At 61.3% G+C, this 55,028-nt stretch carries 54 protein-coding genes (1 of these 54 running past the window's edge); 26 read left to right on the top strand and 28 right to left on the bottom strand.

Annotation, left to right across the window (positions count from 1 at the left end):
* Positions 1–2,310 carry the 3' portion of a leucine--tRNA ligase gene (gene leuS / locus HMPREF2996_RS00945; RefSeq protein WP_070729690.1) on the top strand. Its footprint begins 540 nt before the window's first position, so the window shows 2,310 of its 2,850 coding nt (coding positions 541–2,850); the start codon falls outside the window, past its left edge; the stop codon is at positions 2,308–2,310.
* Between the two features lie 168 nt (positions 2,311–2,478).
* Here the strand turns inward: leuS and HMPREF2996_RS00940 are convergent, their stop codons facing one another.
* The 4 genes from HMPREF2996_RS00940 to paaZ form a co-directional block, all read right to left on the bottom strand.
* Positions 2,479–2,772 carry a type I restriction-modification enzyme R subunit C-terminal domain-containing protein gene (locus tag HMPREF2996_RS00940; RefSeq protein WP_246822961.1) on the bottom strand — a complete coding sequence of 98 codons (294 nt, stop codon included), beginning with the start codon at positions 2,770–2,772 and terminating at the stop codon, positions 2,479–2,481.
* 469 nt (positions 2,773–3,241) lie between these two features.
* On the bottom strand, positions 3,242–4,525 hold the full coding sequence (locus HMPREF2996_RS00935; RefSeq protein WP_070716879.1) for a hypothetical protein: 1,284 nt from the start codon (positions 4,523–4,525) through the stop codon (positions 3,242–3,244).
* A gap of 27 nt (positions 4,526–4,552) precedes the next feature.
* Positions 4,553–6,253 carry an FAD-binding dehydrogenase gene (locus HMPREF2996_RS00930; protein ID WP_070729689.1) on the bottom strand — a complete coding sequence of 567 codons (1,701 nt, stop codon included), beginning with the start codon at positions 6,251–6,253 and terminating at the stop codon, positions 4,553–4,555.
* Positions 6,254–6,313: 60 nt separating this feature from the next.
* Positions 6,314–8,392 carry a phenylacetic acid degradation bifunctional protein PaaZ gene (gene paaZ / locus HMPREF2996_RS00925; RefSeq protein ID WP_070716886.1) on the bottom strand — a complete coding sequence of 693 codons (2,079 nt, stop codon included), beginning with the start codon at positions 8,390–8,392 and terminating at the stop codon, positions 6,314–6,316.
* Positions 8,393–8,494: 102 nt separating this feature from the next.
* On the opposite strand from paaZ, the gene HMPREF2996_RS00920 reads away from it, so the two are divergent.
* Positions 8,495–8,902, top strand: a complete 408-nt coding sequence (locus HMPREF2996_RS00920; protein WP_070444647.1) for a PaaI family thioesterase — start codon at positions 8,495–8,497, stop codon at positions 8,900–8,902.
* A 33-nt stretch (positions 8,903–8,935) separates the two neighbouring features.
* On the opposite strand, the gene HMPREF2996_RS00915 is transcribed toward HMPREF2996_RS00920, so the two are convergent.
* The 10 genes from HMPREF2996_RS00915 to HMPREF2996_RS00870 form a co-directional block, all read right to left on the bottom strand.
* Positions 8,936–9,787, bottom strand: coding sequence for a 3-hydroxyacyl-CoA dehydrogenase family protein (locus HMPREF2996_RS00915; RefSeq protein ID WP_070716893.1), 852 nt, complete (start codon positions 9,785–9,787; stop codon positions 8,936–8,938).
* A 28-nt stretch (positions 9,788–9,815) separates the two neighbouring features.
* The gene (locus tag HMPREF2996_RS00910) at positions 9,816–10,583 is read right to left on the bottom strand and encodes an enoyl-CoA hydratase/isomerase family protein (protein WP_070716896.1); all 768 of its coding nucleotides are present in this window, start codon (positions 10,581–10,583) and stop codon (positions 9,816–9,818) included.
* Positions 10,584–11,780, bottom strand: a complete 1,197-nt coding sequence (locus tag HMPREF2996_RS00905) for a thiolase family protein (protein ID WP_070444653.1) — start codon at positions 11,778–11,780, stop codon at positions 10,584–10,586.
* 56 nt (positions 11,781–11,836) lie between these two features.
* A complete protein-coding gene (locus HMPREF2996_RS00900; RefSeq protein WP_070729687.1) occupies positions 11,837–12,613 on the bottom strand; it encodes an enoyl-CoA hydratase/isomerase family protein in 777 nt (258 codons plus the stop codon).
* Positions 12,614–12,624: 11 nt separating this feature from the next.
* Positions 12,625–13,785: a 1,2-phenylacetyl-CoA epoxidase subunit PaaE gene (paaE, locus tag HMPREF2996_RS00895; protein ID WP_070711349.1), complete on the bottom strand. Its 1,161-nt coding sequence runs from the start codon at positions 13,783–13,785 to the stop codon at positions 12,625–12,627.
* Entirely contained in the window at positions 13,785–14,324 is a 540-nt protein-coding gene (gene paaD / locus HMPREF2996_RS00890) for a 1,2-phenylacetyl-CoA epoxidase subunit PaaD (protein ID WP_070711348.1), read from the bottom strand. Before paaD ends, paaE begins: the two co-directional genes overlap by 1 nt.
* A 27-nt stretch (positions 14,325–14,351) precedes the next feature.
* Positions 14,352–15,188 (bottom strand): 1,2-phenylacetyl-CoA epoxidase subunit PaaC, encoded by an 837-nt coding sequence (gene paaC, locus HMPREF2996_RS00885; protein WP_070729685.1) that lies wholly within the window; start codon positions 15,186–15,188, stop codon positions 14,352–14,354.
* The gene (gene paaB, locus HMPREF2996_RS00880; protein WP_039672784.1) at positions 15,185–15,472 is read right to left on the bottom strand and encodes a 1,2-phenylacetyl-CoA epoxidase subunit PaaB; all 288 of its coding nucleotides are present in this window, start codon (positions 15,470–15,472) and stop codon (positions 15,185–15,187) included. Before paaB ends, paaC begins: the two co-directional genes overlap by 4 nt.
* 48 nt (positions 15,473–15,520) lie before the next feature.
* A complete protein-coding gene (gene paaA, locus HMPREF2996_RS00875; protein ID WP_070444663.1) occupies positions 15,521–16,507 on the bottom strand; it encodes a 1,2-phenylacetyl-CoA epoxidase subunit PaaA in 987 nt (328 codons plus the stop codon).
* 111 nt (positions 16,508–16,618) lie between these two features.
* Entirely contained in the window at positions 16,619–17,077 is a 459-nt protein-coding gene (locus tag HMPREF2996_RS00870; RefSeq protein WP_070716897.1) for a hotdog domain-containing protein, read from the bottom strand.
* A 110-nt stretch (positions 17,078–17,187) separates the two neighbouring features.
* Between HMPREF2996_RS00870 and HMPREF2996_RS00865 the strand changes: the two genes are divergently transcribed.
* The 5 genes from HMPREF2996_RS00865 (at position 17,188) to metS (ending at position 22,967) form a co-directional block, all read left to right on the top strand.
* On the top strand, positions 17,188–17,808 hold the full coding sequence (locus HMPREF2996_RS00865) for a TetR/AcrR family transcriptional regulator (protein WP_246822960.1): 621 nt from the start codon (positions 17,188–17,190) through the stop codon (positions 17,806–17,808).
* 367 nt (positions 17,809–18,175) lie between these two features.
* Complete coding sequence (locus HMPREF2996_RS00860; protein WP_253287237.1) at positions 18,176–19,441, top strand: AMP-binding protein; 1,266 nt, start codon at positions 18,176–18,178, stop codon at positions 19,439–19,441.
* Between the two features lie 108 nt (positions 19,442–19,549).
* Complete coding sequence (locus HMPREF2996_RS00855; RefSeq protein WP_070716901.1) at positions 19,550–20,875, top strand: MFS transporter; 1,326 nt, start codon at positions 19,550–19,552, stop codon at positions 20,873–20,875.
* Between the two features lie 279 nt (positions 20,876–21,154).
* Complete coding sequence (locus HMPREF2996_RS00850; RefSeq protein ID WP_070716903.1) at positions 21,155–22,774, top strand: sodium-dependent transporter; 1,620 nt, start codon at positions 21,155–21,157, stop codon at positions 22,772–22,774.
* Positions 22,775–22,799: 25 nt separating this feature from the next.
* A complete protein-coding gene (gene metS, locus HMPREF2996_RS00845) occupies positions 22,800–22,967 on the top strand; it encodes a methionine/alanine import NSS transporter subunit MetS (RefSeq protein ID WP_070444675.1) in 168 nt (55 codons plus the stop codon).
* A gap of 46 nt (positions 22,968–23,013) precedes the next feature.
* Here metS and HMPREF2996_RS00840 read toward each other — a convergent pair whose 3' ends face one another.
* On the bottom strand, positions 23,014–23,979 hold the full coding sequence (locus tag HMPREF2996_RS00840) for an MDR family oxidoreductase (RefSeq protein ID WP_070716905.1): 966 nt from the start codon (positions 23,977–23,979) through the stop codon (positions 23,014–23,016).
* Between the two features lie 86 nt (positions 23,980–24,065).
* Between HMPREF2996_RS00840 and HMPREF2996_RS00835 the strand changes: the two genes are divergently transcribed.
* Positions 24,066–24,638 (top strand): VanZ family protein, encoded by a 573-nt coding sequence (locus tag HMPREF2996_RS00835; protein ID WP_070444679.1) that lies wholly within the window; start codon positions 24,066–24,068, stop codon positions 24,636–24,638.
* Positions 24,639–24,641: 3 nt separating this feature from the next.
* Here HMPREF2996_RS00835 and HMPREF2996_RS00830 read toward each other — a convergent pair whose 3' ends face one another.
* From HMPREF2996_RS00830 to HMPREF2996_RS00820, 3 genes are read right to left on the bottom strand one after another with little or no spacing between them, the layout of a single operon-like run.
* Positions 24,642–25,658, bottom strand: coding sequence for an NAD(P)-binding domain-containing protein (locus HMPREF2996_RS00830; RefSeq protein ID WP_070716906.1), 1,017 nt, complete (start codon positions 25,656–25,658; stop codon positions 24,642–24,644).
* On the bottom strand, positions 25,659–26,279 hold the full coding sequence (locus HMPREF2996_RS00825) for a response regulator (RefSeq protein ID WP_070644721.1): 621 nt from the start codon (positions 26,277–26,279) through the stop codon (positions 25,659–25,661).
* Positions 26,254–27,420: a histidine kinase gene (locus HMPREF2996_RS00820; protein ID WP_070444684.1), complete on the bottom strand. Its 1,167-nt coding sequence runs from the start codon at positions 27,418–27,420 to the stop codon at positions 26,254–26,256. The genes HMPREF2996_RS00825 and HMPREF2996_RS00820 overlap by 26 nt, the downstream gene beginning before the upstream one ends.
* Positions 27,421–27,535: 115 nt before the next feature.
* Between HMPREF2996_RS00820 and HMPREF2996_RS00815 the strand changes: the two genes are divergently transcribed.
* From HMPREF2996_RS00815 to HMPREF2996_RS00805, 3 genes are read left to right on the top strand one after another with little or no spacing between them, the layout of a single operon-like run.
* On the top strand, positions 27,536–28,531 hold the full coding sequence (locus tag HMPREF2996_RS00815) for an ABC transporter permease (RefSeq protein WP_070644723.1): 996 nt from the start codon (positions 27,536–27,538) through the stop codon (positions 28,529–28,531).
* Positions 28,531–29,181, top strand: coding sequence for an ABC transporter ATP-binding protein (locus HMPREF2996_RS00810; RefSeq protein WP_070729682.1), 651 nt, complete (start codon positions 28,531–28,533; stop codon positions 29,179–29,181). The genes HMPREF2996_RS00815 and HMPREF2996_RS00810 overlap by 1 nt, the downstream gene beginning before the upstream one ends.
* A gap of 53 nt (positions 29,182–29,234) precedes the next feature.
* Positions 29,235–30,059, top strand: coding sequence for a YwaF family protein (locus tag HMPREF2996_RS00805; protein ID WP_070716911.1), 825 nt, complete (start codon positions 29,235–29,237; stop codon positions 30,057–30,059).
* 167 nt (positions 30,060–30,226) lie between these two features.
* Here HMPREF2996_RS00805 and HMPREF2996_RS00800 read toward each other — a convergent pair whose 3' ends face one another.
* Together HMPREF2996_RS00800 and HMPREF2996_RS00795 are read right to left on the bottom strand one after the other, a co-directional pair.
* Positions 30,227–31,828, bottom strand: coding sequence for an NAD(P)H-hydrate epimerase (locus tag HMPREF2996_RS00800; RefSeq protein ID WP_070729680.1), 1,602 nt, complete (start codon positions 31,826–31,828; stop codon positions 30,227–30,229).
* 10 nt (positions 31,829–31,838) lie between these two features.
* Positions 31,839–32,654, bottom strand: a complete 816-nt coding sequence (locus tag HMPREF2996_RS00795) for an Fpg/Nei family DNA glycosylase (protein WP_070729677.1) — start codon at positions 32,652–32,654, stop codon at positions 31,839–31,841.
* Positions 32,655–32,731: 77 nt separating this feature from the next.
* Between HMPREF2996_RS00795 and HMPREF2996_RS00790 the strand changes: the two genes are divergently transcribed.
* Together HMPREF2996_RS00790 and HMPREF2996_RS00785 are read left to right on the top strand one after the other, a co-directional pair.
* Positions 32,732–34,228, top strand: coding sequence for a DUF1846 domain-containing protein (locus HMPREF2996_RS00790; RefSeq protein ID WP_070524200.1), 1,497 nt, complete (start codon positions 32,732–32,734; stop codon positions 34,226–34,228).
* A gap of 53 nt (positions 34,229–34,281) precedes the next feature.
* Entirely contained in the window at positions 34,282–35,211 is a 930-nt protein-coding gene (locus HMPREF2996_RS00785) for an oxygen-dependent tRNA uridine(34) hydroxylase TrhO (RefSeq protein ID WP_070524202.1), read from the top strand.
* Here HMPREF2996_RS00785 and HMPREF2996_RS00780 read toward each other — a convergent pair.
* The 3 genes from HMPREF2996_RS00780 to HMPREF2996_RS00770 all read right to left on the bottom strand — a co-directional run bounded on the left by HMPREF2996_RS00780 (position 35,208) and on the right by HMPREF2996_RS00770 (position 37,248).
* A complete protein-coding gene (locus tag HMPREF2996_RS00780) occupies positions 35,208–35,690 on the bottom strand; it encodes a hypothetical protein (RefSeq protein ID WP_070729675.1) in 483 nt (160 codons plus the stop codon). The two genes, HMPREF2996_RS00785 and HMPREF2996_RS00780, sit on opposite strands and share 4 nt — an antisense overlap.
* An 11-nt stretch (positions 35,691–35,701) precedes the next feature.
* Positions 35,702–36,685, bottom strand: a complete 984-nt coding sequence (locus HMPREF2996_RS00775) for a universal stress protein (protein WP_070444700.1) — start codon at positions 36,683–36,685, stop codon at positions 35,702–35,704.
* An 83-nt stretch (positions 36,686–36,768) separates the two neighbouring features.
* Entirely contained in the window at positions 36,769–37,248 is a 480-nt protein-coding gene (locus HMPREF2996_RS00770; RefSeq protein ID WP_070524207.1) for a MarR family winged helix-turn-helix transcriptional regulator, read from the bottom strand.
* A gap of 170 nt (positions 37,249–37,418) precedes the next feature.
* Between HMPREF2996_RS00770 and HMPREF2996_RS00765 the strand changes: the two genes are divergently transcribed.
* From HMPREF2996_RS00765 to dnaB, 8 genes are all read left to right on the top strand, one after another.
* Positions 37,419–37,778 (top strand): DUF5318 family protein, encoded by a 360-nt coding sequence (locus HMPREF2996_RS00765; RefSeq protein WP_070644730.1) that lies wholly within the window; start codon positions 37,419–37,421, stop codon positions 37,776–37,778.
* A gap of 76 nt (positions 37,779–37,854) precedes the next feature.
* Entirely contained in the window at positions 37,855–40,083 is a 2,229-nt protein-coding gene (locus HMPREF2996_RS00760) for a transglycosylase domain-containing protein (RefSeq protein WP_070444706.1), read from the top strand.
* 63 nt (positions 40,084–40,146) lie between these two features.
* Positions 40,147–41,502 (top strand): glycosyltransferase family 87 protein, encoded by a 1,356-nt coding sequence (locus HMPREF2996_RS00755; protein WP_141757465.1) that lies wholly within the window; start codon positions 40,147–40,149, stop codon positions 41,500–41,502.
* Positions 41,499–41,681 (top strand): hypothetical protein, encoded by a 183-nt coding sequence (locus HMPREF2996_RS00750; protein WP_010187901.1) that lies wholly within the window; start codon positions 41,499–41,501, stop codon positions 41,679–41,681. Before HMPREF2996_RS00755 ends, HMPREF2996_RS00750 begins: the two co-directional genes overlap by 4 nt.
* A 147-nt stretch (positions 41,682–41,828) precedes the next feature.
* Positions 41,829–42,119 (top strand): 30S ribosomal protein S6, encoded by a 291-nt coding sequence (gene rpsF / locus HMPREF2996_RS00745; RefSeq protein ID WP_210384564.1) that lies wholly within the window; start codon positions 41,829–41,831, stop codon positions 42,117–42,119.
* 51 nt (positions 42,120–42,170) lie between these two features.
* On the top strand, positions 42,171–42,758 hold the full coding sequence (locus HMPREF2996_RS00740) for a single-stranded DNA-binding protein (RefSeq protein WP_070644734.1): 588 nt from the start codon (positions 42,171–42,173) through the stop codon (positions 42,756–42,758).
* Between the two features lie 46 nt (positions 42,759–42,804).
* Entirely contained in the window at positions 42,805–43,257 is a 453-nt protein-coding gene (gene rplI, locus HMPREF2996_RS00735) for a 50S ribosomal protein L9 (RefSeq protein WP_010187895.1), read from the top strand.
* Between the two features lie 643 nt (positions 43,258–43,900).
* Complete coding sequence (gene dnaB / locus HMPREF2996_RS00730) at positions 43,901–45,325, top strand: replicative DNA helicase (RefSeq protein WP_010187892.1); 1,425 nt, start codon at positions 43,901–43,903, stop codon at positions 45,323–45,325.
* Position 45,326: 1 nt separating this feature from the next.
* Here dnaB and HMPREF2996_RS00725 read toward each other — a convergent pair whose 3' ends face one another.
* Genes HMPREF2996_RS00725 through HMPREF2996_RS00710 form a run of 4 tightly spaced genes read right to left on the bottom strand, consistent with a single transcriptional unit; the run spans position 45,327 to position 49,543 of the window.
* Positions 45,327–45,791 carry a VanZ family protein gene (locus tag HMPREF2996_RS00725; protein ID WP_070716925.1) on the bottom strand — a complete coding sequence of 155 codons (465 nt, stop codon included), beginning with the start codon at positions 45,789–45,791 and terminating at the stop codon, positions 45,327–45,329.
* A gap of 28 nt (positions 45,792–45,819) precedes the next feature.
* Positions 45,820–47,154, bottom strand: a complete 1,335-nt coding sequence (locus tag HMPREF2996_RS00720) for an MFS transporter (protein WP_010187889.1) — start codon at positions 47,152–47,154, stop codon at positions 45,820–45,822.
* Between the two features lie 11 nt (positions 47,155–47,165).
* Positions 47,166–49,337: a heavy metal translocating P-type ATPase gene (locus HMPREF2996_RS00715; RefSeq protein ID WP_010187888.1), complete on the bottom strand. Its 2,172-nt coding sequence runs from the start codon at positions 49,335–49,337 to the stop codon at positions 47,166–47,168.
* A 5-nt stretch (positions 49,338–49,342) separates the two neighbouring features.
* Positions 49,343–49,543 (bottom strand): heavy-metal-associated domain-containing protein, encoded by a 201-nt coding sequence (locus tag HMPREF2996_RS00710; protein ID WP_010187886.1) that lies wholly within the window; start codon positions 49,541–49,543, stop codon positions 49,343–49,345.
* 147 nt (positions 49,544–49,690) lie between these two features.
* Here HMPREF2996_RS00710 and trxA point away from each other — a divergent pair, with 147 nt between their 5' ends.
* Both trxA and HMPREF2996_RS00700 read left to right on the top strand, forming a co-directional pair.
* Positions 49,691–50,056, top strand: a complete 366-nt coding sequence (gene trxA / locus HMPREF2996_RS00705) for a thioredoxin (RefSeq protein ID WP_070644737.1) — start codon at positions 49,691–49,693, stop codon at positions 50,054–50,056.
* 157 nt (positions 50,057–50,213) lie between these two features.
* Positions 50,214–51,029, top strand: a complete 816-nt coding sequence (locus HMPREF2996_RS00700; protein ID WP_070444720.1) for a PspA/IM30 family protein — start codon at positions 50,214–50,216, stop codon at positions 51,027–51,029.
* A 107-nt stretch (positions 51,030–51,136) separates the two neighbouring features.
* On the opposite strand, the gene HMPREF2996_RS00695 is transcribed toward HMPREF2996_RS00700, so the two are convergent.
* Positions 51,137–52,354 carry an NYN domain-containing protein gene (locus HMPREF2996_RS00695; RefSeq protein ID WP_070729670.1) on the bottom strand — a complete coding sequence of 406 codons (1,218 nt, stop codon included), beginning with the start codon at positions 52,352–52,354 and terminating at the stop codon, positions 51,137–51,139.
* A gap of 225 nt (positions 52,355–52,579) precedes the next feature.
* Here HMPREF2996_RS00695 and HMPREF2996_RS00690 point away from each other — a divergent pair, with 225 nt between their 5' ends.
* From HMPREF2996_RS00690 to HMPREF2996_RS00680, 3 genes are read left to right on the top strand one after another with little or no spacing between them, the layout of a single operon-like run.
* Positions 52,580–52,954, top strand: a complete 375-nt coding sequence (locus HMPREF2996_RS00690) for a GntR family transcriptional regulator (RefSeq protein WP_070444724.1) — start codon at positions 52,580–52,582, stop codon at positions 52,952–52,954.
* Positions 52,951–53,751 carry an ATP-binding cassette domain-containing protein gene (locus HMPREF2996_RS00685; RefSeq protein ID WP_070729669.1) on the top strand — a complete coding sequence of 267 codons (801 nt, stop codon included), beginning with the start codon at positions 52,951–52,953 and terminating at the stop codon, positions 53,749–53,751. The genes HMPREF2996_RS00690 and HMPREF2996_RS00685 overlap by 4 nt, the downstream gene beginning before the upstream one ends.
* Positions 53,748–54,737 carry a hypothetical protein gene (locus tag HMPREF2996_RS00680; RefSeq protein ID WP_246822959.1) on the top strand — a complete coding sequence of 330 codons (990 nt, stop codon included), beginning with the start codon at positions 53,748–53,750 and terminating at the stop codon, positions 54,735–54,737. The genes HMPREF2996_RS00685 and HMPREF2996_RS00680 overlap by 4 nt, the downstream gene beginning before the upstream one ends.
* Positions 54,738–55,028 lie beyond the last annotated feature (291 nt).

Here is a 55,028-nt window from a genome sequence, read left to right as displayed (position 1 = left end):
GAGCTCATCAAGGAGCTTGAGGTGGGCAAGCGCACTACCAAGGACGGCCGCTACTACGCAGATCTGAGTAAGGAAGAGCAGCGCAAGGCACTCGATGAGTTCCGCCTGGTCTACCTGTCCAACTCCACCGTGAACTGGTGCCCGGGCCTGGGCACGGTGCTGGCCAATGAGGAGGTCACCGCAGAGGGCAAGTCTGAGCGCGGTAACTTCCCGGTTTTCCGCAAGAACTTGTCGCAGTGGATGATGCGCATTACTGCCTACTCCGACCGTCTTCTCGATGACCTGGAGCTTCTGGACTGGCCGGAGAAGGTCAAGTCCATGCAGCGCAACTGGATTGGCCGCTCCCGTGGTGCGGAGGTCAGCTTCCACGCCGAGGGCTACAACATCGACGTCTTCACCACCCGCCCGGATACTCTCTTCGGCGCGGAGTACGTGGTGCTGGCTCCGGAGCACGAGCTTGTCGACGCCCTCCTCTCCCCCATCCCCTACGAGGATGATGTGGATGAGCGCTGGACCTTCGGCCACGATGATCCGAAGGAGGCCGTAGAGGCCTACCGCGCCTCCATTGCCGCGAAGTCCGACCTGGAGCGCCAGGAGAACAAGGAAAAGACGGGTGTCTTCCTGGGTACCTATGCCACCAACCCGGTCAACGGCAAGCAGGTCCCGATCTTCATCGCGGACTACGTTCTGACCGGCTATGGCACCGGTGCCATCATGGCGGTCCCAGCGCACGATACCCGTGACTACGAGTTTGCTACCGTCTTTGGCCTGCCGATTACTGAGGTAGTCGCTGGCGGCGACATCACCAAGGAGGCCTACACGGAGTCCGGCAAGGCCGTAAACTCCGCCAACGATTCCCTGGACATCAACGGCATGCCCAGGGATGAGGCCATCGCCGCCATCATCCCGTGGCTAGAGGAACAAGGAGTGGGCCACGAGAAGATCCAGTACAAGCTGCGTGATTGGCTGTTTGCCCGCCAGCGCTACTGGGGCGAGCCCTTCCCCATCGTCTATGACGAGGCCGGCCAGGCCTACCCGCTGCCGGAGTCGATGCTGCCTATCGAGCTGCCGGAGGTAGAAGACTACAAGCCGGTCTCCTTCGACCCGGATGATGCTGATTCCTCCCCGCAGCCGCCGCTGGCCAAGGCTCGCGAGTGGGTCGAGGTGGAGCTGGACCTGGGTCTTGGGGATGGCCCGCAGACCTACTACCGCGATACCAACGTCATGCCGCAGTGGGCAGGTTCTTCCTGGTATCAGCTGCGCTACATCGATCCGACGAATGACGAGATCTTCTGCGACTTGGAAAACGAGCGCTACTGGACGGGCCCGCGCCCAGAAGAGCACGGCGCTAACGACCCGGGTGGCGTTGACCTCTACGTCGGTGGCGTTGAACACGCCGTGCTGCACCTGCTCTACGCCCGCTTCTGGCACAAGGTCCTCTTCGATCTGGGCTACGTGAGCTCCAAGGAGCCCTACCGCCGCCTGTACAACCAGGGCTACATCCAGGCCTATGCGTATACCGATTCCCGCGGCGTCTACGTCCCGGCCGCGGAGGTAGTAGAACGCGATGGCGCGTTCTACTACGGGGATGAAAAGGTCAACCAGGAGTACGGCAAGATGGGCAAGTCCCTGAAGAACTCCGTGGCCCCGGATGATATTTGCCGCGACTATGGTGCCGATACCCTGCGTGTCTACGAGATGTCGATGGGCCCGCTGGATACCTCCCGCCCGTGGGCCACCAAGGACGTCGTCGGTGCGCAGCGTTTCCTGCAGCGCCTGTGGCGCCTAGCCGTCGACGAGAACTCTGGCGAGCTGTGCACGACGGACGCAGAGCTTTCCGAGGATGACTTGAAGCACCTCAACCGCACCATCGCCGGTGTGCGCGATGACTATGAGAACCTGCGCCTGAACACCGTGGTGGCCAAGCTCATTGAGTACGTGAACTACCTGACCAAGGCCTATCCGAAGGGCGCGCCGCGCGCGGCGGTGGAGCCTTTGGTCCAGCTGGTCTCCCCCGTTGCCCCGCACATCGCGGAGGAGCTGTGGAAGCGCTTCGGCCATGAGGAGACCATCACCTATGAGGCCTTCCCGGAGTTCGAAGAAAAGTACCTCGTCGACGACGAGATTGAGGTTCCGGTGCAGATCAACGGCAAGGTCAAGGCCCGCGTCATGGTGCCTGCCGACGCCGACCAAGCCACCGTCGTGGGCGTGGCAAAGAGCGATGAGCGCATCGCCGAGCTGACCGCGGGTAAGAACGTGGTCAAGGAGATTTACGTTCCGGGCCGCATGGTCAACCTCGTTGTGAAGTAACTCGCCCCAAGAAAGCGCCGTTCCTGCGGTTACTCCGGCACCGCCTCTGAGGTGCCTCAGGAACGGCCTTAGGGGCACCTCATTCACGCTGTGTTCAATGCGCGCTCTAGGCGCTCCTTGATGCCATGGATGGTGGCCACGTTGCCGTCAAAGGCGTCGAAGGGGGAACTATAGTTGTCGTAAGGTGCTCTCAAAGAGCTCCGCGACAGTGACGATTCCGTTGTGGACTAACCCGCCGATGATCTGGTTCATGAAGACCAGCTGCACCGAGTTCAGGCGTGCGCCGTCCATCATGTCCGCAAACGCGGAACGCGCCGCGGATTCGTCCAACCCGATGATGGTGCGGACTAAGCGGGGAAGGCCCACGCCGAGCTGTTCCTCCAGGGCGGGGGAGGCCGCGACTAAATTCCCCAGCTCATCGGCTAAATCCATGACCGCGGCCTTGCGCGTGTCACGGTCCATGCCATTAGTAAAAGCTATCTTCTATTAAGTAGCCATATGTAATTTTCGGGGCGGCGCGACTTTTAGGGTTTAAGGCGCAAATGACGGTACGTCCAATTCTGCAGGTGGAATTCATACTCATTCCTTCTTTCAAAATTGCTGGTTGTATGCGGTTGGCGCTCCTTCTTTGAGTCCCAAACATGGACGTGCGCATTCCCTCGAGCGTGAATTTTCAAAAAATCCCTTGCCTGGTTCACCTCTCTTCGATATCCATTTCCCAGGAAGTTGTTTTTCTGAGGCTTGAGTGTCGTGAAAAACAACTCTGAAACAACTTTGCCAACAACTGTGTCTAGTTTAGAGCTCCCCTTTGTTGTGAAAAAGCAGGTCAGACAGGTTGTTGCTGGTTGTTTGCAGTTGTTTCGAGGTTGTTGTGAGTTGTTCGCGGTAGTTGTAGGCAGCGGCATGCGGCCTGGAGGGGGCTGAACCAGGGCTAATCCAGCTCTTGGTTCAGCTCCTGGCGCACCTTGGCGATGATCTCGCCGAGGAAGCCCTCGCACCCATCGGTGATGTCAGGGAACGTGGAGTCATCCTCGATGACGCCGAGCGTGAATAACAGATCGCGGGTGATGGCGTGTGTGTAGTCGTATTCCGGGTTGAACTCCCACTCCCCCCGGAATAAATGGACTAGTTCAAAGGAGAGCTGAGGAATCCCCTCCGGCTCGGCGTAGGCATAAGGGATGTTGTGCATGATGACCTGCGTGGCCCAGAGCGGATCGCTCATCGCCTTGCGGCCATATTTGGTGAGCTTGATCTGCGTCGTTGTGGTCTTGAGCCAATCCAGGTCCGTGAGGAATCCCCGCAAGTTCAGCAGCGGTTGGTGGTAGTCCTCGCGCTTGACATCATCAAAATCATTGGGGCTGTTGAGGCCCTCCTTGAGGCGGGCGACGGCCGCCTGCTTCAGGTAGCCGGCCCCGGTGAGGCGCGGAAATTCTTCGATGACCTCGAGGTATTCGCGCACCCGCTGGCCCACGTGGGCGGCGATGGCGTCATCAAGCGCCGGCAGCTCGTAGTCGGGGCGCAGCTCCGGGTAGGCCTCGTGGATTTCCGCGCGCCATTCCTCCAGCATCTCCGAGGACGGCACCGGGATGTCTTCGAAAGGAGTGGAGCGGAAAGGATCGAGGGGGAGATCCCCAGGCAGCGCGGGCTTGGTGCCGCCTTCCAGATTGGCGGCCTCCGTGCCCATGGTGGCCAGGCGCTGCGCCACGGCCGGCGGGAAGAACGTGGTGAGGCGCTGATGGATTTGGTCCAGTGTGTAGTTGGGGAAGAGCGCGAAGATGCGCTCCATGCTGTCCGTGGGTACGGCCATGTAGGCCATGGTCGCCTGGACATCGAGGCCCACCTTGAACATCGCCTCGGCGCTGCCCAGCTCACTCATGAGATCGGGGCCTTCACCGGCGATGAGGGCTGGCAGCCCCATGACCACGCGTGAGGTGTCCGCCACGCTGATGCTGATATTCCATGCGCCGTCTGAGGGGTGGTAGTGCGCTACTTCCCGGAATGTTTCGAAAAAGTCCTGGTCAATGATGGTGAGGACGTCGATCGGTGTGCCTTCTTCACCCACGAGGATGCCCGGATGGGAGGGCTCGAGGCCGAGCGCGGCGTGGACGATGATCATCATTTCGCCCACGGTGAGTTCGGCGGGGGCGGCGACGAAGCGGGACGTGGTGAAGAAGGGATTCTCCACGTCGATGCGGACGTTCCTGGCGAGGTTCATAGTGCCCGACAGTATTAGAAAACCGTGCTATTCGCGCGCCAAAGCTTCGCCCACGCGCTTGCCAGAATGGATGCAACCGCCCAGGAAGGTGCCTTCCAGCGCATTTTTGCCGTGCATGCCGCCACCGCCGAATCCGGAGGCCTCGCCGCAGGCGTAAAGACCGGGGAGGACTGAGCCATCGGGGTTGAGGCACTGGCCATCCAGGTTGGTCTCCAGCCCGCCCAGGGTCTTGCGGGTGAGGAACTTCAGGCGCACCGCGATGAGTGGGCCCTTGGTTTCATCCAGGATGCGGTGTGGGGGAGCAACGCGGATAAGCTTGTCGCCCAGGAAGCCGCGGGCAACGCGGAGGTAGTTGACCTGGGCGTCTTTGCTGAAGGGATTATCCAGCTGGGAATCACGATCTTCCAGGACTTTTCTAAGTTGGGTTACATCAATGGTGGGGGAACCCTCTGGTGCAATGCGGTTCATTCCGGCGACAAGATCCTCCAGGTTGTCTTCCACGACCCAGTCGATTCCGTTGTCCATGAAGGCTTTGACTGCCACGTGTGTGCCAGGACCTAGTTTGCCGGCGAGCTTCTTGAACTCCTTGTCCGTCAGGTCTGGGTTCTGCTCCGAGCCGGAGAAGATGAACTCCTTGTCCACGATGGCCTGGTTGAGCACGAACCAGGAGTAACCGTGCCCGGTCTGGCCAATGTGGGCCAAGGCCGCAAGGTTATCGGTGCCGGGGAAAAGGTTGGTGGGCAGGCGGTTGCCTTCGGCGTCGAGCCATAGTGCTGACGGTCCGGGGATAATACGGATGCCGTGGCCGGGCCAGATGGAATTCCAGTTGGTCATGCCCTCGGTGTAGGCCCACATGCGGTCCGTGTTGACCACCGAGGCGCCCGCCTGCTGGGCGATGTCTATGCCACGGCCGTCGACATGCGCGGGAACGCCCGTGACCAGTTCCTCCGGGCATTCGCCCCAGCGCTGCGTCGGCCACATGCGGCGGACCTTGTCCAGGTTGCCGCCGATGCCGCCGGTGGCGATGACGACAGCAGAGCCGCGCAGCTCGAAGTGCTTGACCACTTCTCTCGAGCTCGCCTCACCGCGTGGCTGGCTGGTGGGGGAGAGGACGCTGCCGCGCACGCCGACGACGCGCGGGCTGCCAGCGTCGTCGTTTTCGACGACGAGCTCGTCCACGCGGTGGCGGAAATGGAATTCGACCTGGCCTTGTTCTTCTGCTTTAAGGAGCGGCTCGCGGAAGACGCGCACGACCTCCGGGCCCGTGCCCCAGGTGAGGTGGAAACGCGGGACGGAGTTGCCGTGGCCGGAGGCATCGCCCGAACCGCGCTCGGCCCAGCCGATGGTGGGTAGGACGTTGAGGCCTAGCCCTTTGAGGTACGTGCGTTTCTCATTAGCGGCAAAGCGTACGTATTCGCGGCCCCATTTCGCGCCCCAAAAATCGTGCCGGTCATCCTCGGTCACTGGGTCATAGTCGGCAGAGTTGGCCCAGTCGCGCCAGGCCAATTCTTCGGAGTCCTTGACCCGCATCATCTTCTGCTCGGGGGAGTCGACATAAAACAGCCCGCCGAGGGACCAGAAGGCCTGGCCGCCTAGGTTATTGCGGTTTTCTTGTTCGAGGAAGATGACGTGCTTTCCGCCCTTGAGGGCCTCATAGCCGGCGACCATGCCGGCGAGGCCGCTGCCGACGATGATGACGGAGCCAGTGACCAAGTTAGTTTCTTTCATGACAGTAATGATAAAAGAAACCGGACTCGATTGTGTGACTTGGCTCGCACATTATCATCTTTACGCCGAGGCTGTGCCCTCGGCGTAGGTCGTGTTCACCTTCTCCACGAGGGTCAACACATCGTAGGTCGCCACAATCTCATCCTCCTGGTTGTAGAGCACGGCATCCCAGCAGACCTCGCCGTAGTCATCGGTCACGCGCGGGGTGATGCGTTTGGCGGTCAGTTCCACGCGGATGGAATCGTCATAGGTGACCGGCGTAATGAAGCGCAGGTTCTCCAGGCCATAGTTGGCCAGGACCGGGCCCGGCGCAGGCTCCACGAAGAGGCCCGCAGCCCAGGAGACCAGCAGGTAACCGTGTGCGACGCGGCGCGGGAAGAAGGGATTGGCCGTTGCGGCCTCCTCGTCAGTGTGGGCGTAGAAGGTATCGCCGGTCTTCTCCGCGAACTCGAGGATTTCCTCGAGGGAGACGTGGCGCAGGTCGGAGGCGAACTGGTCACCGATCTGTAGCGTAGCCAGGTCCTTGCGGAAGGGGTGGGTGCCCTGGCCATTCTCCACGTCGGCGCGGGTCACGCGCTGCACGGCCGCGCCGCGGTGCCACTGGCCCGTGATGGCGGTGAGGTGATCCGGGGTGCCCTGAATAGCGGTGCGCTGCATGTAGTGCAGGATGCCACGCACACCACCCAGTTCTTCGCCGCCGCCGGCGCGACCCGGTCCGCCGTGGACGAGGTGCGGGAGGGGAGAGCCGTGGCCGGTCGAGGTCTTCGCATCATCACGGTCAAGGAAATGCAGGCGGCCGTGGTGGGCAGCAATGCCGAGTGCGTACTCGCGTGCCAGCTGCGGGTCATGCGTAATAACGGAGGCAACCAGCGAACCAGAGCCCAGGGCGGCGAGCTCGATGGCCTCGGCGGGGGAGTCGTAACCCAGGAAGGAGACGACGGGGCCGAAGGCTTCGGTGTCGTGGACCGCTGGGGTGCGATTATCGGCAAAGCGCAGGATAGTGGGGTTGAAGAACGCGCCCTCGGCCTCCTCGCCGCCGTAGACTACCTCGCCGCCGCCGGCCTTGAGCTTCTCGACGGCCTCCGCGACGTCCTGCTTCTGATCCGCGGAGACCAACGGACCCATGGTGGCGGAGGCATCGCGCGGATCGCCCACGACGACCTTGTCGCGCAGGCGTGCGCTGAGGGCTTCAATGGTGGCGTCGACAAGCGCATGCGGGACGATGGCGCGGCGGATGGCGGTACACTTCTGACCCGCCTTCGAGGTCATCTCGCCGAAGACTGCCTTGACGAAGGCCTCGAACTCCGGGGAGTCCGCGGTGACATCGGTACCCAGAATGGCAGCGTTGAGGGAGTCAGCCTCCGCGCTGAACTGGATGCCGCCCTCGATGACGTTGTGGTGTGCGCGCAGGGTATTCGCGGTATCGGCAGAGCCGGTAAAGGCCACGTGATCGCGGTAGTCCAGGTGATCCAACATGTCGCGGGCGGAGCCGGAGATGAGCTGCAGGCTGCCTTCCGGCAGGATCCCGGAATCGATCATGAGGCGAACACAAGCCGCGGTGATGTAGCCGGTCGGCGTAGCGGGCTTAACAATCGAGGGCACGCCCGCGATGAAGGCCGGGGCAAATTTCTCCAGCATGCCCCAGACGGGGAAGTTGAAGGCGTTGATCTGTACGGCTACGCCAGGGATGGAGGTGTAGATGTGGCGGCCGATGAAGGAGCCGTCCTTGGAAAAGACCTCTGCCTCGCCGTCCGGCATGACGGTGGAATTAGGCATCTCGCGGCGGCCCTTCGAGGAGAAGGTGAACATGGTGGAAATGCCGCCGTCGATATCGACGAAATTATCGCGCTTGTTGGCGCCGGCCTTGTTGGCCAGTTCGTAGAGCTCTTCGCGGTGATCCTGGAGGTAGATCGCCAGCTCCTTGAGTTTGAGGGCGCGCTCGTGGAAGGTGAGCTTCTGGAGGCCTTCGCGCCCGGTGCTGCGGGCGTAGTCGATGGCGCCGGCGATGTCGAGGCCTTCGGCGCTGACTCGAGCGATGACTTCTCCAGTGGAAGCATCGTGCACGTCAGCGACGCGTGAGGGGTTGTCCGGGGTGAGCCACTGGCCGGAGAGGTAGCTGGGGACGAGGGCTTCAGTCATAGCGAAAAGTTTGGCCTTTCCATTAGTTTCCGAACGGTTGGTCAGTAAATACAGGCTAGTATAGGCTGCGTCACATTTCTAGGATTAAGTAAGGAGTACGGCATGACCGCAGAGGTATGGAAGATTCAGTTGGGTGAGCTGGACAAGAAGATGGGTGTTGAAATCCTGGAAGAGTCGGCCCAGCGAGTGGTGGCCACCATGCCGGTCGAGGGCAATACCCAGTCCTTCGGGCTGCTCCACGGTGGGGCCATGGCGTGCCTAGCGGAGGCCGTTGGTAGCTGGGCGGCGGTGATTCACGCTTCGACGCTGGGCAAGGTCGCCGTCGGCGTGGACATCAACGCAACGCACCACGCTTCCGGGCGCGCGGGTCTGGTCACGGCGACGGCCACCGCCATCAAGCTGGGCAAGACGCTGTGCTCCCACGAGATCATCATTACAGATGACGAGGGGAGGAGGCTGTGTACGGCGCGCATCACTAACGCGCTCGTGGCGTCGAAGGACAAGAAGTAGGAGCGCTAGGAAATAGTGGAGGGGGAGTGCGGCTTATTCGGAGTAGTCGTAGAAGCCCTTGCCGGACTTGCGGCCCAGCTCCCCGCGGGCGACCATGTCGCGCATGAGCTGCGGCGGGCTAAAACGCTCACCTAGCTGGGATTCGAGGTATTCGGCGATGCCGAGGCGCACATCAAGGCCTACGATATCGGTCAGCTCCAGCGGGCCGATGGGGAACTTGTAGCCCAGCACCATGGCGTTGTCGATATCGCGCGGTGAGGCCACGCCTTCCTCCACCATGCGGATGGCCTCCAGCGCGATGGCCACGCCGAGGCGGGAGGAAGCGAAGCCGGGGGCATCCTTGACCACCACCGCGGTCTTGCCCAAGCCCTCGACCCAGTCCTTGGCGGTGTCCACGAGCGCCTCCGGCGTGGACTCGGCAACAACCACTTCCACCAGTTTGGAAGCTGGGACCGGGTTGAAGAAGTGCAGACCAATGACGTCGTTGGGGATGCTTTCTGCCAGCTGCGATACCGACAGTGAGGAGGTATTGGTGGCGACGACAGCCTCTGGGGCCGCTTCGGCGATATCCCGGAAGGCGGCCACCTTGAGATCCATCGATTCTGGAACTGCCTCAACCACGAGGTCGAAGCCGGCGAAGGCGGAGGCGGTGGTGGAAAAGCTGAGACGCTCATCCCAGGATTCGAAGGTGCCGTCCGCCCCGCGGTCGAGGGAGCCGCGGATGGCCTTGTGCACGCGCTCGCGAGCGGCGGCCACGGCGTCGTCGTTGATATCCACTACGGTCACGGACGCGCCGGCGGCGAGAAGGGCGTGCGCGATGCCCGCGCCCATACGGCCGCCGCCGAGAACGCCGACCTTGGCAGGAACCTGCAGTTCTGAGGACATGAGTTGATTCTCCTTGTGGGTGGAAGGTTTATTTCTTGCGGTCCAGGAAGGCCTGCATCCGCTCAAACTTGGCGGGGGACTCAAAAAGCACGGCCTGGGCGATGTTGTCCACCGCCGGGTGCGCTGCATCAGGCATAGAGATGAGCTGCTTAGTCAAACGCACGGCCAGTGGTTCTTGCTGGGCGATGCGCTCGGCTAGTGCCAGGGCGCCGTCGACCAGCGCATCCGGCTCGTGCAGCTCGCTGACCAGGTGATTGGCCAGCGCCTCCTCGCCGTTGAGGATGCGCCCGGCCAGCAGAATCTCCTTCGCCAGCGGGGTGCCCACGCACTCCTTGAGGCGCCAGGTGGCACCCGCGGCGGCAGCGATACCCAGGCCGGCTTCAGGCTGGCCAAACTTGGCAAAAGGAGTGGACACGCGGAAGTCGGCGGCTAAGGCCAGCTCCAATCCGCCGCCGAGGGCGTAGCCATCCACCGCTGCGATGACGGGGGCGGGCAGCGAGGCGATGCGGTGGAAGATGCCGGAATTGATGCCGCGGAGGGCGTCCTCGCGGCGGCGCTCACGAAGCTGCGCGATGTCCGCCCCGGAGGCGAAGATCCCGCGGGGGCCCTTCGGGGTATCCACGGTGCAGCCGGTGATGATGAGGATGCGGGGATCGGACTCGAGCTGCGCGCAGAGTTCGTGGAACTCCGCCACCATCTGCTCATCGATGGCATTGCGGACGGCGGGGCGGTTGAGCTTGGCGAGGACAATCTCGTCATTCTCACCGCGCGTCGAAATCTCAATGGCAGTAGTCATTTAGACCCTCTCAATCGCAATTGCGGTGCCCTGGCCCACACCCACGCACATGGTGGCGATGCCGCGGCTCAACCCGTCCGTTTCCAGGCGGTTGAGCAGGGTCAAGGTGATACGGGAACCGGAAGAACCCAGCGGGTGGCCCAGCGCGATGGCGCCGCCCCAGGTATTAACCTTGTTCTCATCCAAGCCCAGCTCGCGGATGCAAGCGATGGACTGGGAGGCAAAAGCTTCGTTGAGTTCGACGGCATCCACGCTGTCCAGCTCCCAGCCGGCGCGCTCCAGCACGTCGCGGGTAGCCGGGATGGGGCCGGTGCCCATGATCTCTGGGCGCACACCGCGTGCGGAGTTGGCCACCACGCGGGCGCGGGCGGTCAGGTTGTGCTTCTTGAGGGCCTCGTCGGAGGCGACAATGACGCAGGAGGCGCCGTCGTTCAGCGAAGAGGCGTTACCTGCTGTGGTGACGTCACCCAGGGAGGTCACCGGGCGCAGCTTGGCCAAGACCTCCATCGTGGTGCCCGGGCGGGGGCCTTCGTCGGTGTCGACGACGGTGACGTTGCCCTTGCGGTCGGTGACCTCGATGGGCACGATTTCCCTGGCAAACTTGCCGGCCTCGATGGCAGCGAGCGCGCGCTCCTGGGAACGCACTGCGAAGGAATCGGCGTCCTCGCGGCTAATACCAAAGACGTTGGCCACCTCCTCGGCGGTCTCCGGCATGGAGTAGGTCATCTTCTCCTGCTCCGCGAACTTCGGGTTGGCAAAGCGCCAGCCAATGGAGGTATCAAAAACCTGGCCTGGCTTAGCAAAAGGCTTGTTTGGCTTCTCCATGACCCAGGGGGCGCGGGACATGGATTCGACGCCACCGGCGATGACAATATCCGCCTGGCCGGACTCCACGAGGGCGGTGGCCAGGGCAATCGAGGACATGCCCGAAGCGCACAGGCGGTTGACCGTGATGCCCGGTACGGTGTCCGGGAACCCGGCGAGCAGCCAGGACATGCGAGCAACGTTGCGGTTCTCTTCGCCGGCGCCGTTAGCGTTGCCGATGATGACTTCATCCACCGCGGAGGGGTCGAGTCCGGCCTCCTCCACCGTCTTCTTGATTGCGGTGGCCATGAGGTCATCTGGGCGAACCGAGGATAGTGTGCCGCCGTAGCGGCCCACGGGGGTGCGGAAGCCGGATACCAGGTATGCAGTCATGTGATTCCTTAGCTGTGGTGGGTTAGCTGTCGTGTGTTCTAGAAGGTCTGGAGGTTTTAGCGGCCGTGGAAGACCGGCGGGCGCTTCTCGTTGAAAGCGGCGAAGCCTTCGTAGTAGTCCTCGGTATCGCAGAGCTTTCCCTGAGCGATGTTCTCGGCATCGACGCTGGCCCACAAACCGGTGCCGTTATCGCGGATGTCCTGGACCAGGGTGCGGCTGGTGAGGAAAGCTTGGGTGGCGCCGTGGGCTACGCGCTGGGCGACGCCCTGGGTAAACTCCAGCAGCTCCTCCGCAGGTACTGCGCGGGAGAAGAGCCCCGCGCGCACTGCCTCCGCGCCGGAGATGAGGTCACCAGTGATGATGAGGTCCATCGCGCGGTGCGTTCCTAGGCGCTCGACGAAGAGGGAGTGCCCACCTGAATCGAGAGTGGCGCCCAGGTTGGCAAACGGGGAGCCGAACTTGGCGTCTTCGGCGACGTAGACGACGTCACAGGCCAAAGCGAGACCGAGGCCGACACCCAGGCATGGACCGTGCACGGCGGCGAAGGTGGGGGCAGGAAAGTTGTCGATCTTCTTGAGCACGGGAGTGACAACGTCCGCGAGGTAGGCAGTGGCATCGTCCTCACGCGGGTTGAGCCCCTTGATGTTACGGCCGGCGCAAAAGCCTTTGCCCTCACCGCGCAGGATGAGCGCGCGGGGGCTAAGCTCTGCGGCTTCATCGAGGGTGCGGGAGAGCTCGGCAAGGTCCTCCTCCGCGAGGGAGTTCAGGGCCTTCGGGTTGTTGAGTACGAGTTCGACGACTCCGGCTTCGGCGTCGTGGTGCAGGTCGATCATGTGTGTTTCTCCTAGGCGTCGAAGTCGAGGACGATGTTCGGGGTGGTGGGGCGCGACTGGCAGGTCAGGATGTAGCCGGCCTCGACCTCGTCGGCCTCTAAGGCGTAGTTCTCCGCCATGTCGACCTCACCCTCCACCAGCTTGGCGCGGCAGGTGCCGCACACGCCGCCGGCGCAGGCGAAGGGGACGTCGGAGCGCACGCGCAGGGCGGCGTTGAGCAGGGATTCGTTGGCAGAGACCGGGGACTCAACGGAGCCGGAGAGGCCATCGAGCTGGAAATTAATGCTGACGTTATCGCCTTCCGGATCCACCTCGACGTGGCGCCCAGCCTGGTTCTGGTCTCCGGAGGGCTTGCCGGTGGTGAACAGCTCGTAGCGCACATCCTTCTCACCGACATCACGGCTGGCCAGCTCATCGCGTACCAGCTGCACCAAGTCGAAGGGTCCGCAGAGGAACCACTCGTCGACGTTGTCGGTGCGCACCACGTTATCCAGCAGGGTCTGAAGTTTTTCAGCGTCGATGCGCCCGGAGAATAGCGGATTGACGCGCTGCTCGCGGGAGAGGACGTGGTGCACGGCAAAACGCGTGGGGAACTTGTCCTTGAGGTCACCGATCTCTTCGGCGAACATGACGTCACCGCCGCCTTTGTTGGCGAAGATGAGCTCAAAAGTGGTGTCGGGGGAGCTGTGGAGCACCGTCTGCGCAATCGCCATGATCGGCGTGATGCCGGATCCCGCAGCGATGGCCACGAGGTGCGGATTCTCGAGCTTCTCCAGCTCCTCGCGGACAGCCTCAGGATTGTTCAGACCGGTCAGGTGGGTCTTCGAGGTGAATGCGCCCTGCGGATTCATGACATCCATGGTGTCGCCGGGCTGCAGAGTGTCGTTGGCCCACGTGGAGAACACGCCACCGCGGTCGCGCTTGATGGCGACGCGCAGCACGCCGTCGCGAGGCACATCGCAGATGGAATAGGAGCGGCGGACTTCTTGGCCGTCGATAGTTGCCCGCAGCGCAACGTACTGGCCGGGGATGTAGTCATAGTCGTCCTGGAGCTCCGGAGGAATAGCGAAGGAAACCTCCACGGAGTCTGAAGTCAGGGCGCGCACCTCGGACACGGTCAGGGTGTTGAACGTGGCCTTCTTCTTTGCGGGGGCAGACGGGGTCGTGGTCATTAGTGCACCTTGAAGTAGTCGAAGGGTTCCAAGCAGTCCTGGCAGTTATAGAGAGCTTTGCAGGAGGTGGAACCGAATTGGGCAAGCTTACGTGTGCGGCGGGAGCCACAGTGGGGGCATTCGATGGCCGGCGGCGGTTCGAGCGTGAGCGGGATAGGACCTTCCGGCGTGGCCCGGGTTGTACCGCTGGGCGGGGCAATGCCGTAGTCCTTGAGGTTTTGCCGGCCGGTCTCCGTCATCCAATCGGTGGTCCACGCCGGGTGGAGAACGAGGTCGACACGCACCTTGGCGTAGCCGGCGTCGGTCAGCGCTGTGGTGATGTCCGTCGTGATGTGCTCCATGGCGGGGCAGCCGGAATAGGTTGGGGTAATCGTGACCACCGCAGTATCGCCTTCCAGGCGTGCATCTCGGAGAATACCAAGGTCAGCGATGGAAATAACGGGGATTTCCGGATCGGGCACCTCGGCGGCGACGTCCCACACGTGGGCGTCGTCAGGCTGCGTGGGGCGCAGCGGGTGGGACTTATCTGTGATGGACACGATGAAACCTTGGTCCTTTCCTTTTCTCTACCAGGTCGCGCCGGGGTGTTGGCGCGCCAAGGACTGCATCTCCGCGAGGATGAAACCGCGGTGCTCGGAAAAGCGCCCGGTGCGCTGCCCGGAGCGGGCTTGCTTGACCTCCGGGATAGCCAGACCTGCCTTGTCGAGGACGTAGGCGATGCGCTCATCGAACTGCGCGCGCAGGCTCGAGGGCAGATCAGCGATGCCTTCTGCCGCCAGCTTCTCGTGGAGCGGGAGATCCTCGAAGAGCTCGTCAAGGTAGGGCCACATGTACATCAGGCCCTCCGTGATACGGCGGTGAGACTCCTCGGTGCCGAGGCCTAGGCGCAGAACCCATTGGTTGGCGTGGTCGACGTGGTACTCGACTTCCTTGATGGCCTTGGCTGCGATAGCCGCAATGGTTTCATCTTTCGACTCCAGCAAAGCCGTGTAGAGCCCGTATTGGTAATAGGAAAAGAGCAGCTGGCGGGCGATGGTGTAGCCGAAGTCGCCATTCTCCTGCTCGACAAGGCGGGCGGAGCGGAACTCCTCCTCATTGCGGAAGTAGGCCAAGTCATCCTCGGTCTTGCCCCATGCGGTGCCGGCATAGGTGAGGAGGAAGCGGGCATGTCCAATGAGATCGAGAGCGATATTGCCTAGGGCGATATCCTCCTCCATCTCTGGTGCCCGCGAAATCCACCAGCCCAGGCGCTGGGCCAGGATGAGGGCGTCATCGCCCAACGTGAGCGCATAGCGCGCCGTGTCCTCGGGTGCGACTGCGCCGGAGGCGGCGATGTCTTCTGCGGTGATGCCGTTGCCCTGCGATTGCTTGGTCGCAGAATCGGCGGCTGCAAATCCGGTCACAGGTGCGGCACTCCTTCCGACTTGTCGTAGTACGTGGCGTGGCGGTAGCTCTTACCTTGCGGGGACTCGAAGAATCCGCCCTTGGAATCAGGGTCGGAAGAGGCAATGGCCTCGCTGGGTACGACCCAGACGGAGGTGCCTTCGTTGCGGCGGGTGTAGAGGTCACGGGCGTTGCGCAGGGCCATCGTGGCATCCGGTGCGTGGAGCGAGCCGGCGTGGACGTGAGAAAGGCCGCGGGAGGAACGTACGAAGACCTCCCACATGGGCCAGTTAGAGCTAGACATGGAATCTTCCTTAAGGTCTCGAAACTGGTTGGGCAGTGTGCTTAGGCGTTAAGCAATGAGCGAGCTATCAGCCGAGTGGTGCTTCTCGGCGTAGGCTGCGGCAGCCTCACGGACCCAGGCGCCATCGGCATGCGCTTGGCGGCGACGCTGCATCCTCTGCACGTTGCAGGGACCCTCGCCCTTAATGACGGCCTTGAACTCGGACCAGTCAAGCTCACCAAAGTCATAGTGGCCGCGCTCCTCGTTCCACTTCAGGTCTGGGTCCTCGAAGTGCAGGCCAAGGGCCTCGGCCTGTGGAACGATCATGTCCACGAAGCGCTGGCGCAGCTCATCGTTGGAGAAGCGCTTGATGTTCCATGCCATGGACTGCTTGGAGTTGGGTGAGTCATCATCCGGCGGGCCGAACATCTGCAGTGCCGGGCCGTAGAAACGGTTGATGGCTTCCTGAGCCATCTGCTTCTGCTCGGGGGATCCGTGGGACAGCTCGTAGAGGATCTCCCAGCCTTGACGCTGGTGGAAGGACTCTTCCTTACAGATGCGCACCATGGCTCGGCCGTAGGGAGCATAAGAGGCGCGGCAGAGCGGCACTTGGTTGCAGATGGCAGCACCATCCACCAACCAGCCGATGGCTCCGATGTCGGCCCACGTGCGCGCCGGGTAGTTGAAGATCGAGGAGTACTTGGCGGTGCCGTCGAGCAGCTGCTGTACCAGCTCGTCGCGCGAGGTGCCCAAGGTCTCCGCAGCGGAGTAGAGGTAAAGACCGTGGCCGGCCTCATCCTGCACCTTGGCCATGAGGATGGCCTTGCGCTTGAGTGAAGGCGCGCGGCTGATCCAGTTGGCCTCCGGCTGCATGCCGATAATTTCGGAGTGCGCGTGTTGGGAAATCTGGCGCGTCAAAGTCTTGCGGTAAGCAGCCGGCATCCAGTCGGTGGGCTCGATGCGGGAGTCTTCGGCGATGAGCTCGTCGAAGCGCTGCTGTGCTTGTGCTTCATCCGCGGCCGGAACGGCGGTGAGTGTTTTTTCTGATGGGGTCATGGGAGGAATCGTTCCCTCTCTACTCAGTGTCGGCTGGGTGATACTTACTGACTGGTTGGTCAGTATATGGGCCATGTGTGAGCTATGTCAACCACGTTTGTGAGCTGCGCCCTACTTTGTGCGATTCTCGGGCTTGGTGGGCAAGACGCGGAACGTGCCGCGGAACTCGGCAATGGGCTTGCCTTTAATGCTGAGGGTGACGTCGACGACGCCATTGCGGCCCCAGGCTTGGCGGGTAATTCCGACCCCGTCAACGACGTCACCTTCGAAGGCGGGGGCGATGTAGTGGATCGAGTTGTGCGCGGCCACGGCCAAGTCGCCGCCGGCATTGCAGGCGCCGGCGAAGATGGAATCGGCGAACATGTACAAATAGCCGCCTTGTGCCGTACCGTGCCCATTGCACATTTCAGGGCGGATGGTGAAGTGGCCTTCACACCTGCCGAGGTTCAGCGCGGTAATTTTCGCACCAATTTCCGCAGTGGCGCGGTCGTCATCGAACATGGCGCGTACGTGGCTGAACTCGGGACCTTCGGCGACGCCGGGGGCGAGGATGGGGTGCTCGGTGCTCATGGGAAATCCTCCTTGGGAAGGGTCTTCCGCAGTGCTGCCGAGGGAGCGAAAAGGGGTGTGGTGGCTCACTAGTCTAACGGTGCTCGGGGCTCTCTGCTTGAATGGACTGCGTGAAGAATGAGAAATCCGCTGTCCAGGGCGCGGCCCGTGGCCGCCCCGGCTACTCCCGTGAAGATGTCATTCGTGCAGCCGTTCGTGCTTTTACTGCCCGCGGCTACGACGCCACGTCGATGGATAACGTGGCGAGCGAATTGGGGATTTCCAAGTCTGCGCTGTATCACCACATCTCGTCGAAAGAAGAGATCTTGGAACTGACGGTAGTGCAGGCGCTCAGCCGTTTGGAGGCGGTCGCGGAAGAGATGGCCGCGGCCGATGTGTCGGCGGGGGAGAGGGTCCGCGGGCTGTTGCGTGGCTCGATTGAGGTGCTGTGCTCCGACCCGAAGTCTGTTGCACTCTTGCTCCGTTTAAGGGGTAACTCCGAGGTGGAGCGGAGTGCGTTGGAGCGCCGCCGTACGCTGACGCGTTCCGTGGTTCCGCTGGTGGAGGCTGCTCAGGAGGAGGGGGCTATCCGCTCCGACATTGAGGCTCCGCTGTTGACCCGCATGATTTTCGGAATGATCAACTCCACGTCCGATTGGTATGAGCCGGAGGGGCGGCTTGATGCCGAGGAGCTGGCCAGCACCTTTGAGCGTGTTGTTTTTGGCGGCCTAGCTCCGCAAGCGATGGGCTAGTCGCGATGGGCGAGTAACTGATCGGCTAGTCGGAGGCGAGCGTTTCGCTCCGCCGTTGGGGCTCCATATGGGGGTGGGGGCTTCTTTTGGCTGTGAAACCGCCGTGGCCTGCGATGATGTGTTGCGCATCAAAAACTTAGCCTAATTGTGTTGTCTATCACCACACTGGCCTGTAGTGTACGTCACAAGACTTACCCAACCGAACGGTAAGTAAGTTTCGCACATGTTGTGCGTTGTCCCAGCTAACCAACTTCTTGCAGCACTTTCGATGGAGCTTGAGGGGTGTGGAGTTTCCCTCTCCTCGAAATGAAAGGCAAATGACGTGACCGCAACGTTTGACATTTTCTCTGACCACCACGGCCCGCAGATGGGCATTGAGTACGCCTCTCGCGATGAGATCATCGCGCTGCAGACCGCGCGCGCGAAGAACGAGCTTCGCCACGCGTACTACAACGTCCCGCACTACCGCCGCGCGTTTGATGAGAAGGGCGTTCACCCGGATGACTTCAAGGAACTCTCGGACTTTGCGTTGTTCCCGTTCACCGACAAGGAAACCCTTCGTGCGGAGTACCCCTTCGGAATGTTTGCCGTAGGCCAGAACCAAATCTCCCGTATCCACGCTTCTTCCGGCACCACGGGTCGCCCGACCGTCGTGGGATACACCGAGAATGACGTGCGTATTTGGGCCGAGCTCGTCGCCCGCTCGCTGCGGGCAGGCGGCCTGCGCAAGAGCGATAAGGTCCAGATCACCTTCGGCTATGGCCTCTTTACCGGCGGCCTGGGTGCCCACTATGGTGTCGAGGCCCTAGGAGCCACGGCGATTCCGACCTCCGGTGGTCAGACGGAACGCCAGATCCAGATCATGCAGGACTTCCAGCCGGACGCAATCCTGGGTACGCCGTCCTACGTACTCAACCTCCTCGACCGCATGCGCAAGGAGGGCCTAGATCCGCGCGAATCCTCCCTGCGCGCCGGCGTTTTTGGCGCCGAGCCGTGGAGCGAAGGTATGCGTCGCGAGCTCGAGGAGGGCTTCGGTATTACGGCCACCGATATCTACGGCCTCTCCGAGGTGATGGGCCCTGGCGTGGCTCAGGAGTGTGTGGAGACCAAGGACGGTCTGACCGTCTGGGAGGACCACTTCTATCCAGAGATCATCGATCCGGAGACCATGCAGCCGGTTCCGGACGGTGAGTACGGTGAGCTGGTTATCTCCTCCCTGACCAAGGAAGCCTTCCCGATCATCCGCTACCGCACCCATGACATCACCCGCCTGCTCCCAGGCACCGCGCGGTCGATGCGCCGCATCGACCGCATCTCCGCCCGTAACGATGACATGATCATCCTGCGCGGCGTGAACTGCTTCCCGTCGCAGTTCGAGGAGATCATCACCGAGGACCGTCTGCTTCGTCCGCGCTACCAGTGCGTGCTGAGCAAGCGCGGCCGCATGGACCACCTCACCCTAGTGGTTGAGCACTCCTCGGACGCGACCCCCGATCAGATCGACGCTTCTGCCCAGTGGTTGAAGAAACAGATTAAGGAGCGCATCGGCATCAGCGTTGGCGTCGAGATTACTGACCACGTTGATTGCGGTGAGGGCAAGGCCAAGAGGATCGTCGACAACCGCGATCAATAGACCGCTCTCGGTTCTTCGGGCGTGCCCAGCTCACTATTTGTCTCCTTAGTTCACTGGCTTTAACTGTATCCGCCGTGCTTCTGCACCCATAGAGAAAAGACTTCCACTATGTCTGCACCAGTCACCCAACAGCCTGCCCAAGGGCCGGGAATTACCACAGAGCACAAGCGCGTGCTCGCCGGATCGATGGTCGGCACCACCATTGAGTGGTTCGACTTCTTCATCTATGCCCAGGCCGCCGGCCTGATCTTTGCCACCCAGTACTTCGATCCGGTCTCCAATGAAAGCGCTTCGCTCGCGCAGATCATTTCCTGGGCGTCACTGGGTATCTCCTTCCTCTTCCGCCCCCTCGGCGCCATCCTGGCCGGTCACTTGGGTGACAGGCTCGGGCGCAAGCCGGTCCTCGTCGTCACGTTGGTCGGCATGGGCCTGGCCACCATGCTGATGGGCGTGCTGCCCACCTACGCCTCCATTGGCATGGCAGCGCCTATCTTGTTAGTGGTCTTGCGCATCCTTCAGGGCCTCTCCGCCGGCGGCGAATGGGGTGGTGCGGCGATGCTGGCCGTTGAGCACGCCCCGCAGGGCAAGCGCGGACTGTTTGGTGCTTTCCCGCAGGTAGGAGTGCCCCTCGGCATGTTCCTAGCCACCATCTTTATGCTGGTGCTCTCCGCCGTCCTGACCCCGGAGCAGTTCCTCGCATGGGGCTGGCGTATCCCGTTCCTGTCCTCCGTCGTGCTCATTCTTCTGGGCTACCTGATCCGCCGGGCGGTGGAAGAGTCCCCGGCCTTCGCGGAAATGGAGGAGCTGAAGGAAAAGTCCACCGCACCGCTCGCGGTCCTGTTCAAGGGGCACCTGGGAACCGTCATTAAGTGTGCGCTCATCTTTGCCGCCAACAACGCTATTGGTTACTTCGTCATCGCCTACTTCACCGCTTATGGCACGAAGGTGGTGGGTTATACACGCCCTCAGGCCCTCGCGGTAGCCTTGGTTGCGTCGATCGGCTGGTTCATTGGAACGCTGTACTTTGGCCACTTCTCCGACAAGGTTGGGCGCCGCACGACGTTTATTGGCGGCTACGTTGTCTTGGCGCTGTACATCACCCCGGTGTTCTTGGCGGTAGATTCGGGCAACGTCATGCTTTTCGGTGCAGCTGTGTTCCTGCTGGGCGTCATCTTGGGCGCGAGCTACGGCCCGCAATCAGCGATGTACGCGGAGATGTTCCCGGTTAAAGTGCGCCTGTCGGGCGTGTCCATCGGCTATGCCTTCGGTTCCATTATCGGTGGCGCCTTCGCCCCAATGATTGCGGAGATGCTCTACTCCAAGTTCGAGACTTCCATGGCCATCGCTGCTTATGGCATTGTGATTTCTATCGTCTCCCTTATTGGTGTGCTCGCCGTTCCCAAGGGGATTCAGAACCGCGATCTGCACGTCTAGTCGCGTCACATCCTTTTCTGCCCTTTACCCTTCATCGCTCAGCCTCCTTCCGGATTCATCGTTGCGGACAGGTGCTAGGCGTTGAGGGGCAGTAGTGGTTTTGGGGTCCTAGCCATGGGGTTTAGGCAGGAGTAATGATCTAGAAATAAATATTCAAAACGGTACCTATAGGTTGGCAGTTAGGCTATGCTTCTCGCTAATACTCGTCGTACGCGGCCCGTATAAACAATTCCTAGGGTCTCGCCGTGCGCGATATTTGCTCAAGAAGAAAGTTCTCTCATGACCACATCAACCCCGCATAAGACTCGCTCGACACGCGATACTTTTAATACGCGCTTTGTCTTCCTCATGGCCGCCATCGGATCCGCCGTTGGCCTAGGTAATATCTGGCGCTTCCCCTACGTTGCTTATGACAACGGTGGCGGCGCCTTCCTCATCCCGTACATGGTTGCCTTGCTCACCGCCGGTATTCCTATCCTGTGGTTCGACTTGGCCATTGGTCACCGCTTCCGTGGTTCTGCACCGCTAGCATTCCGCCGTATCAGCAGCCGCTGGGAGGGAATCGGTTGGTTCAAGGTAGGCGTGAACTTCTTCATTGCCATCTACTACGCTGCCATCATTGCCTGGGCGGCGCTCTACACCATCAAGTCTGTGAACCAGGCGTGGGGCGAGGATCCATCAACGTACTTTATGAGCGACTTCCTCCAAGCAAACCCGGAGGCAACCTACTCGGGCCACGTCGTCCCCGCCATTCTCGGCGTCATGATCCTCGTGTGGATCGTCTGCATCGCCACGTTGGCCACGAGCATCAACAAGGGCATCGGTAAGCTGACCTCCATTTTCCTGCCGGTCCTGGCCGTCATGTTCATCATTCTGGTGATCCGCGCCTTCTTCCTCGACGGCGCCGCCGAGGGTCTCAACGCCTTCTTCACTCCGGATTGGTCCGTGCTGAGCAACCCATCGGTGTGGATCGCCGCCTATGGGCAGATTTTCTTCTCCCTGTCCATTGGCTTCGGCATCATGATCACCTACGCCTCCTACCTCAAGCCGCGCACCAACCTCACCAATACGGGTCTGGTTACCGCCTTTGCAAACTCCTCCTTCGAGGTTCTCGCCGGCATCGGCGTTTTCGCCACCCTGGGCTACATGGCTGCCCAGCAGGGCGTGGCCGTGGATGAGGTGGTGTCCTCCGGTATCGGCCTGGCCTTCATCGCTTTCCCGACGATCATCAACCTCATGCCGCTCGGCGGACTGTTTGGTGTCCTCTTCTTCGGCTCCCTCTTCCTGGCTGGTGTGACCTCGCTGATTTCTATCATGGAGGTCGTCGTCTCTGCTGTGGCAGATAAGTTCAACGTCTCTCGCCGCGTTTCTGCCATCACCGTTGGCGGCACCATGGCGGTCGTGTCCTGCTTCCTGTTCTCCACCTCCTCGGGCCTGGTCACCCTGGACATCATGGATAAGTTCACCAACAACCTGGGCATCGTCTTCGGCTCCATCTGCGCCCTGGTGGTCGTCGGCTGGGTCACCGGTCGCCGCCGCGAGATCCAGCAGCACCTCAACGCCGTCTCGCACTTCAAGGTCGGTGGCTTCTGGCAGTTCCTGACCTTCATCGCCACCCCGCTGCTGCTCGTCTACTTCTTGGTCAACGAGATCATCACGATTGCCCGCGATGGCTATGAGGGCTACTCCTCCACCCAGATTGGGCTCTTCGGCTGGGCAGTGCTGGGCGTCATCCTGCTCGCCAGCTTCGTCATGCCGCTGGTGGCCTTCCGCGGCAACAAGTACCTGGACGGAATGGAGACCTCGGACTACGGCGTTCCTGTGGGCGGCCGCCCGGCCGGCACACCGAACCCGCTTGCCACGGGTAAGCCTGCCGCACCGATCACGGACGACAAGTAACGGCTATTAAGAAAGGAGAACGACAATGACTACAAGCGCAATCCTGCTCTTCATTCTCTTCGTCGTCGTCATCTGGGGCGGACTGGTGGTGTCTTCCATCTGGCTGGCTCGCAGCGACGATAACACCACGGGCGAGCTGGGTGATACCCCCGGCACTGACGACGAATCCCTGTCGCACCGCGTACACCACTAAAAGGGAGCGGGCGGCACACCGCTGCCCAGATTAAATCTGTCCCAGCCTATATCGCGACCACCGTGCGCCCATGTCGGGAGCCCGCGCGGAGCTCTTGAGCGGCGGTGGTAACATCAGCCAGCGGAACCGTTTCGGTAATAGAGTTCAGCATGTCGAGGTCGAGGTGTTCGTCGAGAAGCTGCCAGGCCTCCTCGCGCACCTCGCGGGGCGCGTCGACCGAATTGCCGCCGGCCAGCACGATGCCGCGCAAAATGAACGGCAGCACCGAAGCGGGAAGGTCCGGGCCGGCTGCCATGCCGGTGGCCGCAACCACACCACCCCAACGCACCTGCGCCAGCACATTCGCTAGGACGGTGGAGCCGGCGGTGTCAATGGCGCCGTCGTACAGCGCCTTCTGCAGCGGACGGCCGGTCTCAGACAGCGCTGCGCGGTCGAGCACGTGATCCGCGCCGAGTGAGGTGAGGTAGTCCGACTGGGATTCCACGCGGCCGGTGACGGCGGTGACCTCGTAGCCGGAAGACTTGAGCAGCTGGACCGCGATGGAGCCCACGCCTCCGGTGGCGCCGGTCACCAAGACATGGCCCTGCGTGGTGCCGTGCGTGCGCAGCTGGTTCACGCAGATAGCGGCGGTGTATCCGGCCGTGCCGATGGCGGCGGCATCGTGAGCGCTGAAGCGTTGGGGCACGGGGATGGTGGCTTCAGCGTTGACGCGCTGGCGGGTGGTGTAGCCGCCATGGCGGAATTCGCCCAAGCCATCGCCGCAGGAGACGACAAGCTGGCCGGGGTCCAGGCGAGAATCAGAAGTCTCCGACACAGTGCCCACGACATCGATGCCGGGGACGAGGGGATTGATGCGCATGACCCCTTTATCGCCCTCCAAGGCCATGGCGTCCTTGTAATTGAGGGAAGAAAACTGCACATCCACGACCGTGTCGCCTTCCCCGAGCAGGGGCTGTTCTTGGAAGGAATGGGTTACTCCGGAATCCGCGCGGGTGACAATGAGTGTGCTCATGGGCACTATCGTACAGAGGATGTGAAGCAGCGTTTTCTGGCTTTTGCTTCAGCTGGCTTCCAGAGAACATAGTTAGGGTGAAGCGCATGACTGGGATAGAAGCTCAACACCCGCGCAATAGACTGCGGCCCGCGCCGGATTCATATCCGCACCTGCGTCGTGATTCCTTCCTGGTCACGGCCCTGTCCTTGGTGGTCGTGATGTTGGCGACGGTGGGCAAACCCTTTATGGATATCCCCGGCGTGGTGGATGGTTCCGCACATGCGGTACGCCAGGTTAATACACAGCTCTTTGGTGGTTTTGAGAACGCCTCCGTGTGGTACGGCGCGTGGACCGATCTGATAGGAAACATCGCTCTTTTCATGCCGCTGGGCGCGGCGATCTACGTGGCCGGGCGCGACCGTGCCAGGATTCGCTGGGGCCTGGGCGGGGCGATGCTGATCGGCCTCGTAGTCAGCCTCTGCATTGAAAGCGCCCAGTACATCTTTGCCCTGGGCTTTAGCGATGTCGATGACCTTCTCTACAACACCGTGGGCTCTGTTTTCGGCGCCGCACTCATGGCGCGTATGGGGCGCGAAGAACAGATGAAGATCCTGCGCCGCCTAGGTTTTCTCCTTGCGCTGGCAGCGGTGGTGCTCCTCGCCATGGTGGCGTTGTAGCGCCTAGTGGGTAGAGCGAACGAGCTTGGCGACGTCCCCTGCTACCTGCCGCGCATAGGGTGACACACCAGTAATCGTGGCCGAGCCCGGACCAGTCCACGAGCCATAGCCCACGGGGAAGAAACCTTCCACCGTGGGCTTTCCTTCTGCCAACAGCCCAGGGAACGGGCGTAGCGCTGGGCGGAAGCCGGTGGCCCAGATGAGGTCGCTGAAGCCCTGCTCGGTGAGTTCATTGAGGGAATCGAACATTGGGGTAGTGCCCAACAGCCCGCTATCCCGGGCCTTGAGGACGGGCGGAACCATGACGATATCGCCGAGCTCCGACTCCGATCCGGGATCGGGCTCCCCCTTTGCTAAGGCGAGCATACGCTGCCGGTTGCGGCTAAAGAGCACGCGGCCATCCACGTCATCCGGCATCCACCGCGGCGGATGCGTGGTAAACCACGTGGTGTCCACGCCTTCCAAGGCAAGCTCGGCGGCGATTTGGGCACCCGAGTTGCCTGCGCCCACGACGGCGACGCGCTGGGTTTCTGGCTGCGTTCCGGGGAGAAACGGCGCAGGGCCGGGGTAGTTCGCCGTGTGCCATTGGCGGCCAGCAAATTCACCGGGGTAGAAGGGGATGAACGGCGCGGACCACGTGCCCGTCGCGGCCACGACGGTGCGGGAGCGGAACTCACCGTGAGTGGTGAGAAGGCGGAAGAAGGGGTCGTCGTCAAGCACGCGCTCTGCCGCCACCCCGTGCCGGACCGGCAGGTCATAGCGCTGCTCATAACGGGTGAGGTAGTCCACCACATGGGAAGCCGGCGGGAAACCCGGGTAAGAAGGCATGGGCCAGCCGGGCAGCGTGGAGGATTGGGCATCGCTAAAGAGCGTGAGTGAGTCCCACACGTGCTGCCAGGCCCCGCCGGGGGAGGAGTTGGCATCGAGGATGAGGAAATCGAGCTTCTGACGGCGCAGGTAATAGCCGGTGGCCAGGCCGGATTGGCCGCCACCCACGACGATGCAATCGTACGTATGCATTTATTGGATGAGCTTCCGTTCGCGGGCAGCGGAGACGGCCGCCGTGCGGGTTTCTACGCCCAGCTTTTGATAGACGTGAATCAAGTGGGTCTTGACCGTGGCCTCGGAGATGAAGAGCCGTTGGGCAATCTGCTTGTTGGAATCTCCCGTTGACAGCGCCTGCAGGATCTCCAGTTCACGCGCGGACAGCGCGGTCTCCGGCTGCGCCAAGCGCTCCGCCAGAAGGTTGGTGACCTCAGGTGCCAAGGTCCGCTTTCCCGCAGCTGTGTCGAGGACCGCGGTGTGCAGCGTTTCTTCGGGGGCGTCCTTGAGCAGGTAGCCCAATGCGCCCGCCTCCACGGCGGCCAGGATATCCGCCTGTGTGTCATAGGTGGTCAGGATGAGCACCGGTGGCCCATCGAGCTCGCGCACGCGCCGGGTGGCGGCGATGCCATCGACGTCTGGCATCTGAATATCGCAGACAACCACATCGATGTGGGGAACATCAGCATCCGTCAGCTGCTCGACGGTCGAGCCGTCGGAGCCTTCCAACACCACCTCGATGTCGGGGAAGGCGTTAAGAATCGCGCGCAGCCCGGCGCGGACCACGGGGTGATCATCGATGAGCATCACGTTGACCATTGCTGCTGCTTCCTGTTGGGATTCGCACCGCGAGCGCGGTGCCGGCGGGTGAAGATTCTACCTGGACGCTGCCGCCGACGCTGCGAACACGCTGCTCCAGGCCGGTTAACCCGAAGCCACGTGGCCCTTCGATGCCGCGGCCGTCATCGACGACATCGAGGATGATTCCATCCTCGAAAGAGCCGAGGGTGACCACGGCCTTGTCGGCATCGGCGTGTTTCATGACGTTGGTCAGCCCTTCCCGCGCGGCGCGCAAGATGACGTGGGAAAACTCGGTGGGGACGTCCGCACTGCCAGTGAGCTTGAGCCCGAAGCGGGTGCGTAGCCCCAGGCCCTTAGCTTGGGCTTGGAGCTCATCCACGAGGGAGCGCAGTTCCGCGTCGAGGGAGGAGGCAGGGGCTGCGAGCTCTTTGACGAAGCGCCGAGCCTCGGCCAGATTATCCTGGGCCACCTTTTCAATGAGTGCGAGCTGCTCGGTCACGTCCTGTTGCGCGGACGTGTTCTTGGCGGCGCGGCTGAGCAGGACGATGGAGGACAGCCCCTGTGCCACGGTGTCGTGGATTTCGCGGGAGAGCCGCTCCCGTTCCTCGAGGCGCCCGGCTTGGTGCTCACTGGCGGCCAGCTCCTCCTGAGTCTCACGCAGCTGCTTGGCGACGGCCGCGTGGTGCGCCGCCTCCGCCTGAACCCGGCGGGCGGCGTGGTAGACGGCCACGGCGAAACAGGTGCCAATGAACGGCCCGATGGCCGCGGCCGCGGTCCAGAATTGCGGGTGGATCCACGCGGGGACGAAGGCGGCGACGGCCCACAGCACCACGCTGGCGACGATTCCCGGCCAGAAGGGAAGCGCATGGATAAAGACGAAGACCAGCGGGAACTCGAGCCACATGAAGTCTTGGGCGTGTACCATAAGCCCGATCCACAGCAGGCACAGAGCGGCGAGCCACAGCGTGGTGGGGACGGGGCGGGTGATGGTGCGGGAACCGAAGATGGCAAACCCCGTGTAGACCACTGCGAGTGCGATGGAGAGGCCGAGGGCGCGGGCGTCGAGACGGCCATCGGCCCATGCGCGCAGCACTCCAAACACGAGGAGAAAACCGAACATGGTGTGCAGTCCCACGGTCCACAGTTTGTTGCTCATCATCACGGCAGTCCAGCTTATCCGCTGGCTGGTCGAGGGCGAATCAACCAACTGGTTGAGTGGAGGTTCAACTGGCTACCCGATTACTTTCAGCGCACGCACACGCAGGATTAATAGTATGTTCCTGGCATTAAGAGAGATAGTCACCGCCCGCGGTCGGTTCTTCCTGATCGGCGGCGTCGTGGCTCTAATTACGTTGTTGCTCGTTATGTTGTCCGGCCTGACCCAAGGCCTGTCCAAGCAGAATACTTCCGCCCTTGAGGCACTCGGGGAGCAGACTCCGAACGTGACCTTTTCGACGGAAGATCCCTCCTTCACCGAGTCGGAGATCTTTGCCGAGGATGTGCCTGCCTCTGGTATTCCGCTGGGTACTTCGCAGACCAAGCTGGAGGGCCACGGCGGCGTGGCGGTCTTCGGCCTGCCCGAAGGTACCCAGATTCCTGGCTCCAGCACCGTGATTCCGGAGGAAGGCATGGTCTTGAGCCAATCCATCGATGAAGAGATGAACGCGCCCTCCCGGGGCACCCTCGGCGGTGTGGATTTGGACGTCACCGCGGTGGTTGAGGATGAGTACTACTCCCACTCCCCGGTGGTGTGGGTCTCTACCGAAACCTGGCAGCAGGTCTCCCATTCTCCTGAGGACATGGTGGGCGTAGCCGTGCTGTCCCCGGAGCCGACCGACACCTCCGTGTCTATGGGCAAGGCCCTGTCCGGTCTTCCGGCTTATAGCTCGGAGCGCGGTTCGCTGCTGACCATGCAAGCCTTCCTCTACGGTATTTCCGCGCTGGTCACTATCGCTTTCCTGAGCATCTGGACCATCCAGCGCACCCGTGACCTGTCCATCCTGCGCGCCCTTGGCGCCAGCGTGAAGTACCTGCTCAAGGATGCCATCGCGCAGGCCGCCATCATCCTGGCGATTGGCGTGGGGGTCGGCGCGCTCGTCGGCTGGCTGCTGGGCCTTGCCGCCCAGGGCGCTGTGCCCTTCGAGGTCTCCGCCATGACCGTCATCGTCCCCGCACTCGGTATCTGGCTGCTCGGCATTGCCGGTGCCTTTCTTGCCACCCGCCGCGTATCCAAAATCAATCCGCTTGACGCCCTAGGAGGCAACGCCTAATGACTACCACTGCTTCTGCCCCTGCACTGTCCCTTCGCGATGTCGTGGTGACCTACCCGGATGGTGAGTCCCGCGTCACAGCGCTGGATAATGTCAGCCTCGACGTCAAGCCGGGCGAGCTCACCGCCGTCATCGGCGAATCCGGTTCCGGCAAGTCCACGCTGCTCTCCGTAGCCGCCGGCCTCATCGAGCCGGACTCCGGCGCCGTGGAGCGAACCGGCTCCCGCGGGCTCATCTTCCAGCAGGCCAACCTGCTAGCCGCCCTTACCGCGCGCGAACAGCTGCTCATCATTGACCACATGGAGGGCCGCAAGCCGCGCCAGGATCGTGCCGATGAGCTGCTCAGCTTCGTGGGCTTGGAGGGCTTTGGCAACCGCCGCATGAACCAGCTTTCTGGCGGCCAGCGCCAGCGCGTCAATATTGCGCGCGCGCTCATGGGCCAGCCTTCCGTCTTGCTGGCAGACGAGCCGACCTCCGCCTTGGATTCCAAGCTTTCGCGCGACATTGCCAAGCTCCTGCGCGGTGTCACCGATGACTTCGATACCGCAACGCTTTTTATCACCCACGACCGCAGCTTGCTCGACTATGCCGACACCGTGGTCGAAGTCAAGGACGGAAAACTCTCCGAATACTCCGAGCTAGCAGCCTAGGAACCTTCTCATCTCTCACATGTTCATACAAAGGGGTAAATTAATACCCCGTTATGATTCGACCCCGCAAGCCCCGAGTAAGCCCAACTGACTACCCGCGCATGCAGCAGTGGACTGCGCTGCATGCGCTCATGTTGAGCATTACCGTGGTGGCCTGCGGGGTCTTTATTGTTGCCGCCCGCAGGATCAAGGGAACCTCCCGCGAGACCTTCATCCGCCGGATGGTGGGCTGGGCCTTGCTGGTGGCGGGTACTGCGTGGACGATCATCTCCTTAGACCCGAAGCAATTCGATATCCGTGAGTCTTTGCCTTTGCACCTGTGTGACGTGCTGCGTCCGATCCTGGCGCTGGGCCTCATTACTGGCAACGAGCATGCCCTGACCTTGACCTACTTCTGGGGCATCATCCTCAACCCGCAGGCCATCATCACCCCGGATGTCATCTACTACTTTTCCCCGCGCTGGCTGCGGTTTGCCACCTACTGGTTTTTCCACATCGTGGCACTTGCCGCGCCCCTGGCACTAACCTTTGGTCTTGGTTACCGCCCCACCTGGAAGGGGTACCGCTTCGCCGTCAAGGTCACGCCCGTGTGGATGGCACTGGCCATGGCGGTCAATGCGAAGACCGACGGCAACTATGGTTTCCTTAACCACGCGCCGGGCAGTCCCTCCATCATCAACCTATTCGGCCCATGGCCCGGTTACATCGTGGTGGAGACCCTTGCCGTCGCGGCAGCATGGGCGGGGATGACGTGGCCGTGGGAAAGCACCTCGCTGCGCCGCGGCACGGTGGCGGTCGGCCCGCGCGGGCTCATGCGCAAGTCCGTCGGTACTGCGTCCGGGATCCTGCGCCGGGCCACGGTACGTTTTCGTAGATAGTGGCCCGGAAATCGCAAAATTCTAGGGCTTCGTTGCGAAAACGTACCAAGACGGCGGCGGCCAGGCACGGATCGATCAAATAAGACCCCAGATCTTCGGGGCGGGATTTTTGGGGTGCTACTTGATCGAAACGTACTTAGTAGCGGAGCTAGCGCCAAGCCAAGGAGCTAGCGCTCGGCGTTGAGGAGCCGCGCGATGGCCTGCGGGATGGCCGCCGCGATCTGGGAGGCAGAACAGGGCGCGAAGCCCTCGGGCGTCTCGGCCGCGATGGCCGCTGCGTGGGCGTGGATGGCGCCGGCGTGGAGAACTTCGGTGATGATTTCGGTGGGGGACGGGGAGGAAGCGGTGGCGGAAAGCTGGGCGATGACCGCGCCGAGGATCCCGGAGAGCACGTCCCCAGAGCCGGGGGTCGCGGCAAAGGAGTGACCGGCGTTGAAGGAATACAAAGGCTGGCCCGGCGCGGTAACGCGGGTCAGTCGGCCTTTGAGCAGGATGATGCTGTTCAGTTCCTCGGCTAGCTCGTGGAGGGCGCGGCTCCAGCCGGTGGCCGCATCGGGAGCAGAGCCGAAAGCGGCCTCGTAGAGGCGGCGGAACTCGCCTTCATGCGGGGTGAGGATGATCATCGGGTGTTCGGTGACTGTCTGGCGCAAGGAGGTGTTGCGTGCCAGAAGCGTGAGGGCGTCGGCATCGATAACGGTGGGCAGTCCCTGGGACAGGATTGTGCGCAACTCGGTGGCCGCCGCCGTATCGGTACCGCGGCCGGGGCCCACGACCCAGGCTTGGGCCTGTCCGGCGGAGGCCACGTCGGGATGGCAGACCAGCTCGGGCAGCAGAGATGTGATCGAGTTATCGCCGATGAAGCGCACCATCGAGGGGGTGGCACGCACCGCTGCGGTGGCGCAGAGGATCCCAGCACCCGGATAGGTATCGCTGCCGGCAGCCAGAGCAACGACGCCCCCGGAATACTTATCCGAGCGCGCGCCTGGTGTGGGATCAACGATGGGGCCGGTGCAGCCAACCGGCCAGGGGCGGGAAGCGCGCCCGCCAGGAAGATCGAGTTCGCCCGATTGCCACGCAAAGGCCGTCGGCACGGAAGGTTCGTGCGCGATGAAGCCGGCGGGTTTATCCAGTTCGGCGAGGGTCTCAGCGAAGGAGGACGCGCCGGGTAAGAAGAGATCAGAGACCACAACCTGCCCGCATTCGGCGGCCAACGCGTGGCCGAGACGCGGCGAGCCGAAGGTGACGGTGACATCGGCGTTAACGGCATCCGCAGCACACACTCCCGTGTCGGCGTCGACGCCGGTGGGCATGTCGACGGCTAAGACTGCAGCCCCGGCAGCGGTGGCTTCGCGGTAAAGCGAGAGCGCGGTGCCGCTTAAGCCCCGGGCGGAGCCGAGGCCAGCGATGGCATCGATTACCAGTGAGCTGTCTGAGGGCGCGCTGCCGTTAGGCAGCGCGTCGGAAGGAAGTACCGTGCCACCGGCGGCACGGAACGCAGCGAGGGCCTCCTCGCGGCAGCGTTCCGGAACCAGAGCATGGACCGTGACACCGCGCGAAGCCAGCTCCGCCCCGGCAAAGAGCCCGTCCCCGCCGTTGCCGCCGGAACCAGCGAGAACGAGCACCGCACCGGGGCGTGCCTCCAGCATCACTGAAGCAGCGTCTGCCACCGCCGCGGCGGCCAGCTTCATGAGCTGATCCTCATGAGATTGCTGTTCTAACAGGTGCTTCTCAGCGGCACGGACAGTGGCAACGGTATAAGCGGGGCGCATAACCCACACCCTAGCGCGCGGGTTGGCAGGTGGGGCACCAAAAGAGGTTGCGGCCCTGCATGACCTGCTCCCGGATCTCGGTGCCGCACACATGGCACGGCAGCCCGGCGCGGCGGTAGACGTAGACCTCGCCGCCGTGGTCATCCTTGCGCGGCTCGCGGCCCATGGCCTCCGGTGTGTGCGCGGGGCGAACCGTGTCGATGCGGCCGTGCTCCACGCCGTAGTCCATGAGATCGACCAGGTCAGACCAGATGGCATCGAACTCCGCGCGGTCGAGCTGGTTGCCCGGGATGAAGGGGGAGAGTTCTTGCCGGAATAGGGCTTCTGCGCGGTAGATATTGCCCACCCCGGCGAAGAGTCCTTGGTCCATGAGCATCGCGCCGATGCTGCGCCGCGAGGCATGCACGCGGGCCCACAGCGCATCAGGGTCGGCGTCTGTGCGGAGAGGATCTTGGCCCACCTTCGCCACCTTGGCCTTGTACTCCTCCTCCGTAATGAGCGTGCAGAACTGCGGGCCGCGCAGGTTCGCGGCCATCGTTCCGTTATCGATGCGCAGCCGGATTTGCCCCCACACATCAGCGGAAGGCTCAAAGCGCAGGGACCCAATGAGCCCCAAATGGATGTAAATCACGTGGCGCGGGTTATCCGCATCGAAGTGGAGGAAGAGGTGCTTGCCAAAGGCTTCGGCGAGGGAGAGGGGTGAGGCGTCGACAAGCGCGGCCTCCGCAGCAAACCTGCCCTGGGGGCTGCTCACAGCCAGCGGCGCGCCGCGAAAGTCCGCATTGAGTGTCCGAGCAAGGCGGTGAATAACGTGTCCCTCAGGCATGTCAGGAAGTCTACGCGGGGGCAGTGCTGCTGTAGACTTTCCGGGTACTACCCGTTGAACGGAAGGGCCTAAATACTATGGGGCGCGCAATCGGTTTTGACCGTGAAAAATACATTGAGCTGCAGTCGGAGCACATCAACGCTCGACGCAAAGAAATCGGTGGGAAGCTTTACCTGGAAATGGGTGGCAAGCTTTTCGATGACATGCATGCCTCCCGCGTGCTGCCCGGTTTCACCCCGGATAACAAGATTGCGATGCTCGAGCGCATCAAAGATGACGTAGAAATCCTCGTCTGCATCAACGCCAAGGACATCGAGCGCCAAAAGATGCGCGGTGACCTGGGGATCCTCTACGAAGACGATGTGCTGCGGCTTGTCGACGTCTTCCGGGGCCGCGGCTTCCTTGTCAATAACATCGTCATGACGCAGCTCGAGGACGGCAACAGCCAGGCGGAGGCCTTCATCGAGCGCCTCGAGCGCCTGGGGCTGACGGTGGCGCGCCACCGCGTCATCCCGGGCTACCCCGCCAACATCGACCTCATCGTCTCCGAGGAGGGGTTGGGCAAGAACGACTACGTGGAGACCACCCGTGACCTCGTGGTGGTCACCGCGCCGGGGCCGGGCTCCGGTAAGTTGGCTACCGCACTATCGCAGGTCTACCACGAGAACGTGCGCGGCGTGCAGGCGGGCTACGCCAAGTTTGAGACCTTCCCCATCTGGAACCTGCCGCTCGACCACCCGGTGAACCTGGCATACGAGGCAGCCACGGTGGACCTTAACGACGCCAACGTCATCGACCACTTCCACCTCTCCGCGCACGGCGAGTCCACGGTGAACTACAACCGCGACGTCGAGGCCTTCCCGCTGCTGAAGTCCCTGCTTGAGCGCCTGACCGGCACCGTTCCCTACCAGTCCCCGACGGACATGGGCGTGAACATGGTGGGCTTCTGCATCACCGACGACGAGGTCTGCCGCGAGGCCTCCCGGCAGGAAATCATCCGCCGCTATTTCAAGACTTTGGTGGAGGAGGCCCGCAACGGCCTCGACTCCACGCAGTCCGAGCGTGCCGCCGTGGTCATGGCGAAGGCCGGCATCAAGTCCACCGACCGCCCGGTGGTGCTCCCGGCGCGTCAGAAGGCGGAGGAGACCGACGGCCCGGCGTCCGCGCTGCAGCTTCACGACGGCACCATCATCACCGGCCGCACCTCCCCACTTCTGGGCTGCTCGGCGGCCACCTTGCTCAATGCGCTCAAGCACCTGGCGGGCATCGACGATGACCTGCACCTGCTCTCGCCGGAATCCATCGAGCCGATCCAGACGCTGAAGACCAAGCATCTGGGTTCGCAGAACCCGCGCCTGCACACCGACGAGGTGCTCATCGCACTCTCTGTCTCCGCGGCCAAGGACGAGAACGCCCGCCGCGCGCTCGACGCACTGAAGGAACTCGAGGGCTGCGATGTCCACACCACCACCATCTTGGGTTCCGTGGATGAGGGCATCTTCCGCAACCTAGGTGTCCTGGTGACCTCCGATCCGGTCTTTGCCCGCAAGAGCGCGCTGTACCAGAAGCGCTGAGACTCCACCGAAAAATTGGGGATCTTGCCATTAGCAGGCCTAGACTTGCGGGCGTGACTATTGGCAAGATTCTCCTCTACTACTGCTTTACTCCCATTGAGGACCCCACCGCGATCATGCTGTGGCAGCGTAACCTCTGCGAGAAGCTCGGGCTGAAGGGCCGCATCCTCATTTCGGAGCACGGCATCAACGGCACCGTGGGCGGGGACATGGAGGCCTGCAAGCGCTACGTGCGCGAAACCCGCGAGTACCCGGGCTTCAAGAAGATGGAGTTCAAGTGGTCCGAAGGCGGTGCGGAGGATTTCCCGCGCCTCTCGGTTAAGGTGCGCGATGAGATCGTGGCCTTCGGCGCGCCGGGTGAGCTCAAGGTGGATGAGAATGGCGTCATCGGCGGCGGCGTTCACCTCAAACCCGAAGAGGTCAACAAGCTAGTAGAAGAGCGCGGCGAGGAGGTCGTCTTCTTCGACGGACGCAATGCCATGGAGGCGGAAATCGGCAAGTTTAAGAATGCCGTGGTGCCGGACGTGCGCACGACGCATGACTTCATCGCCGAAATCGAGTCCGGAAAATATGACTGGATGAAGGACAAGCCCGTGGTCTCCTACTGCACGGGCGGCATCCGTTGCGAAATCCTCTCAGCGCTGATGAAGAACAGAGGCTTCAACGAGGTCTATCAAATCGACGGCGGCATTGTGCGCTACGGCGAAAAGTACGGCAACGATGGCCTGTGGGAAGGCTCGATGTACGTCTTTGATAAGCGCATGCACCACGAGTTTGGCCAGGGCCTAGAGGATCCGGGCTTCATTCAGCTGGGCCACTGCGTGCATTGCGGGGCGGGAACCAACACGTTCCATAACTGCATCAACGAGGACACGTGCCGTAAGCAGGTGCTCATCTGCGATGACTGCATTCAGCATGTGGAAACACAGCACTGCGGCCGGCCGGATTGCGCCGAGGTGGCAGCTGCCCAGGCGCAGAGCTAGTTTTCGATAACCGGGGCGAGCAGGATCTGGATATCGTTGATGCACCAGATCATGAAGTTGCCGGCCATGACCCAGAAGATGGCCATCCAACCGCGCCAGCGCACATAGGCCTTGAGCTTGCGCACCATGATGACTGCGCAGCCGATCATGCCAATGAACGGGATGATTAGCGTCGTCGTGGCGAACACGGTGCGCTGGGTCCTCGTGCAGAGCCAAGCGGCGTATTCGGCCTGGAGGCAATTGGTTGTGGTCCCGGCGACCTTGAAGAGGCCCGCGAGGAGAAGCGCATAGAGCGCCGAACCGACGAGGATGAAAATCATAAACCACAGCGCTTGGCGCGAGGAACGGCGGTTGGCCTCGGCGACGGTGAGGGGATCGGGTTCGTCGGCAAGCTCGTCAAAGCTGCGGGGCTCTGGGCGAGGCAGGTTCGTATAGTCCGCGTCGGACGTGAGATCGTTTTCGGGGTGCTCGGCTGCCATGGTTTGTCAGTCTAACGTGCTTCTTTATCGTAGGTACTGGGACAGACCAGTACTGGAACGCCCAAGTGGGGAAGCAACTCGGTGGCGGTGCTGCCAATGAAGACGCGTTCGATGGGCCCCATGGGAGCGGAACCCAAGCAGAGCAGGTCGCCCTTCTTCCACTTCAGTGAATCCACCGCGCCGGACCAGCCATGGCCACTGCCGATGGCCGTCGTGACCGATACCTCCGGGTAGGTCTCCGCGATGAGATCGTGGGCGCGGTCCAACAGTGAGAGCGAGTGCTCACGCCAATTCGGTGCATCGGGGGGAAAGGTCGGAGAATATTCGAGGGGGACGTCGACCAGCCCCTTGGCGGAAAACGCCAGGATACGCAGGGGGATTCCGCCGCGCTGCGCAATGCATGCGGCATGCAGCAGGGCGGGGTCGTCGGCATTGCCCAAGTCCGTAAAGGCGAAATTGATGCGGGTGACGCCGTGCTTGGACAGCTTGATACCACGCGGGATGAGCCCCACGGGGAGGGGCGAGTAGTGTAGAAGCGCGTCGGCAGTAGATCCCGAGAAGAAACGGCCCTTCGGCGCGGATTGATTGGCTCCAAGGAGGATGACGCTCGCCTTGAAGTCCTTAGCCGCCTGTTCCAAGAGCTGGGGGCGAGAGGGCCCTGCCAAGAGAACGGAGACATTCTTATCGAGCTGCTCCTTGTCCACCCCGGCTTCGTTCAAGGCCTGCTTGACAGCGCGTTCGCAGGTCGCGCGTTCCTTCTTGAACCACTTCTTGTAGGAACCGCTGAGCTTGCTGAGCGACGTCACGGTGAGGGGCTGCGAAATGGTTGAAACCACGCGAATCCGAACGGAGGTGGAACGTGCGAGCCACGCGGCAAACTCGATGGCCTCCGTGCCGGTGGAGCTAGGACTCCACGACACGAGGACGCGGAGCGGAGGGAGCTGGTCGTCCGGGGAGCATGGCCCTTCCGCAGGGTGTGAAGAATTCTTAGCCATTCAATAAAAAGTTCGGGGTCGTTTTCTTCATTATCGACCCTTCATGCCGGAAAATAAAATCCGCTCTACCGGCACTTTTTGGTCTATTTCCCTTCCATGATTGGCCGGTAGACATCGGCCAGTTTGGAGATCAGGTTAACTAGGGAGTTGGCATCCTTGATGTCGTCCGGATCGAGCCAACGCAGGATCTCTGCCAAAGCTGCCGCACGCTGGCGAGAGACGATGGTCAGCTCGGATTCACCGAGCTGGGTAAGGGCGACGAGCACACCGCGGCGGTCCTTTTCGTCGCGGTGCCGTTCCACGAAACCTTGGCGTTCCAATTGGTACAGCGCATTGGAGGCGGTAGGCATCCGGATGAGCTCTGCCTGGGCGATGGTGCTCACGCGCGAAGGGCCGCGCATGCGCAGCTGGTTCATGATGGAGACCTGCGACGTGGTGAGGGATGTGCCTTCTGTCGTGCGCTGGAAAATGAGCATGAGTTTGTTGAGCGCGGGCTGGATCTGGCGGGCGACTTCCAGGGCATCCTCGTAAGGGATGGGGGATTCGATAGTTTCTTCACTCATGGAAAATAAGTGTAGCTAGTAATTTCGCGGAGCGGTAGTTAGCCGATTAAAAAATTTGGTTTCCCACCGCGAAGCACTATGAAAGGGCCTAGATTGTTGACGCCGCCGGCACTACACTGTCCGGCGTGAATTCTCCGTCAAAGGCAGAGTCTGCAAAGACAAGGCCAGAAGTGGCCTACCGCAACGAAGTCTCTTATGAATGGGAGCGTGCACAGCATCTGCGTGAGCTTCGCGCGGGAAAGGTGACGCGCGAAGAGCTATGCGATGCCGACTTTCTCCTTCGCGCGGCGGCGGAACACCATGGCGTCGACATGCGCAAGCCGTGCCCGGTGTGTGAATCAGACATGCGACTGACCCGTTGGGTTTATGGAGATGCTTTAAAACGCCGGGCGGGAAGTGCGCGGAGCGCTGCGGAAATTGCGGACATGGCCGCAGAAGGGCTGGAATTTACCGTGCACTTCGTGGAAGTGTGTCCGGCGTGCCGCTGGAATCATCTGCTTCGAGCCGCCACGGTCTATGCTCTAGGGTAGTTTTGGCTTCCCAGTTCGCGCCGGTAAGCTGCATATATTTACAGTTTCTGTACAGGATTGATGAGGACACGGATCAGTGACCGAGAAGGAAACCTCTGGGCGAAAGGCCGGTAAACGTCGGAAGAGCCCCTCGCGCAGCGCACGACATTCATCCAGCTCTAAACGCCGCTGGCCGTGGATCGTGCTGGCTGTTTTGTTTGTACTAGTGGGCATTCCTGCCCTGCTCTTCGGCTACGCGTATACGCAATACGACGTCCCCGGGCCCAAGGAGCTGCAGCCGAGCCAGATCTCCACCATCGTCGCCGGCGATGGTGAAACTCAACTGGCCAAGCTCGTTCCGCCGGAAGGCAACCGCCGTCAGGTGACGTTGGAAGAGATCCCGGATTATGTGGAGGACTCGGTCCTCGCTGCCGAGGACCGTGAGTTCTGGACCAACTCGGGCTTCTCCTTTACTGGTCTGGGCCGCGCCGTCTTGGGCAAGCTCACGGGTGATAGCACCGCCGGTGGTGGTTCCACCATCACCCAGCAATACGTGAAAAACACCCTAGTTGGTGACGAGTATTCCTACGTCCGCAAGATCCGTGAGCTCATCTATTCGGTGAAGATGACCAATGAGTGGGCCAAAGAGGACATCCTGAACGCCTACCTCAACACCGTCTATTTCGGCCGCAATGCCTACGGCATCGAGGCTGCCTCCAATGCCTACTTCAATAAGGACGCCAAGGACCTCACGAAGGAAGAAGGCGCGCTGCTCGCGGGCGTTATCCAGTCACCGTCTGTCCTTGATCCGTGGGTAGATGAGGAACGTTCTCATGCTCGTTGGGACTACGTCATGGATGGCCTCGTTGAGATGGGTGACCTGGATCAGGCTGAACGCGATCAGTTGGTCTTCCCGGAAACTCGCGATCCGTCTGAGTATTCCGCTTACACCGAAGCGCCAGGCGCTTATGGCCACATCAAGAACCAGGTCATCGATGAGCTGTCCCGTGTGGGCATCACCGAGGATCAGCTGGCCACTGGTGGCCTGAAGGTGACGACAACCATTGATATGACCGTCCAGAATGCGTCGACGGATGCTGCTCATGCAGAGCTGGGAGTGCTGCAGGAAGATGCACGTGCAGCGGCGGTCACCATTGACCCGGCTACGGGTGCCGTGCGCGGCTACTATGGCGGCGATGATTCTGGCGGCTGGGATTATGCCAATTCCCCGCTGCAGACAGGTTCAACCTTCAAGATTATGACCCTGGCCGCAGCGCTCCAGCAGGGCATCGATCTCAATACTTATTACTCCTCGGCGCCCTACCAGCTGCCTGGATCGCAGCTCGTGACCAACGACGTGGGTGCCGGCTGCGGTAGCTGCTCCATCGCTGAGGCAATGAAGAATTCTTATAACACGTCCTTCCTGCGCCTCCAGGATGACTTGGAAAACAAGACGCAGGACACCGCGGATATGGCGCATGCGTTGGGCGTGCCGCGCAGTCTTCCGGGGATTGAAAAGACCCTCACTGAAAATGGTGGAACGCCGTACGAGGGCATCGTGCTGGGCCAGTACCAGTCGCGTCCGCTCGATATAGCGACGGCAATGGCCACCTTGACCAACCAAGGCATATGGCATCAGCCGCACTTCGTGGAAAAGGTAGAAAACGCTGCCGGCGAAGTCCTCTACGAGAACCCGACCGACGGCGGTGAACGCCGTGTCTCCGCCAACGTGGCCAACAACGTGATCTCCGCGATGCAGCCAATTGCCGCATGGTCGAATGGCGCGCTAGCTGGCGGGCGCCCGTCTGCGTCTAAGACTGGTACCACGCAGCTGGGTGACACCGGTCAGAACAAAGATGCGTGGATGGTCGGTTCCACGCCCCAGCTGGCTACAGCAGTGTGGGTAGGCACGGCCGACAACACCTCCGCGATTTTCAATCAGTGGGGCGGCATCATGTACGGCTCGGACGCACCGACGAAGATCTGGAAGTCCATCTTGGACACTTCTCTGGCTAACGTCGAGCAGCAGACCTTCCCGCAGGCCTATCCGATCAACTACGGCGTCGGCAGTTGGGGTTCGGGCTATGTCTATGACCCGAGCCAGACCACGACGTGGGACCAGACCCCGGCAAGCCCGGAGGGCGAAGCCGCTGAGGGCGAGGGCGAGGCAAAACCAGAGGAAGGCCAACACCATGACGAGGGGCATGGTGATGCCCCGGCGCAGCCGGCCCAGCCTGAGCAACCGGCCGAACCCGCAGAGCCCGAGGTCCCTTCACTTGATGACATTCTCAACGGAGATGGACTCGACCAATTACTTGGTCAATAGGAGATTGATCGCCCGGTGAGCTATCACACTACTTCGCGGATCGTGCCTCTCTCATCTGAGTCTATGACCCATAACGCGGTCGACGCCCTGGGTGGGCCGACGGGGCGCTTTGCTCGTTCGGCTTATGCTGGGTGGTGGACACCCTTGCGCGTGGTTATCACCCTGGCGTGGACGTTTTTGGCGTTTGGGTTTTTGAGTAAGGCAACCTGTGCGGGTAGTCGCCGGGGCGAGGATGGCCTCATCAGCCTGAACTGGGATGGCAACCGCCAATACACGGCCTTTTGCTATAACGACATCGTCCCTCTCTATGGTGGGCGCGGACTCGATCAGCCGGGCTTCCCCTATGCCTATTCCTGGGTTGAGGGCGATCTCACCCGCTACATGGAGTACCCAGTACTGGCCGGCCTCTTCCAGGGAGCCGTCGGGTGGCTGGCGCGCACCACCTATCCGGCCGTCGAGTGGCTTGGGATGGCAGATGTCAGCTGGTACTTCGGACTGACCGCGTTCATCATGTCTCTCGTGTGGGTCGGCACCGTGGTGATGGTTTTTCAGCTCACGGGGAACCGGGCATGGGACACCATCCTCATGGCGGCCAGCCCGCTCGTGGTTATTCACGCTTTTACAAACTGGGACATTCCGTCGGTGGCCTTCATGGTGGGTGCGCTACTCGCAGTGACGAAGCGCAAGAATTGGCTTGCCGGTATCCTCATCGGCCTTGGCACGGCCTTTAAATTGTGGCCCCTGTTTATCCTGGGTGCGTTTTTAGTGTTGGCCATCCGCCATAAACGGTGGGCACCTTTCTTCAAGATGCTGGTCGCCACCATTGCCACGTGGCTCGTGGTGAACCTTCCCGTGGCACTGGCCTACCCCGAAGCGTGGGGCGAGTTCTTCAGGCTCAATCAAGAGCGCGGTGCGGAGTGGACCACGATCTATGCGCTGTTGAGTCGCGTGACGGGCGTGGGCTTCGAAGCCGAATTCCTCAACACCTTCTCCCTCGTGGCCTTCCTGGCGTGCTGCGCTGCCATCGCCATTATGGGGCTTACTACGCCGCGTGCGCCACGGGTAGCTGAGATGATCTATCTCATCATCATGGCCTTCCTGATCTTCAACAAAGTGTGGTCGCCGCAGTACTCACTGTGGCTCGTCGTACCGGCACTCTTGGCCCTGCCACGTTGGCGCCTCATCTTTAGCTGGGCGCTTGCCGACGCCCTCCTCTGGCCCATCCTTACCTGGCACATGCTTGGGGCTGAGAATAAGGGCCTGCCGCACGAGATGCTGGATATCGCCGTGATTACTCGTGATGGCTTCATCATTGCCATCGGTGTGCTGATCATCCGTCAGATGTGGGGCAAAGCGGAAGATAAGGTCCGTGCGGCGCACGGCGGTAGGGATCCATTGGCGGGGGATTTTGCGCTATGACTATGACGATCCTGGGCATCATCTCCATCACGCTGGGTTTTATCTGCGTGTTGAGCGCCTATTACCTGTTTCAACGCTCTCAAGACCGCACCTGGCCCATTGTGCTGGGGCTGCTGGCTCTCTTGTTCCTCACTGTGATTCCTGCTGGTTCGGCGATCTTTGTCGCGGCGACACACTAGATGCGGCCGAGGAGATAGGGGATTTCCTTTTCCGCCGGTCAGTGCGGTACTGTGTGAGGGTTGCTTGACGCAACAGACCCTCCTGTCATATCCGCAAAGGTGATATGGCCGATACCAATTACTAGACCATAGGAGGTGATGAGGTCCGTGCGTCACTACGAAGTCATGATCATTCTGGATCCTAATCAGGATGAGCGCACCGTAACCCCGTCCCTAGACAAGTTCCTCGAGGCAATCCGCAAGGATGGCGGCAAAGTCGAAAAGGTTGACGTGTGGGGCAAGCGCCGTCTTGCATACCCGATCAACAAGAAGGAAGAGGGCATCTACGCAGTCGTGGAGCTGGAGTGTGAATCCCACTCCGTTCTCGAGTTCGATCGCCGTCTGAACCTGAACGACTCCATCCTGCGTACCAAGGTTCTGCGCACCGACAGCAAATAGCGGATACTGGGTTTCGAGCAATCCACGTAACCGATATTAAGGAGTAAAGACATGGCTCAGGGAGATACCAACATCACGGTTGTCGGTAATATCGTTGCTGACCCGGAACTGCGCTTCACCCCGGCGGGTGCCGCAGTAGCGAATTTCCGTGTTGCCTCCACCCCGCGTCGCTATAATCAGCAGACTTCCCAGTGGGAGGATGGCGAGGCCATGTTCCTCACCTGCAACGTGTGGCGCCAAGCCGCAGAAAACGTTGCGGAGACCCTGACCAAGGGCATGCGCGTTATCGTTACTGGCCGTTTGCGCCAGCGCTCTTACCAGACGCGTGAGGGCGAGAACCGCACTGTTTTTGAGATTGAGGTCGATGAGGTCGGCCCGTCCCTGCGTTATGCAACCGCTCAGGTTAACCGCAAGTCCGGCAACGGCGGCGGCAACTATGGCGGCCAGCAGCAGGGTGGTGCTAACTACAGCGGTGGCAACCAAGGCGGTTTCTCCGGAAACCAGGGTGGTTTCTCTGGAAACCAGTCCCAGTCCTCTGCCCCGCAGCAGTCCCAGCAGTCGGCTCCGAGCAACGATCCGTGGAATTCGGCACCCCAAGCAGGAAGCTTTGGTGGTGCGGATGCAGAACCCCCGTTCTAAAACTGTCACGCAAGTATTCATTTAACTCAATTGAAAGGCAGGGATCATGAAGCTGATCCTCACCGCTGCCGTTGAGAACCTCGGCGCCCCCGGCGAAATTGTAGAGGTTAAGGACGGCTACGGACGTAACTACCTGCTTCCGCGCGGCCTGGCTATCGTTGCCACCCGCGGTGCTGAGAAGCAGATCGAGGGCATCAAGCGCGCCCAGGAAGCTCGCGCAATCCGCGACCTGGACCATGCACGCGAGATCCGTACCCAGCTGGAGGAGCTCAAGGACGTTAACGTCCCGGTGAAGACCTCCGAGTCCGGCAAGCTCTTCGGCTCCGTGTCCGCAGAGGACATCGTGAACGCCGTTGCCGCCGCTGGCGGCCCGAAGCTGGACAAGCGCATTGTTGTGCTTCCCAAGGGCCTGGTCAAGAAGACCGGCAACTACCAAGTCGAGCTGAAGCTGCACGCTGACGTTATCGGCAAGGTGAACTTCTCGGTCGTCGCTGCCTAAGAACTAAGGCGCACGACGGTCACCCTCCGTCCGCCCGCGTGTGAGGCGCGGCGCCGGTACGCAGGACGTGACCTTAAGACAACAGCAAGGCTTGAGGCCGTGCTCCTCCCACTATGTGAGGTGGTGAGAGGAAGCACGGCCTCAGGCCGTTTTGTGGGCTTTTGGGGATAGAGATTTGGGGAAAGACTCAAACTGTGGATAACTCGCACTATCTGTGGATAACTCGGTGGTGAGTTAACGGTGAATTTACTCACGGCGCACGGTGTTAACCCGCTGGTAGGGGCGATATTCAGATGGGGGCCTACTTTTCCACCGGTTTTGTGCGGATTTTCACACTAGGAAAAACCTATCCTGACCAGTGGAAATAATCATCGCAGGTCACAGCGCTGCAAAGTTATCCACAGCCCTGACCTCTGTCTTTGCACACCGTGTCTTTGCTGACCTGGGAATTCCACAGGTCTCTGTGGATAACTATGGGAGTTATGCCCAAGGGGTAGTGTCTTGACCCTCAGCTAGACTGTTGTGTACAACGCGCGGTTGCCGCTCGGCACTGCATCGAAGCCTGGCCGTCCGGCGCGGAGAAGAGTGAGGATTTCAGGCACACGGCCAGGGTGGGATTAATGAACGGTGGGATTAATGAGCAATGACTAATGCCAGTTTTGATGATGACCAGGTTCCACCACCACCGGAGCCGGTAGAGGAGGAACCCCGCCGCTCCTACCGGCAGGAGGAGCCTAAGCGTTACGGCGAATTCCGTCAGCCGCCCGCGGACCGTGAGGCAGAACAAGGCGTCCTTGGTGCTATGCTCCTGAGCCCGAACACGGTCATGGAGGTCATTGAAGAGCTGGAGCCGGAGGATTTTTACTATCCTGCGCACACGCTCATCTACCAGGCCATGATTGACCTTTATGCCGCAGGCACCGACATTGATGCGGTGATTGTGGCGGCCCGACTCGATCGATATAACAACCTCGAGCGCGTTGGCGGTGCGCCCTACCTGCATACCCTGTTGGCCACGGTGCCAACCGCTGCCAACGCCCGCTATTACGCGGAGATTGTCGCGGAGAAGGCGGTGCTGCGCAAGCTGGTGGACGCTGGAACAAGAGTCGTCCAACTCGGCTTCCAAGGCTCCGAAGACATGGAGATTGAGTCCGTGCTGGACCGCGCCCAGCAGGAAGTTTTCGCTGTCGCGCAGAAGAAAACGACCGAGGATTACCGTGCGCTGAGTGATCTCATCGATCCCACCATTGATGAACTCGCCGCCCTGCAACAAAACGGCGTGGAGTCCGGCGTGCCCACCGGTTTCATCGACCTCGATAACCTGACCAATGGTCTGCGTGCCGGCCAGATGATCATCGTCGCCGCCCGCCCTGGCGTTGGTAAGTCCACGCTGGCCATGGACTTCATGCGCTCGGCATCACTGCAGCATAACAAGACCTCCGTGGTCTTCTCCCTGGAGATGTCTGCCTCAGAGATCGTCATGCGCCTGTTGTCTGCGGAGGCGGAAGTGAAGCTGTCGGATATGCGCGGTGGCCGCGTGTCCACGGAGGATTGGGCCAAGATCGATGACACCCTCAACCGCATCCAGGATGCGCCTCTGTTCATCGATGATTCCCCGAACCTCACCATGATGGAAATTCGCTCCAAGGCCCGCCGCCTCAAGCAGCAGCACGGTCTAGACCTCATTGTGCTGGACTATATGCAGCTGATGTCTTCAGGCAAAAAGGTGGAGTCCCGCCAGCAAGAGGTTTCGGAGTTCTCGCGCCAGCTCAAGCTGTTGGCCAAGGAGCTGGAAGTTCCGCTCATCGCGATTTCGCAGCTGAACCGTGGTCCAGAATCCCGTACCGATAAGAAGCCGCAGCTGGCGGATCTGCGTGAATCCGGCTCGCTTGAGCAGGACGCCGATATGGTTATGCTGCTCTACCGCCCAGACTCACAAGACCGCGATGATCCCCGCGCCGGTGAGGCGGATATCATCCTGGCCAAGCACCGTGGCGGCCCGATCGACACGGTGAAGGTGGCGCACCAGCTGCACTACTCCAAGTTCGTCAACATGGCGCACGGTTAAATTACAGGTCCACGACAGCGTTGGGGTCACCCAACCGTGGGCCGAGGATGACCAAGACCAAGAAGACCGCAGCCGCGGCGAGCGCCAGCCATCGCCACACCGGGAAGAAGCGCTCGCCACAAAGCCGGGCGAATGCCGCGCCGATGAGCACGCCGATCGTATTGAAGATGAGGTCATCAATATCAGTGCGTCCTAGCGCGAAGGCATACTGGACTGTTTCCAGTGCCAAACTCAGCGCGAATCCCCACGCGGCCGTTGCCTTGATTGATCGGCACATGCTGAAGACGAGCATGCCGAAAGGAATGAAAAAGGCGGTATTGCCCGCATACTCAAAAAGCGGGCCAAACCAGGTGCCTCCGGAGAACTCATCAAGTGGCACCAAACGCAGGTCACGAACTCGCTGGTTCTCCGGCTTCCAGAGGTAGCCAATCTGATAGAAGGGCTTAAGCGTGGTGAGCGCGGCCATGACCGCGATCCACGCGCCAAGGGCGACCCTATTGAGCAAGGGTCCTGCCCTTGAACTCTGGCAGTGTCAGTGCTGCTACAGCTGCGAGGCCGAAGGCTGCTGCGAACAGCGCGAAGAGCGAGCCCGTTCCTGCCACCGCGATGAGCGGCGGAACGATGAGCGGTGCCAGGATTGATGCGAGTCGGCCGAAGCCAGCTGCCGCACCGGTACCGCGCCCGCGCAGGGCGGTGGGGTAGAGCTCCGGGCCGATGGCGTACAGCGCACCCCACGCGCCAAGGTTGAAGAAGGAGAGCAGGCAACCGGCCAGGATGATCATGGCTTCAGTGTTAGCGAAACCAAAGAACCCGGCCGACAGGGCGGAACCCACGAGGAATATCGCTAGGGTCGAGCGGCGGCCCCAGACCTCGATGAGCCAGCCGGCTGCGGCGTAGCCGGGTAGCTGGGCGAGAGTGATAATCAGCGTGAAGCTGAAGGACTTCACCAGGGAGAAGCCATCCGCGACAAGCAGTGACGGAATCCAAATGAAGGCGCCGTAGTAGGAGAGGTTGACGCAGAACCAGATGGTCCACAGCGCCAGCGTGCGCCCGCGCAAGGACTTTGACCAAATGCTGGTGGCGGTGACATCTTCCTCGGAGTAGGTCGGTGCCGGGGTCGTGCGGTCAATGTCCGCCTCGTCTACCTCGGCCTCAAAGGAAGCGACGATTTCTTCTGCTTCCTCGTGGCGGCCCTTCGACTCTAGGAAGCGCACTGATTCAGGCAAGTGAAGGCGTACATAGAGAGCGTAGAGCGCGGGCACCATGCCGAGCGCTAGGGCCCAGCGCCAGCCGCTTTCCGACGCCCCCACCACGAACGTTCCAATTACCGCAGCGAGGATCCACCCCACCGCCCAGAAGGCCTCCAGCAGAACGACCATGCGCCCGCGCACCTTGAGCGGTGCGAACTCGGAAATCAGCGTGGAGGCCACCGGCAGCTCAGCGCCGAGGCCAAGTCCGATGAAGAAGCGCAGGATGATGAGGAGCGTGAGGCCCGTTGCCAGGGCAGAAGCGCCCGTGGCAAGGCCATAGACCAGCAGGGTCAGAGCAAAAATGTGGCGGCGGCCGAACTTATCGGCCAAGAGGCCGCCGAAGGTGGCGCCCAAGGCCATGCCGATGAAGCCCACGGACGCCAGCCAGGAGGATTGGGTCGGTGTGATCCCCCAGTGCACGGCCAAAGCGGCCATGATGAAGGAGATGAGGCCCACGTCCATGGCGTCGAGCGCCCAGCCGATGCCGGAGCCGAAGAGGAGACGTTTGTGTTTTCCAGTGACGGGAAGGCGGTCGAGCCTCTCCGTGCGTGAGATAGAGCGATGATCAAGACGATTCATGCAGGCTAAGCTTACTCCTCGGGGGTAAAGCTTTTCAGCCGCAGAGAATTGGTCACCACAAAGACTGAGCTCAGGGCCATTGCCAACCCCGCCAGTAGGGGGTTGAGCAGGCCAAACGCTGCCACAGGAAGAAGAATAATATTATAGGCGAAGGCCCAAAATAGGTTGCCCTTGATGATGCGCAGGGTGCTGCGCGCGAGTCGCACTGCCTCGGCAACGGAGCGCAGGTCGTTGTTCATCACCGTGATATCGGAAGCTTCGATGGCCACGTCTGCTCCCGCGCCCATCGCGATTCCGAGGTCCGCCTGCGCGAGCGCTGCGGCGTCGTTGACGCCATCGCCCACCATGGCCACAGTGCGCCCCTGCTCCTGCAGACGAGCAATAGTATCCACTTTGTCTGCGGGCATGACCTCCGCTGTCACGTTGGCATCATCAATGCCAACGGCTCGCGCCACTGCACGCGCCGCGCCGGCGTTATCCCCGGTGAGTAGGTGGGGTGTAAGTCCTAGCTTGTGCATTGCTGCGATGGCGGCGGCGGAGGATTCCTTGATGCGATCCTGCAGCTCGATGGAGCCTGCCAGGGTGTCATCGACGTAGACGCCGACTTGGGTCCCGGTGCCCTCATAGCCCGCAGGCGGCCGGCCGACTCGCACGTGCGCGCCCTCAATCGTTGCCTCGATGCCTTGGCCGGGAAGCTCGTGGAAGTCTTCGGCTGTGGGGAGCTCGCCGTCGTAAGCCGTGCGGATGGCGCGTGCGATGGGGTGCTCGGAGCCCTGCTCTGCGGCCGCGGCGAGACGAAGAACGTCCTGCTGCGTGTGCCCTGCCGTAGATTGGATTGCTCCCACCGACATCTGGCCTTCCGTGATGGTGCCCGTTTTATCTAGAACGATGGTGTCGATCTGGCGCGTCGATTCCAAAATCTCCGGGCCCTTGATGAGGATTCCCAGTTCGGCGCCGCGCCCGGTGCCCACGAGGATTGCGGTGGGCGTCGCCAAGCCCATGGCGCACGGACACGCGATGATGAGGACGGAGACGGCGGCCACGAAGGCTGGGGCGATACCACCGAACAACAGGTGTGCCACGAGGGCGAGGAGAGCGATGCCGATGACGATCGGGACAAAGACGGCGGCGATGCGGTCCGCGAGACGTTGTACAGGGGCCTTCGAGGTCTGGGCCGCAGTGACCAGCGCGCCCATCTGGGCCAAAACGGTGTCGGAGCCAACGCGGGTGGCGCGCACCTCAAGGCGCCCAGAGGCGTTGATGGTAGCGCCCGTCACCGTGCTGCCGGGTGAAACCTCAACCGGCATTGACTCGCCGGTGAGCAGGGATTCATCCACGGCGGAATGACCGCTGAGAACCACGCCATCGGTGGCGATCTTCTCGCCGGGACGGACCACAAAAACATCGCCTACGTGGAGCTCGCTGGCGGGAATGCGGGTTTCGGTGCCGTCGCGAAGCACGGTGGCTTCTTTAGCCCCCATAGTCAGCAGCGTGGTGAGCGCCTCGGAGGAGCGCCCCTTAGCTTTGAGCTCAAACCACCGTCCAAGCAGCAGGAAGGTGATAACCATGCCGACGGATTCGAGGTAGATGTGGTCCATCTGCGCGTCATTGGAGCGTAGCGTCATGTGCATGGTCATACCGGGCATTCCGGCATCGCCGAAAAAGAGCGCGTAGAGGGACCAACCGAAAGCGGCGGTAGTGCCCAGTGTGATGAGAGTATCCATCGTGGCAGCGCCATGCTTCAGATTGGCCCAGGTAGCGCGGTGGAAGGGTGCTCCGCCGATGACGTAGACGAGTGTCGTGAGCATCAAGCAGGCCCACTGCCAGTGCTGAAACTGCAGGGCCGGGACCATGGAAAGCAGCATCACTGGTAGGGAGAGTGCCGCAGAGAGCAGGGTGCGCTGAAGGATGTCGGAGGCTTCGCTCTCGCGAGCATCCTCCGCCGTGCTTGCTGGTTCCTCCCCCTCACCGTCCATGGTGAAGGCTCCGTAGCCCGCGCCTTCGACGACGTCGATGAGATCGGCGGGCGTCGTCGTTGCAGGGTCATAACTCACGGAGGCAGACTCCGTGGCGAAGTTGACCGTGGCTTCAACGTTGTCGAGTTTGTTGAGTTTGCGCTCGACGCGGGAGGAGCACGACGTACAGGTCATCCCAGTGATGCCGAGGGTGAGGCTGGTAGTCATGGTGTTTAGGCCAATTCGTAGCCGGCTTCGGCGACGGCAGCAGCAACTTGCTCATCGCTAAAACCCTCCCCGGTGACGGTGACTGCGCCGGTGGTGTGGTCGGCAGTAACGTCGGTTACGCCACTGATCTCTGAGATCTCTTCCTTGACGGAAAGCTCGCAGTGGCCACAGGTCATGCCGGTAACGGTGTAGGTTGTGGTGCTCATGGTGATGAATCCTTCTCTCTTCTTAACGGTTAATGCTACTGCCAAGAATATACCCCCCTGGGGTATACGCGCAAGGAATAATCGAGTCTTGTGTACCGTTGAGGGTTGATAGAACCGACAAAAATCCCCGAGACTGATAGGAACAACATGGCAACGATTGACATTACTGAGGACACGTTCCAGGAGACCATCTCTGCCGACGGCATCACGCTCGTCGATGCCTGGGCGGAATGGTGTGGCCCGTGCAAGCGCTTCGGCCCGGTCTTTGAGAAGGCATCTGAAGAGCACCCTGATGCTACGTTTGCCAAGCTGGATACTGAGGCCAACCAGGAGCTATCTGCGAAGCTGCAGATTCAGTCCATCCCTACCTTGATGGTTTTCCGCGATGGCATCCTGGTCTTCCGTGAGGCTGGCGCCCTGCCGCCGGCAGCCCTGGAGGATCTCATCGGCCAGGTTAAGGCCCTCGACATGGACGAAGTCCGCGCCCAGGTGGAGAGCCAGAAGGCGGAATAGTCCCGAAGACTTCTCCTTGGTGCGGAGGGCCAAGTACGCCCGCCGCGCGCGCTTTCCTGTGAGTATCGCTACACTCGCAGGAAAGCGTCTTTTTATATAGGCCACTAATAAGAGCTGCATTAAATACTGTTGCAGGAACCACTAAGGAGTGAGTGCGATGGCAAATCCATTTAGCAAAGGCTGGAAGTATGTGATGGCTTCTTTCGATCAGAAGATCGACGAGAACGCTGACCCCAAGGTCCAGATCCAGCAGGCCGTGGAAGGTGCGAAAGAGCAACATCGCCAGATTTCCGAACATGCGGCGGAGATTATTGGACGCAAAACCCAGCTGGAAATGCAGCTCAACCGCCTGGTGAAGTCCCAGAAGGACTACCAAGACCAGACCCGCCGGGCGCTGGAGCTGGCGGATGCTTCCGAGGATCCGCAGAAGGCCGCCGAGTACAACCAAGCGGCAGAGGTCGTGGCGAGCCAGCTGGTCGCCGTAGAGAATGAGTTGGCCAATCTGAAGTCCCAGCACGAGGCCGCCGCCCAAGCTGCCGAGCAGGCGAAGGCCCAGCAGCAGCAGTCGGAGGCCCGCCTTAAGGAGCAGCTCGCGCAGGTGGACCAGTTGCTGTCCCAGGCTGATCAGGCAGCGATGCAGGAGAAGAACGCTGAGGCCTTGGACTCTATGAACGAGCTCAAGCCCGATGATTCCACGCCAACGTTGGATTCGGTACGCGCCAAGATTGAGAAGCGCTACGCCGATGCCCTCGGCGCTCAGGAGCTGCACCAGGCAACTGGTGGCAGCCGGATTCAGGAGATTTCGGCCGCGGGTCACGATACGGCCGCCGCGTCCCGCTTGGACGAGATTCGCGCCGAGATGGCCAAGAATAAGGAGATCGAAGGTTCCCCCTTCGCTAGCGACCAAGCGCTTGAGACTGGCACCGAAGCTGGTGTTGGTTCCGAATCGGAGACCACCGAGGGCAAGCAGTAGCCACCGCGGACCACATCACCGCATAGAAAAGGGACCTTTGAGAGCGGGCCGCGTAGCGCGGCCTGGGAGTTTCAGCGCCTTATGCTCTCAAAGGTCTCTGTGGTGTTTTAGCTATCTTGCCGGCGGATATTGATGAGCACGCCGCGGATGCCCGAGTGGAAGCCATCGCGCAGGTTGACGCGCTGGGTTTCGGTGAGCGTGTACTCGTGCAGCGTTTCACAGGCGAACTGCAGCAGCGGGCGGTCGATTTCCGGTGGCAGCCCGCCGCCCGATAGCAGGTGAGCCTGGTCGCGTTGATCAGCGCTCGCAGCGTTGTCGAACCACCACGAGGCATATTGCTGTCCCACATCAAAGGGAGACTGGAACCCGGCGGAGCTCCACACTTCTTCAGGGAGCGGAACGTACTTCGAACGTAGCTTGCGGCGCGGTGCCATCATCGACGGCTTTGGCGCGGCCGGCTTGGGAGCAGGCTTCGAGGCTTCGGTGTCTGCTTCCGACTCTTTGTCGGCAGGCTCCTGAGCAGCGGTTCCAGGCTGGGAGGGCTCCTCGTCCTCGGCGGGGACGCTGGGTGCTGCTGACTCGGGGTGAGCGGCCGTGGCCGCCACATCTTGTGCCGCGGCAGAAGGAGTGGCCGGCCCGGGTTTCGGTGCGGAGGGGAAAGCAGCTTGTGCCTCGGTAGGTTCTTCGCATTCCGGAGCGAGCTCGCTAGCGGCATCGCTCACGTCCTCGCTGCCGTCCTCGGAATTCTGGGGTTCGCGGATGGTCGGCGGTAGCGGGCCTTCGAGAACCTCGAGCTCCATTGCATCGGCGAAGTCCTCGCGCGGATCAAGGATTGTGGTGGAATCACACGCATGGCGCAGAGCGGAGGACATTGAATCCCAGCCGAAGCCGTAGAGGTGCACGCGCACGCCGTTATTGACGGCTTCCTGCACTCCGGGGATCATGTCGGCGTCGCCGGAGACCAAAACAAAGTCCGTGACTTGGCCCTTCATAGCGGAGACGATCATGTCGGCGACAAGGCGGGTATCCACCGCTTTTTGGGTGCGGCGCTCGCCCCATTCGATGAGTTGGCCGGTACGCAGCTGCACGCCATCGCAGACGCGCAACGCTCGCTGGTAGCGGTGGGGCCCAGTATCCGGGATTCCGTCATACCAGTATTGGCGGTGAATACGGTTTCCAACCTGGTTCTCAATCATGGAACCAAGGGAGCTGACTACTTCGGGTAAATCAATCTCTAGCTGGGCTCGGGCACCCGTTTCCCATGAGTTATAGAAACTGGCGAGTAGATATGACGTGTCGACGAAGACAAGTGTTCGTTCAAGCATGGCTCCTAAATTCCGTTCTATTTCTTCTAAATAATTTTCTTAGGTCACTTCTGTGAGGTCTTCCAGCCTAAGGCCGGTGTGTTCCAGTGTGCCCCATTAGTCACAAAACGTCGATAACCTTGAGGGAATTCCCAGGTCAAAGTCAGGGCTCGATGCAGTCTTGCCAGGACTAAAGGATGGTTATATGGTTAGTTACATGAGTAACCAACCAGCTAAGGAGTCGGCATGGATAACTCCGCGCAGCCGCTCTTCCGTCAGATAGCTGTGCTCATTGAGGACGCCATTATCGAAGGCACCCTCACCGAAGGGGCACAGGCGCCGTCCACGAACGAGCTGGCCGCCTTCCATAGCATCAATCCCGCCACCGCCCGTAAAGGCCTTTCTCTTCTCGTGGATCTGGGGATCCTCGAAAAGCGCCGGGGCATCGGGATGTTTGTCACCTCAGGTGCAGCCGAAATGATTCGCGCGCGGCGTCGCCAAGAATTTGCAGCCGAGTACGCCGCGCCGCTGATCGACGAAGCCGTGCACCTGGGCTATACCCGCCAGCAGCTCCATGACCTCATTGATCTTGTCGCAGAAAGCCGAGGACTCTACTCATGATTTCCACCCCACACTTCACCTTCGGCGACGGCCTCACACATGGCCTCGTCGGCCCCAACGGTATTGGTAAGACCACGTTGCTACGCAAGATTGCCGGACAGCTGAATGCTTCCGGCATCAAGGTCGATGGTGACAAGCCCTATGACAATGAAAAGGTGCTCAACAAGGTTGTGCTTATGGGTATCGACAACCCCTTGCCCGAAGGCTGGAACGTGAAGAAAGTCTTCACCGTAGCCAGCCTGCGCTGGCCCACCTGGAACAAGGAGCGCGCCGAGGAATTGGTGGAGCGTTTCGAGCTCCCGATGGAGAACTACTCGGGGCTTTCCCGCGGGCAGAAGTCGGCGGCGAGCTTCATTGTCGCGGTGGCTTCGGGGGTGCCGTACATGCTTCTCGACGAACCCTATCTCGGCCTCGACGCTTCCAAGCGGGAAGTATTCTACGAAGTCTTACGCGAGGAGCATGGCCGCACCATCATTGTCTCCACCCACCACCTCAACGAGTTATCCGGTTTGCTCGATACCGTGGCTTTGATGGGGGAGAGCCCGATCTCCGGACCCATCGATGAGTTCATTGAGGGCGTCGTCCAACTCACCGGCTCTGCCGAAGCTCTCGATCGCGCGCTGGGGCGCCTGCAGCTTCCGGTCCTTGAGCGCGAAACCTCAGCCGTGGCAGACCGCGCGCTTGTCGACGCCCGCCCCAACCACACCACCAACGTCTTCGACATGGCCCAGGAAATGGGTTTGCGTGCCAGCGAGGTATCCCTCGAACAGGCAGTGTTGGCATTGGGGGAGGCATGATGAAGCTCTATAGACATATGGCGCTGAGCTGGAACAGCTTCTTTTTTGCCTTGTGGATTGTTGTCCTTCCGGTGCTGGGAATGGATCGCGGGCAAGGGTGGGCCATTGGTTACTCACTCTTTATGGTCCTTATGGTTTACCTTTCGCAGCCTGATTTCACGCGTTATCTGACCTTTGGGTTGAGCACCCGGGTGTGGAATGGGCACCGGCGAATCAATGCTTCCCTGACGCTTGTGCTCATTCTTGTTAGCGCGCCCTTCGCCTTTCCGTGGTGGACTCTCATCGCGCCAACGGCAGCGTGGATATTCTGCGTGGCCAAGCGCGTCGAGCCATCGCGCATGACCGCGAGCTCCCTCATCGTAGGCAGCGATGGTGATTCTTCGACGGGCTGGTTCTCAGCGTCCCCGGTCTCCCAAATTGTGTTGCGTCCCCAGGTCCGCGCGTGGATGTGGACTGCGATCGGTGTAGCCATCGCAATAGCCATAACCATCGTGGTGAGCAAGCTGTGGGATGCCGCCGTGGGCATCGTGGGTGTCATTGTTACGTTGATTGTCCTGCCGCTAGTTGCTGATTCAATCCGCAGCTCACTCAAAGATGCAGTGGCCTTTGGGCTGCCGCGCGGTGCCTGGGCTAAGGCCACGTTGCTGTGCACGGCAATCCCCGTGGTCCTATCGCTCGTGGCCGATCTGGTAGCGATGATGTGGACCGGCAATCCAGCGGGGTTCACCATCGTGTGTCTTGCTACAACGTCACTACTTTTAAGTTTCGCCATTACCGACAAACCGACGTGGCTTTACACAACTGCGCTAGCGGGAGCAATCGCCATACTGTTCATAGCGTGGCTTATCAATCCCAACGTTGCGATGGGGTGGACGTTCACAGGGATGGCAATCATCTACGTTGTGTGGGTTGCCGCGTATCCCCGGATGGCTAAAAAGACCAACGTGTTTAGCCCGGGCCTCATGGGCTGGTTTGGGTCACGCTGAGCGCCAACCAATGTCGGCGTTAAACGGTTGTCTTTGTGCACTTCAAGAAGGGATAAAAACCTTCTTTGAAGTGCATATTTGTGTTTTTTCAAGGCCGTATGTAACTTTATATGAGTCAGCGCGACCGACAGCGCCCCACAGGAACAGAGGTTCTTGGAGAGAGGCGGTAGGAAAACAGGCCCTGACAACAAATATTTTCTTTACTCGCAGTACTGCGTTTCGCTTAAAGCGGGCCGTATGGCTGTGTGGTGACGATGTCTGAGAACTCAATAGTGTGCCAATGTACTTTTT

The organism is Corynebacterium sp. HMSC066C02 (assembly GCF_001814945.1).
Taxonomy (GTDB): Bacteria; Actinomycetota; Actinomycetes; order Mycobacteriales; family Mycobacteriaceae; genus Corynebacterium; species Corynebacterium aurimucosum.
This window is presented reverse-complemented; position numbering and strand designations above follow the sequence as displayed.

What these genes read in the sequence shown, in the direction of transcription:
- HMPREF2996_RS00940 (WP_246822961.1), bottom strand. Translation starts at nt 2,772, where the DNA reads ATGGACCGTGACACGCGCAAGGCCGCGGTCATGGATTTAGCCGATGAG.
- HMPREF2996_RS00935 (WP_070716879.1), bottom strand. Translation starts at nt 4,525, where the DNA reads ATGAACCTCGCCAGGAACGTCCGCATCGACGTGGAGAATCCCTTCTTC.
- HMPREF2996_RS00930 (WP_070729689.1), bottom strand. Translation starts at nt 6,253, where the DNA reads ATGAAAGAAACTAACTTGGTCACTGGCTCCGTCATCATCGTCGGCAGC.
- paaZ (WP_070716886.1), bottom strand. Translation starts at nt 8,392, where the DNA reads ATGACTGAAGCCCTCGTCCCCAGCTACCTCTCCGGCCAGTGGCTCACC.
- HMPREF2996_RS00920 (WP_070444647.1), top strand. Translation starts at nt 8,495, where the DNA reads ATGACCGCAGAGGTATGGAAGATTCAGTTGGGTGAGCTGGACAAGAAG.
- HMPREF2996_RS00915 (WP_070716893.1), bottom strand. Translation starts at nt 9,787, where the DNA reads ATGTCCTCAGAACTGCAGGTTCCTGCCAAGGTCGGCGTTCTCGGCGGC.
- HMPREF2996_RS00910 (WP_070716896.1), bottom strand. Translation starts at nt 10,583, where the DNA reads ATGACTACTGCCATTGAGATTTCGACGCGCGGTGAGAATGACGAGATT.
- HMPREF2996_RS00905 (WP_070444653.1), bottom strand. Translation starts at nt 11,780, where the DNA reads ATGACTGCATACCTGGTATCCGGCTTCCGCACCCCCGTGGGCCGCTAC.
- HMPREF2996_RS00900 (WP_070729687.1), bottom strand. Translation starts at nt 12,613, where the DNA reads ATGATCGACCTGCACCACGACGCCGAAGCCGGAGTCGTCGAACTCGTA.
- paaE (WP_070711349.1), bottom strand. Translation starts at nt 13,785, where the DNA reads ATGACCACGACCCCGTCTGCCCCCGCAAAGAAGAAGGCCACGTTCAAC.
- paaB (WP_039672784.1), bottom strand. Translation starts at nt 15,472, where the DNA reads ATGTCTAGCTCTAACTGGCCCATGTGGGAGGTCTTCGTACGTTCCTCC.
- paaA (WP_070444663.1), bottom strand. Translation starts at nt 16,507, where the DNA reads ATGACCCCATCAGAAAAAACACTCACCGCCGTTCCGGCCGCGGATGAA.
- HMPREF2996_RS00870 (WP_070716897.1), bottom strand. Translation starts at nt 17,077, where the DNA reads ATGAGCACCGAGCACCCCATCCTCGCCCCCGGCGTCGCCGAAGGTCCC.
- HMPREF2996_RS00860 (WP_253287237.1), top strand. Translation starts at nt 18,176, where the DNA reads ATGGGCATTGAGTACGCCTCTCGCGATGAGATCATCGCGCTGCAGACC.
- HMPREF2996_RS00855 (WP_070716901.1), top strand. Translation starts at nt 19,550, where the DNA reads ATGTCTGCACCAGTCACCCAACAGCCTGCCCAAGGGCCGGGAATTACC.
- HMPREF2996_RS00850 (WP_070716903.1), top strand. Translation starts at nt 21,155, where the DNA reads ATGACCACATCAACCCCGCATAAGACTCGCTCGACACGCGATACTTTT.
- metS (WP_070444675.1), top strand. Translation starts at nt 22,800, where the DNA reads ATGACTACAAGCGCAATCCTGCTCTTCATTCTCTTCGTCGTCGTCATC.
- HMPREF2996_RS00840 (WP_070716905.1), bottom strand. Translation starts at nt 23,979, where the DNA reads ATGAGCACACTCATTGTCACCCGCGCGGATTCCGGAGTAACCCATTCC.
- HMPREF2996_RS00835 (WP_070444679.1), top strand. Translation starts at nt 24,066, where the DNA reads ATGACTGGGATAGAAGCTCAACACCCGCGCAATAGACTGCGGCCCGCG.
- HMPREF2996_RS00830 (WP_070716906.1), bottom strand. Translation starts at nt 25,658, where the DNA reads ATGCATACGTACGATTGCATCGTCGTGGGTGGCGGCCAATCCGGCCTG.
- HMPREF2996_RS00825 (WP_070644721.1), bottom strand. Translation starts at nt 26,279, where the DNA reads ATGGTCAACGTGATGCTCATCGATGATCACCCCGTGGTCCGCGCCGGG.
- HMPREF2996_RS00820 (WP_070444684.1), bottom strand. Translation starts at nt 27,420, where the DNA reads ATGATGAGCAACAAACTGTGGACCGTGGGACTGCACACCATGTTCGGT.
- HMPREF2996_RS00815 (WP_070644723.1), top strand. Translation starts at nt 27,536, where the DNA reads ATGTTCCTGGCATTAAGAGAGATAGTCACCGCCCGCGGTCGGTTCTTC.
- HMPREF2996_RS00810 (WP_070729682.1), top strand. Translation starts at nt 28,531, where the DNA reads ATGACTACCACTGCTTCTGCCCCTGCACTGTCCCTTCGCGATGTCGTG.
- HMPREF2996_RS00805 (WP_070716911.1), top strand. Translation starts at nt 29,235, where the DNA reads ATGATTCGACCCCGCAAGCCCCGAGTAAGCCCAACTGACTACCCGCGC.
- HMPREF2996_RS00800 (WP_070729680.1), bottom strand. Translation starts at nt 31,828, where the DNA reads ATGCGCCCCGCTTATACCGTTGCCACTGTCCGTGCCGCTGAGAAGCAC.
- HMPREF2996_RS00795 (WP_070729677.1), bottom strand. Translation starts at nt 32,654, where the DNA reads ATGCCTGAGGGACACGTTATTCACCGCCTTGCTCGGACACTCAATGCG.
- HMPREF2996_RS00790 (WP_070524200.1), top strand. Translation starts at nt 32,732, where the DNA reads ATGGGGCGCGCAATCGGTTTTGACCGTGAAAAATACATTGAGCTGCAG.
- HMPREF2996_RS00780 (WP_070729675.1), bottom strand. Translation starts at nt 35,690, where the DNA reads ATGGCAGCCGAGCACCCCGAAAACGATCTCACGTCCGACGCGGACTAT.
- HMPREF2996_RS00775 (WP_070444700.1), bottom strand. Translation starts at nt 36,685, where the DNA reads ATGGCTAAGAATTCTTCACACCCTGCGGAAGGGCCATGCTCCCCGGAC.
- HMPREF2996_RS00770 (WP_070524207.1), bottom strand. Translation starts at nt 37,248, where the DNA reads ATGAGTGAAGAAACTATCGAATCCCCCATCCCTTACGAGGATGCCCTG.
- HMPREF2996_RS00755 (WP_141757465.1), top strand. Translation starts at nt 40,147, where the DNA reads ATGACCCATAACGCGGTCGACGCCCTGGGTGGGCCGACGGGGCGCTTT.
- HMPREF2996_RS00750 (WP_010187901.1), top strand. Translation starts at nt 41,499, where the DNA reads ATGACTATGACGATCCTGGGCATCATCTCCATCACGCTGGGTTTTATC.
- HMPREF2996_RS00740 (WP_070644734.1), top strand. Translation starts at nt 42,171, where the DNA reads ATGGCTCAGGGAGATACCAACATCACGGTTGTCGGTAATATCGTTGCT.
- rplI (WP_010187895.1), top strand. Translation starts at nt 42,805, where the DNA reads ATGAAGCTGATCCTCACCGCTGCCGTTGAGAACCTCGGCGCCCCCGGC.
- dnaB (WP_010187892.1), top strand. Translation starts at nt 43,901, where the DNA reads ATGACTAATGCCAGTTTTGATGATGACCAGGTTCCACCACCACCGGAG.
- HMPREF2996_RS00725 (WP_070716925.1), bottom strand. Translation starts at nt 45,791, where the DNA reads ATGGCCGCGCTCACCACGCTTAAGCCCTTCTATCAGATTGGCTACCTC.
- HMPREF2996_RS00720 (WP_010187889.1), bottom strand. Translation starts at nt 47,154, where the DNA reads ATGAATCGTCTTGATCATCGCTCTATCTCACGCACGGAGAGGCTCGAC.
- HMPREF2996_RS00715 (WP_010187888.1), bottom strand. Translation starts at nt 49,337, where the DNA reads ATGACTACCAGCCTCACCCTCGGCATCACTGGGATGACCTGTACGTCG.
- HMPREF2996_RS00710 (WP_010187886.1), bottom strand. Translation starts at nt 49,543, where the DNA reads ATGAGCACCACAACCTACACCGTTACCGGCATGACCTGTGGCCACTGC.
- trxA (WP_070644737.1), top strand. Translation starts at nt 49,691, where the DNA reads ATGGCAACGATTGACATTACTGAGGACACGTTCCAGGAGACCATCTCT.
- HMPREF2996_RS00700 (WP_070444720.1), top strand. Translation starts at nt 50,214, where the DNA reads ATGGCAAATCCATTTAGCAAAGGCTGGAAGTATGTGATGGCTTCTTTC.
- HMPREF2996_RS00695 (WP_070729670.1), bottom strand. Translation starts at nt 52,354, where the DNA reads ATGCTTGAACGAACACTTGTCTTCGTCGACACGTCATATCTACTCGCC.
- HMPREF2996_RS00690 (WP_070444724.1), top strand. Translation starts at nt 52,580, where the DNA reads ATGGATAACTCCGCGCAGCCGCTCTTCCGTCAGATAGCTGTGCTCATT.
- HMPREF2996_RS00685 (WP_070729669.1), top strand. Translation starts at nt 52,951, where the DNA reads ATGATTTCCACCCCACACTTCACCTTCGGCGACGGCCTCACACATGGC.
- HMPREF2996_RS00680 (WP_246822959.1), top strand. Translation starts at nt 53,748, where the DNA reads ATGATGAAGCTCTATAGACATATGGCGCTGAGCTGGAACAGCTTCTTT.